Source organism: Synergistetes bacterium HGW-Synergistetes-1, from assembly GCA_002839185.1.
Taxonomy (GTDB): Bacteria; Synergistota; Synergistia; order Synergistales; family Synergistaceae; genus Caenicola.
Window position 1 is genome coordinate 62,435 of record PGXO01000006.1, and the last position, 53,178, is coordinate 115,612.

44 protein-coding genes, 1 tRNA gene and 1 pseudogene are annotated in these 53,178 nt (G+C 44.2%); 33 read left to right on the forward strand and 13 right to left on the reverse strand.

Annotated elements, in window-relative coordinates; genetic code table 11:
- Positions 1-51: 51 nt before the first annotated feature.
- The 3 genes from CVV54_06900 to CVV54_06910 form a co-directional block, all read right to left on the reverse strand.
- A complete protein-coding gene (locus tag CVV54_06900) occupies positions 52-702 on the reverse strand; it encodes an RloB-like protein (protein ID PKL04226.1) in 651 nt (216 codons plus the stop codon).
- Complete coding sequence (locus tag CVV54_06905; protein ID PKL04227.1) at positions 702-1,970, reverse strand: abortive phage infection protein; 1,269 nt, start codon at positions 1,968-1,970, stop codon at positions 702-704. The genes CVV54_06900 and CVV54_06905 overlap by 1 nt, the downstream gene beginning before the upstream one ends.
- 426 nt (positions 1,971-2,396) lie before the next feature.
- Complete coding sequence (locus CVV54_06910; GenBank protein ID PKL04228.1) at positions 2,397-3,371, reverse strand: hypothetical protein; 975 nt, start codon at positions 3,369-3,371, stop codon at positions 2,397-2,399.
- Between the two features lie 186 nt (positions 3,372-3,557).
- On the opposite strand from CVV54_06910, the gene CVV54_06915 reads away from it, so the two are divergent.
- The 8 genes from CVV54_06915 (at position 3,558) to CVV54_06950 (ending at position 11,386) form a co-directional block, all read left to right on the forward strand.
- Complete coding sequence (locus CVV54_06915; GenBank protein PKL04270.1) at positions 3,558-3,794, forward strand: hypothetical protein; 237 nt, start codon at positions 3,558-3,560, stop codon at positions 3,792-3,794.
- Positions 3,795-3,811: 17 nt separating this feature from the next.
- Complete coding sequence (locus tag CVV54_06920) at positions 3,812-4,222, forward strand: antitoxin HicB (protein ID PKL04229.1); 411 nt, start codon at positions 3,812-3,814, stop codon at positions 4,220-4,222.
- A gap of 400 nt (positions 4,223-4,622) precedes the next feature.
- Positions 4,623-5,369 carry a hypothetical protein gene (locus CVV54_06925; protein PKL04230.1) on the forward strand — a complete coding sequence of 249 codons (747 nt, stop codon included), beginning with the start codon at positions 4,623-4,625 and terminating at the stop codon, positions 5,367-5,369.
- Positions 5,370-5,503: 134 nt separating this feature from the next.
- Entirely contained in the window at positions 5,504-8,422 is a 2,919-nt protein-coding gene (locus tag CVV54_06930) for a helicase (protein ID PKL04271.1), read from the forward strand.
- Between the two features lie 385 nt (positions 8,423-8,807).
- A complete protein-coding gene (locus CVV54_06935) occupies positions 8,808-8,993 on the forward strand; it encodes a hypothetical protein (GenBank protein ID PKL04231.1) in 186 nt (61 codons plus the stop codon).
- Between the two features lie 136 nt (positions 8,994-9,129).
- Complete coding sequence (locus tag CVV54_06940; protein PKL04232.1) at positions 9,130-10,125, forward strand: hypothetical protein; 996 nt, start codon at positions 9,130-9,132, stop codon at positions 10,123-10,125.
- Positions 10,118-10,876, forward strand: a complete 759-nt coding sequence (locus CVV54_06945) for a hypothetical protein (GenBank protein ID PKL04233.1) — start codon at positions 10,118-10,120, stop codon at positions 10,874-10,876. The genes CVV54_06940 and CVV54_06945 overlap by 8 nt, the downstream gene beginning before the upstream one ends.
- A 255-nt stretch (positions 10,877-11,131) precedes the next feature.
- The gene (locus CVV54_06950; GenBank protein PKL04234.1) at positions 11,132-11,386 is read left to right on the forward strand and encodes a hypothetical protein; all 255 of its coding nucleotides are present in this window, start codon (positions 11,132-11,134) and stop codon (positions 11,384-11,386) included.
- A 115-nt stretch (positions 11,387-11,501) separates the two neighbouring features.
- Here CVV54_06950 and CVV54_06955 read toward each other — a convergent pair whose 3' ends face one another.
- Together CVV54_06955 and CVV54_06960 are read right to left on the reverse strand one after the other, a co-directional pair.
- On the reverse strand, positions 11,502-12,038 hold the full coding sequence (locus CVV54_06955; protein ID PKL04272.1) for a GNAT family N-acetyltransferase: 537 nt from the start codon (positions 12,036-12,038) through the stop codon (positions 11,502-11,504).
- 3 nt (positions 12,039-12,041) lie between these two features.
- A complete protein-coding gene (locus CVV54_06960; GenBank protein ID PKL04235.1) occupies positions 12,042-12,335 on the reverse strand; it encodes a DUF1778 domain-containing protein in 294 nt (97 codons plus the stop codon).
- Between the two features lie 435 nt (positions 12,336-12,770).
- Between CVV54_06960 and CVV54_06965 the strand changes: the two genes are divergently transcribed.
- The 6 genes and pseudogenes from CVV54_06965 to CVV54_06990 all read left to right on the forward strand — a co-directional run bounded on the left by CVV54_06965 (position 12,771) and on the right by CVV54_06990 (position 18,452).
- Positions 12,771-12,932, forward strand: coding sequence for a rubredoxin (locus tag CVV54_06965; protein ID PKL04236.1), 162 nt, complete (start codon positions 12,771-12,773; stop codon positions 12,930-12,932).
- Positions 12,933-12,960: 28 nt separating this feature from the next.
- Positions 12,961-14,634: a pyruvate ferredoxin oxidoreductase gene (locus CVV54_06970; GenBank protein ID PKL04237.1), complete on the forward strand. Its 1,674-nt coding sequence runs from the start codon at positions 12,961-12,963 to the stop codon at positions 14,632-14,634.
- Positions 14,631-15,482 (forward strand): 2-oxoglutarate synthase, encoded by an 852-nt coding sequence (locus tag CVV54_06975; protein ID PKL04238.1) that lies wholly within the window; start codon positions 14,631-14,633, stop codon positions 15,480-15,482. Before CVV54_06970 ends, CVV54_06975 begins: the two co-directional genes overlap by 4 nt.
- A 99-nt stretch (positions 15,483-15,581) precedes the next feature.
- Positions 15,582-16,025 (forward strand): hypothetical protein, encoded by a 444-nt coding sequence (locus tag CVV54_06980; protein PKL04273.1) that lies wholly within the window; start codon positions 15,582-15,584, stop codon positions 16,023-16,025.
- Between the two features lie 170 nt (positions 16,026-16,195).
- Positions 16,196-16,273, forward strand: a pseudogene (locus CVV54_06985) (XRE family transcriptional regulator).
- Between the two features lie 91 nt (positions 16,274-16,364).
- On the forward strand, positions 16,365-18,452 hold the full coding sequence (locus tag CVV54_06990) for a copper-translocating P-type ATPase (protein PKL04274.1): 2,088 nt from the start codon (positions 16,365-16,367) through the stop codon (positions 18,450-18,452).
- 528 nt (positions 18,453-18,980) lie between these two features.
- Here the strand turns inward: CVV54_06990 and CVV54_06995 are convergent.
- A complete protein-coding gene (locus CVV54_06995; GenBank protein PKL04239.1) occupies positions 18,981-19,661 on the reverse strand; it encodes a hypothetical protein in 681 nt (226 codons plus the stop codon).
- Positions 19,662-19,784: 123 nt separating this feature from the next.
- On the opposite strand from CVV54_06995, the gene CVV54_07000 reads away from it, so the two are divergent.
- From CVV54_07000 to CVV54_07055, 12 genes are all read left to right on the forward strand, one after another.
- A complete protein-coding gene (locus CVV54_07000) occupies positions 19,785-20,171 on the forward strand; it encodes a reactive intermediate/imine deaminase (GenBank protein PKL04275.1) in 387 nt (128 codons plus the stop codon).
- A gap of 15 nt (positions 20,172-20,186) precedes the next feature.
- Positions 20,187-21,188 carry a cysteine desulfhydrase gene (locus tag CVV54_07005; GenBank protein PKL04240.1) on the forward strand — a complete coding sequence of 334 codons (1,002 nt, stop codon included), beginning with the start codon at positions 20,187-20,189 and terminating at the stop codon, positions 21,186-21,188.
- Positions 21,189-21,226: 38 nt separating this feature from the next.
- Entirely contained in the window at positions 21,227-22,687 is a 1,461-nt protein-coding gene (locus CVV54_07010) for a sodium:proton antiporter (protein ID PKL04241.1), read from the forward strand.
- 443 nt (positions 22,688-23,130) lie between these two features.
- Entirely contained in the window at positions 23,131-25,488 is a 2,358-nt protein-coding gene (locus CVV54_07015; GenBank protein ID PKL04242.1) for a restriction endonuclease subunit R, read from the forward strand.
- Positions 25,489-25,507: 19 nt separating this feature from the next.
- Complete coding sequence (locus tag CVV54_07020) at positions 25,508-26,983, forward strand: SAM-dependent methyltransferase (protein PKL04243.1); 1,476 nt, start codon at positions 25,508-25,510, stop codon at positions 26,981-26,983.
- Positions 26,980-28,437: a hypothetical protein gene (locus CVV54_07025; GenBank protein PKL04244.1), complete on the forward strand. Its 1,458-nt coding sequence runs from the start codon at positions 26,980-26,982 to the stop codon at positions 28,435-28,437. The genes CVV54_07020 and CVV54_07025 overlap by 4 nt, the downstream gene beginning before the upstream one ends.
- A gap of 56 nt (positions 28,438-28,493) precedes the next feature.
- Positions 28,494-29,870 (forward strand): hypothetical protein, encoded by a 1,377-nt coding sequence (locus CVV54_07030; protein PKL04245.1) that lies wholly within the window; start codon positions 28,494-28,496, stop codon positions 29,868-29,870.
- A 568-nt stretch (positions 29,871-30,438) separates the two neighbouring features.
- Entirely contained in the window at positions 30,439-32,367 is a 1,929-nt protein-coding gene (locus CVV54_07035) for a hypothetical protein (GenBank protein PKL04246.1), read from the forward strand.
- A gap of 184 nt (positions 32,368-32,551) precedes the next feature.
- Entirely contained in the window at positions 32,552-32,734 is a 183-nt protein-coding gene (locus tag CVV54_07040) for a hypothetical protein (protein ID PKL04247.1), read from the forward strand.
- A 604-nt stretch (positions 32,735-33,338) separates the two neighbouring features.
- A complete protein-coding gene (locus tag CVV54_07045) occupies positions 33,339-33,674 on the forward strand; it encodes a hypothetical protein (protein PKL04248.1) in 336 nt (111 codons plus the stop codon).
- 267 nt (positions 33,675-33,941) lie between these two features.
- Positions 33,942-34,709: a hypothetical protein gene (locus CVV54_07050; protein PKL04249.1), complete on the forward strand. Its 768-nt coding sequence runs from the start codon at positions 33,942-33,944 to the stop codon at positions 34,707-34,709.
- A complete protein-coding gene (locus tag CVV54_07055) occupies positions 34,702-35,661 on the forward strand; it encodes a nucleotidyltransferase (GenBank protein PKL04250.1) in 960 nt (319 codons plus the stop codon). The genes CVV54_07050 and CVV54_07055 overlap by 8 nt, the downstream gene beginning before the upstream one ends.
- A gap of 218 nt (positions 35,662-35,879) precedes the next feature.
- Here the strand turns inward: CVV54_07055 and CVV54_07060 are convergent.
- Positions 35,880-35,955, reverse strand: a tRNA-Asn gene (locus CVV54_07060).
- Positions 35,956-36,198: 243 nt separating this feature from the next.
- Here CVV54_07060 and hydA point away from each other — a divergent pair.
- Positions 36,199-37,560 (forward strand): dihydropyrimidinase, encoded by a 1,362-nt coding sequence (gene hydA, locus CVV54_07065; GenBank protein PKL04251.1) that lies wholly within the window; start codon positions 36,199-36,201, stop codon positions 37,558-37,560.
- 76 nt (positions 37,561-37,636) lie between these two features.
- Here hydA and CVV54_07070 read toward each other — a convergent pair whose 3' ends face one another.
- Positions 37,637-38,965 (reverse strand): chlorohydrolase, encoded by a 1,329-nt coding sequence (locus CVV54_07070; protein ID PKL04252.1) that lies wholly within the window; start codon positions 38,963-38,965, stop codon positions 37,637-37,639.
- Positions 38,966-39,052: 87 nt separating this feature from the next.
- Entirely contained in the window at positions 39,053-39,436 is a 384-nt protein-coding gene (locus CVV54_07075; protein ID PKL04253.1) for a reactive intermediate/imine deaminase, read from the reverse strand.
- A 479-nt stretch (positions 39,437-39,915) separates the two neighbouring features.
- On the opposite strand from CVV54_07075, the gene CVV54_07080 reads away from it, so the two are divergent.
- The 3 genes from CVV54_07080 (at position 39,916) to CVV54_07090 (ending at position 45,182) form a co-directional block, all read left to right on the forward strand.
- The gene (locus tag CVV54_07080) at positions 39,916-41,157 is read left to right on the forward strand and encodes an amidohydrolase (GenBank protein PKL04254.1); all 1,242 of its coding nucleotides are present in this window, start codon (positions 39,916-39,918) and stop codon (positions 41,155-41,157) included.
- 417 nt (positions 41,158-41,574) lie between these two features.
- Complete coding sequence (locus tag CVV54_07085) at positions 41,575-43,824, forward strand: aldehyde oxidase (GenBank protein ID PKL04255.1); 2,250 nt, start codon at positions 41,575-41,577, stop codon at positions 43,822-43,824.
- 2 nt (positions 43,825-43,826) lie between these two features.
- On the forward strand, positions 43,827-45,182 hold the full coding sequence (locus CVV54_07090) for a molybdopterin dehydrogenase (protein ID PKL04256.1): 1,356 nt from the start codon (positions 43,827-43,829) through the stop codon (positions 45,180-45,182).
- A gap of 57 nt (positions 45,183-45,239) precedes the next feature.
- Here the strand turns inward: CVV54_07090 and CVV54_07095 are convergent, their stop codons facing one another.
- On the reverse strand, positions 45,240-46,139 hold the full coding sequence (locus CVV54_07095) for a hypothetical protein (GenBank protein ID PKL04257.1): 900 nt from the start codon (positions 46,137-46,139) through the stop codon (positions 45,240-45,242).
- A 191-nt stretch (positions 46,140-46,330) separates the two neighbouring features.
- Here CVV54_07095 and CVV54_07100 point away from each other — a divergent pair, with 191 nt between their 5' ends.
- Positions 46,331-47,209: a phosphoserine phosphatase gene (locus tag CVV54_07100; GenBank protein PKL04258.1), complete on the forward strand. Its 879-nt coding sequence runs from the start codon at positions 46,331-46,333 to the stop codon at positions 47,207-47,209.
- 30 nt (positions 47,210-47,239) lie between these two features.
- On the opposite strand, the gene CVV54_07105 is transcribed toward CVV54_07100, so the two are convergent.
- Entirely contained in the window at positions 47,240-49,477 is a 2,238-nt protein-coding gene (locus tag CVV54_07105; GenBank protein ID PKL04259.1) for a hypothetical protein, read from the reverse strand.
- A 98-nt stretch (positions 49,478-49,575) separates the two neighbouring features.
- On the reverse strand, positions 49,576-50,580 hold the full coding sequence (locus tag CVV54_07110) for a proline racemase (protein PKL04260.1): 1,005 nt from the start codon (positions 50,578-50,580) through the stop codon (positions 49,576-49,578).
- Positions 50,581-50,757: 177 nt separating this feature from the next.
- Between CVV54_07110 and CVV54_07115 the strand changes: the two genes are divergently transcribed.
- Together CVV54_07115 and CVV54_07120 are read left to right on the forward strand one after the other, a co-directional pair.
- Entirely contained in the window at positions 50,758-51,654 is an 897-nt protein-coding gene (locus tag CVV54_07115; GenBank protein PKL04261.1) for a hypothetical protein, read from the forward strand.
- Positions 51,655-51,713: 59 nt separating this feature from the next.
- Positions 51,714-52,703 carry a peptide transporter gene (locus tag CVV54_07120; GenBank protein ID PKL04262.1) on the forward strand — a complete coding sequence of 330 codons (990 nt, stop codon included), beginning with the start codon at positions 51,714-51,716 and terminating at the stop codon, positions 52,701-52,703.
- 38 nt (positions 52,704-52,741) lie between these two features.
- Here CVV54_07120 and CVV54_07125 read toward each other — a convergent pair whose 3' ends face one another.
- Positions 52,742-52,924: a hypothetical protein gene (locus CVV54_07125; protein PKL04263.1), complete on the reverse strand. Its 183-nt coding sequence runs from the start codon at positions 52,922-52,924 to the stop codon at positions 52,742-52,744.
- Positions 52,925-53,178: the final 254 nt, after the last annotated feature.

Genomic DNA, 53,178 nt, shown 5'->3' on the forward strand with positions numbered 1-53,178 from the left:
CGCATTCCCGACCCAGTTGGGATAGGATCAGTATCTATGCTCATAACAGGATCATTCTTTTTCGATTTTATCTTTGATCTCTTTGACAAGCCTATACACTGTTGTACACGGACACATCTCTGATGGTTTACTGTTGCATTTTTCATTTTGTTCCTTGTACTTGCTGCCCGCATATTTAATTGCTTCTTTTTCATCTCCGTATTGACAGAGCTTTGAATATATCCTTGCATCGGATTTATCGTATTCTTTGCCTGTTACCCGATGATACTTTTGTGCAAAACCATTGCAGCAAGCCACTGAATTATCATATCCCGGCATTTTCCCCAAATACGTACTGAACCATATTTCAATGCATGGGTTTGACCAACCGGCTTTTATACCATTTTGTTCTGCATCTTTAATTATCTGATCAAAATTCTTGACCCTGTCTCTGTCGAAAATGATCCACGGTTCTCTGTACTGAGGCTGCAGTGAAGCAGTTTCTATTGCTTCGCTGACAAGTTTTTCTGTTTTCGTCTCGCTTACTTTAATAACAAGTTTTCCCCGTAATCCTTCAGGGATAGATTCTCTTAAACCATTCATATAGTTTTTCTCTGTTTCTTTAGTGTCTGTTACTACAAGGTAATAACCTAACTCGGGGACTCGGCGTTTTGATAACTGCTCTCGTGTCTTTCGTTTTCCATTTCTTTCAGCCATGGTCATTATCCCTTAAACATATCGAAATGCTGCATGGTGGGAATAGCCCCGTATTTTCCCAGAAGGTAGTTCTTCTCGTAGTTTTCGTCTTTCCTTATTTTTGTGCCGTCTTCATCGATAAAATCTGCTAAGGAGTAAAGTGTAGAAATGCCCGTATCCGCCTTTTCAGTGAACCAGACCTCATCACGTCTCAGCATTTTGCTGCCCAGCTGCCATGGTTCATGAGATGTAAAAATCAGCTGGGCATGTTTTGGGTTGATTTCCTGATCGAGAAAAGCTATGACAAAAGTACGAACAAGCAACGGATGAAGTCTTGCATTCAGTTCATCAACCAAGAGAACTCCACCGCTTTTGAGCACTTTTTGCAGTAAAGGATACAGCGCAAACATTTTAAGCGTGCCTGCTGATTCCAGTTTCAATGGGATCCTGGCGGTCTCGTCAGTACCTATCATTCTGTGAACGGCATCAATTTTAACCTTCATGGATTTATTTTCCTCATCTTTTTCAATCGTTTCGATCTCAAATGCAATGATCGAAGGATCGAATTTTGAGAAATACTTTACAACGTTTTGCTGGACATCCTTGTTTTCAACAAAATCTCCGGGAAGCTTTTCTGATAAAAAAAAGTTTTCTGAAGGTTTTCCAAAGTCAGCAAAGTCATTATTTAGAAACCAGTCACGAATAAATTTAAGTTTGTCGATCTTTAATTTTGCTCCGAGTGAAACTATAAGCGTTTCCTTTTCAAGAGCAATTTCGAGGTTTTCCTTACTTTTAGCAGGAATGCCGGGCAGATCCAGTTTTTTCCCTTTTCTGTAAAATATTCTTTTGTATTCGCCGCGCGATGACTTAGATTTCCAATTGAGCCATTCTTCATTTACTCCGTTTTGGTCCACGGTAAAGCCGTAATTATATGATTTTTCCCCGGTTTCTTCTGAAGAAATAAAATATACTTCAAAAGATGATCCAGCATCTTTGGTTTTTTGATCAAGCAGAAATGGTGAGGGCTTGAAGAATTCAGGCGCACCCTCTTTGTCGGATCTTTCTCCCCCGAAGCGGAAGGAGGTAACAACATATCTCGACATGTACCTGAATGCTTCCAATACATTTGATTTGCCACTCGCATTAGCACCAAAAATGACAGCAACAGGCAGGACTTTTTCCTTTCCAACTTTTATTACGTGGTTATTATATTCAGAAATTTTAGTGGCGGTCATATCTAATGACGTATTTTCTTTGAAGGACTTGAAGTTCTTAAAATTGAATTGTAAAAGCATTTATGACCCCTCCCTCATACTGCCTAGAACTCAATTATACTCATTATGTAACAAATAGCAACACTCAAATGAGAAAAAGTCTCATTTGAGTGTTGCTATTTTCGAAAATTATCGTAGTTAAATGAGATTGCCACTTCTCGCATCGAGTATGGAGACGCACTTTTCCATGTCATTCAAGCTCTCATTATCCATGGCGGGAACGCCATAATTCTCCGCGATGCGAAGCGATGCAAATTCCCCGTCGCACGCAGACGCGAAAATTCCCAGCGGATGCACTCTCCGCCAGCATTTACAACTGCTTCACTATCGCTTCACCACTGCTTCACGCGACATGTTTTGTCGCAGTTTCACAATTGTGTAAAGCCGCTTGCCTATTCTTGCCAATTGCCAGGCCGGATGAACCTCCCGGCCCGCCTTTATCCTCGATCAATATCCCCTTGCGCCTTTGCCTTTGTATTCTCTCAACAGGAGGCTGAGGGATTTTTCTGTTGGATCGTATCTGCATTCATAAGATTCCCTGTAAACCCGGATGAGTTTTTTCAGGCGGAAATTCATGTCGTCGATATCGAATGCTTCCAGATCAAGACTGTCAGAGTCAAGCCACTCGCAAGCCTCTTCGTACTCTTTGCCCTTGCCTTTCTTGAGGACCTTCGCAAGATTTTCAAGTCCTCCGACTCCGCCGACATCTTCTACAATGCCAAAGCCTTCACCTTTGAGCACGCGGGGCAGTATTGCCAGAGAGATCTCCTGTTTTTCACATTTTTCAAGGGTCAGATCAATTTCCCAGCCGTCACCGTAGTCATATTCGAATGAGGCCTTCCAACCGGGGCAATGAGTCACATTGCCCAGCTTTATCTTATCGGCCTCAAACAAGCGCTCATCATCCGGAGTAAACATATCTTCGCTCGGCAGTTCGTAACGGACGTTATTCAAGAATTCATCCATCGAAATTTTTTCTACATATGAGTTAAATTTTTCTTCATCAGGGTAAACCGCCCGGAGATAAGTAAGGAAATTTTCTTTTGCATTTTCTCTGAAGCAAAATAAATGGCTTGCCTGCATTTCAAACATCAACATGATGGCGTATCCAAGTTCCGCCATTGTCTTTTCACCGTTGATCTCAAAGCGCCGCCAAATCTTTGGCTTGAAATCCCTGAGTTCTGCATAGAAGCTATAAACATAGTGTTGTGACATGACATCAAACCTCCAATCAGAGTTCAGCTGCCCAAATATATATCCGATAGAGCAATTATTGTTGTAATTGACGAAACCGTCAAACGGTTCGAGCTCAATTGAGAAGTGCGGTTTGAAGATACCGCGAGAAATGGCGATCATATCGCCGAGAAGAGCCGCTACAGCCGGCGAAAAGCAGAACCTGAGGATTTCGCCTCTCTCCGTCATTCCCGTGTGCAGTTGGTGTAACTACCAGCCGATTTGCGCAACGCGTCACTCGTTGCTTCTCTGTCCGTGAGCCGGGATCCATGGGTTTGGATTTTTGCATTAGAATCGCTATGATCTCAATTTTAACATTATACCTATTTTTCATGCGTACTCATTATTTATGTTTGACATACTCCAAAAAGGAGTATAAAATATACTTATCCCGACAGAGCGGAGGGGGACACCATTAATAAAAAGGAAATCGTCAAAATTTTAAAAAAGGCCGGTTGGATAGAAACTGATCTGGGTAACGGAAGCCACATAGTTTTTATCCATCCTGTAACTAAAGGAAGAACTGTAGTCCCCAGCAACAAAGGCAAAGACATTCCTAAAGGAACATTGGCGGCAATAAGACGCCAGACCGGAATAGACGAGATCCGCTAAGAAAGGAGTGTTTTCACATGAATAAAAAAGACCTTGCTATTTACCCTGCAATTTTTGAATATGCTGAAGACGGTATAACGATCACTTTTCCGGACCTTCCGGGATGTATCTCATGCGCAGGATCTCAGGAGGAAGCCATTTATATGGCGAAAGACGTTCTCGGTGTTTTCATCACGGCCTGCGAATCTCTCGGAGACACCATCCCTGTTCCGTCAAAAGGGACCGATATCAAAACGGAGCCCGGTCAGTCAGTTTTTATGATCGACGTCTGGCTTCCCATTTACAGGGAAGAAAAACGGTCAGGCAGCGTCAAGAAAAATGTAACAATACCGGTATGGCTGAATTCACTGGCTGAAAAACAAAAACTCAATTTTTCACAGATCCTTCAGGCAGGTATAAAAGCTTCGCTGGGCATCCAGGACAGATAAAGCAGATTTAAACGACAGAGCAAAGACAAAAGCAGGCGAGGAGCATATCCGCCTGCCTTTGTTGTCGATCAATATCTCAGATACCTAATGGCAAAACCGGTAATATTTATTACCGGATAAAGGTGAAACCGGAAATAATTATGACCGGGGAATTGACCCATAAGTCTTGAAGACTGAATTCTCCGGCGGATGCACTCTCCGCCAGCATTTACAACTGCACTATCGCTTCACCACAGCTTCACGCGACATGTTTTGTCGCAGTTTCACAATTGTCAATGCCGCTCGCCCATGCTTGACATTCCCATTAATATTTATAGTTTGATGTCAATTCGTGTAATAACCAAATAATATTATTGAGTTATTGTTGACTCAACATAATTATGGGCTATACTAGTATTAAATAAGCCCTGTGGTTTTCCACAGCCCCCCGGTCGGTCACGGCTCTGAAAAGAGTGCGGACGCGGGGTTTTTTTTAGGGGTGATCATTTTGAGAAAGTCTGCATTCTTTATTGATGGCTTCAATCTTTATCATTCTCTGGATAACACAAGACTTTATCATAAGTACAAATGGCTTAACCTCTGGAAGCTCTCAGAATTACTGCTTCTGTCCAACGAAGAATTACAGGATGTTTATTACTTCAGCGCCTACACTGATTGGAATGACAGCAGGAAACTGCGCCATCAAAATTATGTTTTGCTCAATAAAAATTGTGGATGTAAAGTGATACTTGGAAAGTTCATGAAAAAAGATCGAACGAGTATGGTTGAATGTAATACCCCCTGTAAAACAGAAGTCCAGCGATATTGCCGTAAAAAATATATTGCTCATGAGGAAAAAATGACCGATGTTAATATTGCAGTAAATATTGTAAAAGCTGCAGCGCTTAAAACTTATGAAGCCATTTATCTACTTTCCGGCGACAACGATCTTATACCATCTTTGAAAACAGCTCTTGAAATATCCCCTGATATTAAGATAAGAGTGGTGTTGCCGATCAATGCAAAGGCAAAAAGTTTAATGTCTTTTTGTTCTGATCACTCATTGAGATATATACGAATTAAAGAAAGCCTTCTTTCTTCATCCCAGTTTCCGGATCCAGTCTTCATAAAGGATTTAAGATACGATAAACCCGAACACTGGAACTAGCCTTAATGTTATGGCTGTATTAGAAGTAGAATTATATTGAAGTATTACCTTATATCATGCCAAATGGTAAAAAATATCATTTAGTGCCTTTAAGACAAAATTAAGAAGAGGATAATATAGTGACCCAAAAATATATGAATCCCACATATGATGATCTGCTTCGTGAAAATGCTCTACTAAGAGCAGAAATAGATAAACTAAAAAGAAAATTAGGCATGACTTCTAAAGCGCTTTCATCTGATTTTTCAATATCTTCAACGATAGATACGGATCGCATTTCAATGGATATTCAGTCCCATCCACATATACACAAGCACAGCAGTCCCGATGAAAAAATTGAATTGTTTATGGAATTATTTTCAGGGCGCACTGATGTTTATGCTAAGAGATATGAAAACAAGCGTACCGGAAAATCCGGATATGTTCCTGCTTGTAACAACGAGTGGGTTAGAGGTATCTGTGAAAAACCCAAAATCAAATGTTCTAAATGTCCAAAACGTGACTTGCTCCCATTAACAAAAGCAGTCATTGACTGCCACTTAAGGGGAAAAGACCCACATGGCGAAGATGTTGTAGGTGTATATCCGATGCTTTCCGATGAGACGTGCCGATTCCTTGTCGCTGATTTTGATAATGATAACTGGCAGGACGATGTGACTGTTTTTGGGGATGTTTGCAACCAGCACGGTCTAAACGTTTATGTGGAGCGGTCCCGCTCCGGTAATGGTGCTCACATTTGGTTTTTCTTTGATAAACCAATATCCTGCACCTTGGCACGTCAGTTGGGCAGCGGATTGCTGACAGTTGCGATGGAGCAGCGGCATAACCTTAGCTTTGCGTCTTATGACCGTTTTCTGCCAAACCAGGACACGATGCCTAATGGTGGGTTTGGTAATCTTATTGCGTTACCGTTGCAGGGATTGGTTCGCAAAAAAGGATATAGTGAATTTGTTGATGAACAGTTTGATGCCTATCCTGATCAATGGGCGTATCTTGCCGGGGTACAAAAAATTCCTACTGAAATAGCTGAAGAAATGGCTTTAAAATTTAGCAGAAACAGCGAATTGGGGGTACTGGCCAACACAGAAACAGAGAAAAAGCCTTGGGAAAAGCAGCCTCCATTTCCGCCTCTGAATGCTGCTGATTTTTCTCCTCTAGTTGAATTAGTACGCGCTAATGGGATATATCTTCCAAAGAAAGGTTGTTCTGAGCGGGCGATGGGGAGGGTGAAACGTTTGTCGGCGTTCAAAAACCCTGATTTCTATAAATCGCAGTCTATGCATTTGCCCACATATAATAAACCACGTATTATTTGTACGGCCTGGGAAACAGAAGAATATATCTGCATTCCGCGTGGTTTAGAAACGAATCTTTTGAATTTGATAGAAGGAGCCGGTTCTACAGTTACAATCCAAACGCTGTCTGGATCAGGGCGTTCAATAAAAATCGATTTTGTCGGTGAACTGTATGCCGAACAGAAAATGGCTGCAGAGGCACTTCTTTCCCATCATAACGGTGTTCTGTCCGCCACAACCGCTTTTGGAAAAACAGTTACGGCCGCTTTTGTTATCGCTGCCCACAAAGTGAATACCCTGGTTTTGGTCCATACCCAGGCCCTTATGAACCAATGGAAAACTTCACTGGAGCGGTTTTTGCAGATCGATGAATCTCTGTCTGAACAGCAAAAATGTCGCGGAAGAAAAAAACAATTATCTAAGGTCGGTCTCTTAGGCGGCGGTAAAAATAACATAAGCGGAATTATCGATGTTGCCATCATAGGTTCTTTAATAGATAAAGGTGATGCTAAACCTCTTGTAAGAGACTACGGGATGGTCATTGTGGATGAATGCCATCATGTACCTGCAGCTCGATTTGAAACTGTTTTACGTGAGGTTACAGCCAAATACGTTTATGGTTTGAGCGCAACACCTATTCGTCAGGATGGACACCATCCGATTATTTTTCAGCAATGCGGACCTATCCGTTACCGTGTCGATGCTAAAGAACAATCATTGCTTCGTGGATTGTCCCATACTTTGATACCACGCCTGACAAGGTTTAGAAAGCCGGTTACAGAACCTGAGCCATGGCAAATAACGGATGTGTACTCCGTACTAACGGAAAATAAGACACGAAATGACATGATTCTTCAAGATATTGCCCATGTGCTTAAGGGAAAAGGTACACCCCTGATCTTAACGGAGCGTGTAGAACATGCCAAAATGTTAACAGTAGAATTGCAAAAGATTCTTCCTGATGTGCATGTGTTCTTTTTGACTGGAAAGGGGAGTGCGAAAGAAAAGCAATCTGTTTTGAACGATTTGCGTAATTTGCCTGCGAACGAACCTTTGGCAATTGTCGCAACGGGGAAATATGTTGGAGAAGGATTCGATATGCCTAGGCTTGATACACTTTTCGTTACAATGCCGATCGCATGGAAAGGTACTGTGTCCCAATATGCCGGACGTCTGAATAGGATTTATGAAGATAAGCAAGAAGTTGTGGTTTATGATTATGTTGATATTCACGTACCGGTTTTGGAAAGGATGTATTATAAGCGCCTTGCAGCGTATTCGGCACTGGGCTTTTCTGTTCGAGCATTTCCGTCAGAGCCTGATCCAAAAATCGGGACCATCTTCAATGAACAGAGTTTTCTCTCTGTATTGTCTAATGATATGGAGCAGGCAACGAAAGAAATCCTCATTTTTAGCCCTTATCTCAGCAAGGGACGTGTAAGCCAGATGAAGAGGTTATTCGTGACCTCCCTTCAACAGGGAGCAAATGTCGTGGTGTTTACGCGTTCGCCAGAATCATTTTCAAATGCGTCCAGGCAAAAAGTATTCGATATGATTGCTGATCTAAAGAACGGCAATGTAAAGGTGATTGTGAAAGAACGTATTCACCAGAAGTTTGCCATTATCGATCGTCGAATTGTTTGGTATGGCAGCATTAACCTACTTTCGTATGGGAGAAGCGAGGAAAGTATGATGCGGTTTGAAAACCGCGAAATCGCCGAGGAATTGCTAATGGAAGTGGAAAAAGATATTCTTTAGACTCGGTGGTTTTGTCAATGTTTATGTAATATAACATCCTTGCAGCAATTTTGTCATAATACTTCTTTGCTTTTGCTCTTACGTTCGTTTTGAACGAGAGAGCGAACGCAAAAAAATATGAGATGCTATTATGGACCCTAAACAGCTGTAGGATAACTATCCAGGGTAAACTATAAAACTCAACACCGAATATCCTAACCCATCTACTCTCAACGAATTCAATCTTAATCTGTATTTACAACCGCTCACTATCGCTTCACCACAGCTCGTCACGCGACCGTATTTGTCGCAGCTTCACAATTGTAAACGCCGCTTGCCTATGCTTGCCAATTGCTCGTCAGGCCGGATGACCCTCCCAGCCCGTGTGGAAGCAAAGAAGTATGCAATGAAGCAGGCGGAAAGAACGAAGAAAGCCATGACCAATTTGCAGAAGATAGTCCCCGGGATGAGCGACTACGAAGCCTGGACCGAGACCATGCAGAAATACTGCATCACCCCCTATCCTCCCGAGATCCCGAAAGCGGAGGAGGAGCAGGAAAAGAAGAAGATGACTAAGGAGAAGAAGGGATAGATCTGCATCCTCTAATAGTGTCAAATGTGTAGGTCTGACCCCAATTGTGTTAATTAATTCATAAAAATAGCATTAATTTATTTATGATGATATAATGACAATGTTTATGAATTAATAAGTGAGGGGTGATATTTGGGTGACTAAAGAATTGAATGTGCTTGGGTTGCCTCTGCAACTCGAAGAACTTGAGGTCAAAGACAAGTTGCCATTGGCCTTTATAGGAGATTATGACTTTTACAGAGGTAAACTCCTTAATAAAGAGTTTCTTGTATTTCACTTCAAAGGGGATTACCTGTCGATCCCGCGCCTTCAAAAACACTTTGAAATAATACCAAGGTTCTTAGGAGTAACGGACCATTGTGTTTTATGGCTTAATAAAGTCAGCTCTGCAAGAAGAGAACGTTTGATAGAGAACAGTATCCCATTTTTTGTTGATGAAAAGATGGTATTTCTTCCGTTCTTGGGTACTCAGCTTGAGAAGCGCCAGGATGCAGCACTTAAACCACTTGCAGATAAATTCACGACAGCAGAGCAGTGCGTCTTTTTATGGATCTTGCATAACAAAACTTCAGAGTGCCCTATCAGCCGGATCAGGAATGACTTAAAGCTTTCTCAGGCCACTGTGGCAAGGGCTATGTTGCTTTTGATGCAATACGGACTTCTGACTTTCAGTGGTAAAGGAACGAGAAAGAAGTATTTCAGAATTGAGGCAAAACAGTTTTGGGAAACAGGTAATAAATATTTGCAGTCTCCCGTGCAAAAAAGGCTTTTCATGGAAGATGTTACGCCGTTGCAAACAATTGAGACATTTACTGCCGGTGAAGATGCCCTGGCAAAAATGAGCATGCTTGAAATTCCCGAGCATCAATGTAAGGCAGTTTATAAAAAGTATTTCGACAAATTAATAGGGTCAGCTGTCTCATCTCCAGATATGCTTCGCTCTGAAAACTATGTGATAGTTGAGCTCTGGAACTACGATCCGGGCCTGTTTGCAAAGACATGTCCGGACAGCCCATCAAAGAGCGGAATTGTAGATATTTTCTCTCTTTATGCCTCTCTTGAAAATCTAATAGAAGATGTGCGTATCGAAAAAGAATTTGAAACGCTCATGGAGGACTTTTTCAATGGTTAAAGGAATCGAAGTATTTCGCAAACACTTTGCAGGGGACGAAGACAAGTATGTTCTGATAGGAGGAACAGCCTGCGATCTCTTGTTTCAAAAAAATGGCCTGCCGTTTCGTGCAACAAGGGATCTGGATATCATACTTGTTGCCGAAGCACTGACACCTGAGTTTGGAGTAAAATTCTGGGAGTTTATTAAGAACGGGAAATATATGATCCAGCAGCGAAGTGACGGAAACCCCATTTTTTACCGTTTCAGAAACCCGCAGGACAAGGCTTTTCCTGCAATGCTTGAACTTTTCTCCCGATCCTCCAAAACACTTGACCCTGTAAGTCCGGATTCCAATTTAACGAAGATACCGCTGGGGGATGAAATATCCAGTTTGTCAGCAATACTCCTGAACAATTCATATTATGCACTGTTGAAAGACGGCACCATTCAGATAGATGGTATATCTCTTCTGTCTGATGCATATCTTTTGTTATTCAAAGCAAAAGCATGGCTGGATCTCTCTGGCCGAAAGAAACTGGGAGGAAACGTAGACAGCCGAGATATAAAAAAACATAAAAATGATGTTTTTCGTTTGTCAGCGTTACTGTCTCCTACTTTGAAAGTTGATATTCACGGAGAGGTGAAAAATGATCTAGTTGAATTTATAAATGCATGCGAAGGAGATACCATCGATCCGAAGGCGCTGGGACTGTCAGGGCTTTCTCAATCAGACATTTTGCAACGCATCAAGATATTTTATGGTGTATGAACATATGTGGTGAATTTCCGACATGCCCGGTCGGGTAAATTGGATCTTAAATCATTAATTCTCCGCGATGCGAAGCGATGCAAATTCCCCGCAGCGAGAGCATTGCTGCAAATTCACCGCGACCTTTGGTCGCAAATTCCCCGATCCTGACCCTACAACCGCTCACTATCGCTTCACTACTGTATTTGTCGCAGCTTCACAATTGTAAATGCCGCTTGCCAACTGCTTGCCAGGCGGCATGTCCCCGCCGCCCCTTTGATTGAGCACTGGAGTATCTACTTTCCGAGGGTTTTGAAGAGGGCCGATCCTGAGGAAGCAAAGAAACTCGCAATGAAGTTGGCAAAAATAACGAAAAAAGAGATGACCAATTTGCAGAAGATAGTTCCGGGGATGAGCGACTACGAAGCCTGGACCGAGACCATTCAGACCTGCTGCATTACCCCATATCCGCCGGAGATCCCGAAAGCACCCAAGCAGTTGGAAAAGAAGAAAATAACGAAGAAGAAGTAGGGATATATATGCATCCGCCCATAGTGTCAATTGTGTAGGGCTGACCCTGACCCCAGAAGGTTTATTATGTCAAATGTGTACGTCTGACCCCAATTGCAGTTCTAGCCTCAGCCCCTTATGAAGACCTTCCGTTTTTTTTAAATGCTTCACGGATCGTCGCACAAGGAAGGAAAAGTTTGTTTTTTGTGTCATAGAAGTTGCAAAATCCATACTTGAGATAAAAAGGGATCGATCCTTCTTTTGAATCAACGACCATAGCCCACCATGGGATCTGACTATCGAGAGCCCTATTCATAGCGTCAAGCAGCAGAAGCTCGCCAATTCCTTTTTCACGAAACCTCAAATCAACAGCAAGCCTGCCGAGTAAAACGGCAGGTATATGTGGGTATTTAGGAAGTTTTTTTCGTATATGATCCGGAATATCTGAAAGATAGACCGAATACATGGACAGAGTATAAAATCCGGCAATATGATCTTTTCCGGGGCTAAGTGCTGTGAACAGAGCGCAGGCTCTTTTATCTATATCCTGAGGTGCCTGTCTTTTCAACCATGAGTTCAGATCATCTGCCCCACAGTCAAAACTGCCTCTCAATTCTTTTAGTTTTCCGGACCATGGTTCTATCTTATAGTCCAAATTGTCCCGTGCACTCATCACCTAGCTGTTTTTCCTTTGGACAAAGCGCTCGGCTGCCTCCCTAAGAGCATCTTTTGGCGCCTGAGGAGTTATCAGTGCTTGGGCAAACAGCACCTGATCCTTCGTGCTGAGCTCGAGGATCGCATTATCCCTTAGGACACTTTTCGCTGCAGACAAGGCAGAAGAGATAACAAAATCACTTAAACTGAGATTCTCCAGCTTAGCTGCCTCCAAGATAAGGTCCTTTACATCCCCTGGTACCCTCGCCTCGATCCGGTCCTTTTTACTTGTTCTGTTTTTAATACATGTCTCCATGGCTTGTTCCCCCAAATATTATTGTATTGCATGCACTATGCATCTTCAAATTGTACGGCAAATAACCGTACAAGTCAATCTTTTGGGATCTCTTCATTATCAGGGATAGATTTCCGAATAGTGTTGGTCTGATTCTAGATCCTCGATATTCGATACGTAAAGGCCCGGCCAAGTTTTAGCACCCTTTATAACTGCTCTAATAAACAAAAGCCCAAACCGTATTTTCCAAGGGTTAGCTAAATATGTCAAATGTGTAGGTCTGACCCCATTTAGACCCCCTGATAGTTTAAGAAGAGACGTTCTTCGTAAAATATGGTGCCTTTTCAGTTGACCCACCCTTGATAAGCAATTAATGATGTGATACGGTTTTACAAGAATATTCTAAATTGTCAAATAGCTTTCTAAAAATAGACTAAACAAAAGGGAGGTGAAGAAATGACAAAATATAGATGCACAGTCTGTGATTATATTTATGACCCCGCTGTGGGAGACGATACACAGGGGATAGATCCGGGAACCGCATTTGAGAACATACCAGACACTTGGAGATGCCCCGTCTGTGGTGTCCCGAAAAGCGATTTTGTTAAAGAAGACTAAACAACAGGGAGAGGAGGGAGAGATAAAAATGCAGGATTTTTCTATTTTGATAGGAGGCAGTGCCGGTTCCGGTGTTGATAAATCTGCGATGGTATTGGGAGATCTCCTCAATCAAAACGGATATCGTGTCTATATCTACCACGATTATCCATCGCTGATCCGGGGAGGGCATACCTTTTCCATAATAAGGGCTGCACAAACAAAGATAACTGCCCATCGAAACAGAATAGATTTTCTTTTAGGCCTGAACAAAGAGACTCTTGATATGCATAAAACGCGCCTGGGCGACAGCGGCAAAGTCATATGCGATTCTGAAATCCTCAAAGAGGCCGCTCTCCCTCAGCAAATCCGAACGTTAGCGATACCAACCGTAAAACTTGTCAAAGAAGAGAATGCTCCTGAGATCATGCGCAACACTTGTTTGATCGGTGCCTTCGCAAAGGCAGTCGGCATAAAAATAGAGCTGTTGGAAAAGGTCCTCAGGGAAAATTTCACAAAAGGTATAGATACAAACATAAGGATTGCTAAAAAAGGTTATGAAGCGTCAGAGCTTATGGAGAGCATTCAGCCTCCGGTCCAGGATATATTGCCGTTTATCTCCGGGAGTCAGGCTATGGGGCTGGGTCTCATTAAAGGTGGATTAGAGGTTTATGTGAGTTATCCCATGACCCCTACTACAGCACTTTTACATTTTCTTGCCGAACAGGCAAGCGAATTCTCCTTAAAAGTAGTCCATCCTGAAAATGAACTCAGCGTGATCTTAATGGCTCTCGGCTTTGCCTATGCAGGACGAAAGACGGCGGTCGGCACGTCCGGGGGCGGCTTTTGCCTGATGACGGAAAGTCTGAGCCTCTCTGCTATGAGCGAAGTGCCGACAGTTATTGTTTTAGGTCAGAGACCGGGACCCAGCACCGGCCTGCCGACTTATTCCTGTCAGAGTGATCTGCATTTTGCCTTATATGCGGGGCAGGGAGAGTTTGTGCGATTTGTTGTGGCTCCGGGAGATCTGGAGGAAGCCTATTACTGGTCCGCTTCTGCATTGTATCTGGCCTGGAAATACCAGATCCCGTCAATAATTCTTACGGATAAGGATCTCAATGAGGGTATTAGTAATTTTGATGTTAATGATACCGGAGATATAAAAGAAAACGATCCATACCTCTGGGACGGCACGACCGGTTATCGGCGTTACGAGGACACCAAAACAGGAGTTTCGGCATTGGCCTTTGTCCCCAATGAGAATGCCGTTATCAAAGTGAGTGGTTATGAACATGATGAGTCCGGCATAACAACCGAAAATGCCGATGTCACGAAAAAAATGCAGGACAAAAGGCTGCGCAAGGAAAAATATTTAGCCGAGGAATTGAAGAGTTTTCCGACAGTAAAAACTTACGGAGATGAGAAGCAGACAACGGCACTGCTCTGCTGGGGTTCCACAAAGGGCATCTGCGTGGAGATCGCGCAAAAACTGGGACTAAAAGTGATACAGCCCATCGTGCTTTCGCCCTTTCCTGAACATGCCTTCAGAGAGGCGATCAGAGGAATTAAAAAGCTGATCGCAGTGGAAAATAATGCGACCGGACAATTAGTACGGCTGATCAGGGCTCATGGGATAGACGTAGACGACACGATCTTGAAGTATGACGGACGGCCGTTCACTTTGGACGAACTGGAAAAAATGGTGAAGGAGAAGATAGCATGAGTCAGAGCAATCTGGATACATCGACCCCAAACACCTGGTGTCCGGGGTGCGGTAATTTCGCGATCTTGAATGGGATCAAAAAAGTCTTGAATGAATTGGGTGAAGAGGGCAGCCCTCCTGAGAAATTTGTTCTTCTCTCTGGGATAGGCTGCCATGGCAAGATTGTGGATTATGTGAATGTCAATAGTTTCTATTCTATTCACGGCAGATGCATACCCATTGCCGAGGGAATCAAAATGGCCAACTCCGGATTGAAGGTCATTTGCTTCGCCGGTGACGGCGATGCCTATGGAGAAGGGCTTGAACATTTGATCTTTGCAGCTAAAAGAAATATTGATATCACAGTCATTATCCACAATAACCGCCTTTACAGCCTGACCGCTTTTCAATACAGTCCCACATCGCAGCTGGGATTCAAGGGGGGCTCTACCCCTAATGGCAGCATGGAATCTCCCTTAAATCCTCTGGAACTTATGCTGGCAAGCCAAGCGACTTATCTGGCACGGGGCACCTCTCAGGGAATGAACCTTCTAACGCGTTTGTTTAGAGAGGCGATCATGCATAAAGGATTCGCATTGGTCGATGTGCTGCAGGTGTGTGTGACCTTTAACAATCTTTATGAATACTATGCCAAGCGAGTTTACGAACTAGAAAACCATGATCCCGGCGATTTCCAGGCTGCGTTTAATGCGATTCGGGAATGGGACTATAATTCCGATTCACGTATCCCACTGGGAGTTTTCTACAAGAAGGAAGCTCCAACCTTTGATGAGAAATTGATATCATCTCCAGTGGATCTTAAAAGCAGAGAGGGAAAAATAAGGCAATTTCTGAATAAACGCATGTAATGTCTGATAGTAAGTGTCCGCAAGGTCTCAATAAAACAGACAGACATAGCCATGATCATCGCTGATCAGTTCAAAGAAACTCTCAAAGGAGACAGGACTATGAAAATTGAAATTCCTCATTCATTAATATTAGAACATGAAGAGCTTCATGCGGAACTTGTTGAAGCAACAAAGGCAGGAGGGGCAACCGGAGAAGCTGCGAAGGGTGTGGCGAAAGTATTACATTCTCATTTTTTAAAAGAAGAAGAATATGCGATGCCTCCCCTTGGCTTATTGTCAGTATTAACGACGGGACAAGTCACTCCGGAAATGGGAGAAGTCCTGACAATGACCGACAGGTTGAAGGCCGAACTTCCTGAGATGCTTGAAGAGCACGCAGCGATCGTTGCAGCCCTCAAGATCCTCACAGAGGCTTCGATAAAAGAAAATAAGATGGATTATGCGCGCTTCGCCGAAAAATTGACTTTGCACGCCAAAACGGAAGAAGAGGTGCTGTATCCGGCTTCCCTGTTGATTGGCGCATACATTAAAATTATGCTTTAACGGGAGCAGGACTTTTGACAAAGCCATCTTGTTTTTTATAATGCAATAGACCCGTGTACGTCCTCTACCAGGGAATTGAACCCTGGATAAGTCAGACGGGTCTTTTTATATTTGGTGTGAAAATTTTATTGCTTTTTTCTTTTACTGCTGGTCAAACATTGACCAAACAGATGACAGTCAGCTATAAAAGGATTTGGAAACTGCTTATCGACCGTGATATGAAAAAGAAGGATCTGCAGGCTGCTGCAGAAGGAGGGAAGCAAATACATGGATAACAAAAAAAAATCAATTAACACTCCGGTTCCTTCCGAAACCGAAACAAAACATGAACATCATCAAATGAAACATGATATTTCTGCTCAGAAACCAACAGATCACATAGCGATGGATCATTCAAAAATGGACCACACGAAGATGGACCACACAAAAATGGACCATGGTGCCATGGATCACAGTACGCAAGGAGGACATGGCGGCCACGCCGGACATCATGAAGGGATGATCGCCGATTTTAAAAGGCGCTTCTGGGTAGTATTGATGTTGAGCATTCCGATAGTGATACTGTCTTCGATGATACAGATGCTGTTTGGATATCACCTGGAATTCCGAGGATCCAAGATCATCTTATTTGTTCTGTCCAGCATCGTTTTTTTCTATGGAGGCGTTCCTTTTCTTAAGGGGGCACTTGAAGAAATTAAAACCAGGAAGCTTGGAATGATGATGCTGATAACATTGGCAATCGTCACGGCCTACGTCTATAGTACGCTGACCACCTTTATCCTGGTGGGATCAGAATTCTACTTTGAGCTATCAACGTTGATACTGATCATGCTGCTGGGTCATTGGATCGAAATGAAATCCCAGATGGGAGCATCCAAAGCCTTGGAAGAGTTGGTCAAACTGATGCCGGAAACAGCCCACAGGCTGGATGAACATGGCAATATTACTGAAGTCAGCATAAAGGAGCTGGTTCCCGGAGACCGCATAATGGTTAAATCCGGTGAAAAGGTGCCGACGGATGCACGGGTTGTGGAAGGTTTCTCCAGTCTAAATGAATCAATGCTGACCGGGGAATCTGTCCCTGTTGAAAAAACTGTGGGCATGCAGGTCATCGGCGGGTCAGTCAATGGCAATGGTGTTCTCACCGTTGAGGTTGAGCGGCTTGGGGATGAAACCTATCTTGCTCAGGTGATCAAGACGGTTCAGGACGCACAGGCTCAGAAGTCCAAAACACAGGGGTTGGCAGAGAGAGCTGCGGGCTGGCTGTTCTACATTGCAGTTGCAGCAGGTATCATAACATTCGTCTATTGGTTTTCAACGGGAAACGTTGCCTTTGCACTTGAACGGATGGTAACGGTCCTGGTCATTGCTTGTCCGCATGCCCTGGGGCTGGCAGTACCGCTGGTCAATGCGGTATCTACATCCATTGCAGCCAGAAACGGCTTATTGATCCGTAACCGCAGTCAATTTGAAGAAGCCAGAAACACCAACCGGGTCGTATTTGATAAGACAGGTACTCTGACCATGGGCGAGTTCGGGATCACCGAAATTGTTACTCAGCCAGGAATTTCTGAAGAGGCTCTGCTAAGGATTGCCGGATCACTGGAAAGCCAATCCGACCATCCTATTGCAGTGGGTATCGTCAAGGGGGCAGCAGCCAAGGGCTTCAAGCCTGAAAAAGTAACCAATTTTGAAAACCTGACCGGAGCTGGCCTAAGTGCCGACCTCGATGAAAAAACCTACTATATCATTAGTCCCGGTGAAGTAAAAAAACGAAATATCGCCTTTAACGAGGATATGTTTGATAAATTGGCATCTCAGGGAAAAACAGTTGTATTCGTACTGGATGGGGATAAACTGCTTGGAATGATCGCTGTTGCAGATATCATCAGGGAATCTTCAAAGAGCATCATTTCCAAGCTTAAGAAATTGGGAATCGAATCCATCATGATGACCGGAGACAATCAGAAGGTGGCCGACTATGTGGGAGGAGAACTGGGACTTTCCAAGGTATTTGCTCAGGTCCTTCCAGATCAAAAATCGAAAAAGATTCAGGAGCTTCAGAAGGGCAATATGAAGGTTGCGATGGTAGGAGACGGTATCAACGATGCTCCGGCGCTGGCCACAGCTGACCTTGGCATTGCCATCGGAGCCGGAACCGACGTAGCCATGGAAACTGCCGATGTTATTCTGGTGAACAGTGACCCCAAGGATGTATTGAACATCATCAAGCTTTCCAAAGCAACTTATCGTAAAACCATCGAGAACCTGATCTGGGCTGCCGGATATAACATCATCGCGATTCCATTGGCCGCAGGTATTCTGGTAAGCCGGGGCTTTGTCATTACACCGGCTATAGGAGCTGCCGTTATGTCTCTCAGTACGATCATTTGTGCAGTCAATGCCAGATTGCTAAAGATCGATTAGATCCATTATGTCAGTTGCACAGGAAAAATTTCATCATAATCACAGAATGAAAGAAGATGTTTATCTTAACGAAGCGATCAGTATCGGAAACGAGCCACAGCGGAGACCTTTGCTGATGAATCTATCCGACTAAATAAAAGTGACGGAGTGAAGTTTAAAAAGCCCCACTACCGGCAGTAAGCAGTGGGGCTTTTCTATGCTTTGAGTTATACAGTTTGAAGTTATAGCTCTCTGCCGCAATCCGAAATGTTATGCCTTGCCAGCAACTGTTTCCAATTTGGAAAGAGTTGCGCCTCTTTTCAGGATCGTGATTATTTTAGGTACTCGACATCATAAGACCGGCGTAAATCTTTTGGTGACTGTTTATGTAAGCCTGGCTTGCTTTTTCAATGACTTTTTTGAAGTTGCGGTTGTTGATATATTCAAGTGCATTGTATTAATCGCAATTGCTCCAGAATCCAACTCCGTCATAAAAACGTATATACCACAATTAGCACTTGATCCCGAGTGTGTTCTGAGTTCCGAGATCTAATACCTTTGCTTCAATTCCTTTTCCTCTAAGTTGCGAATGTGCAGGTAAACTGTATTCTTGGATATGTTTAAGATTTGAGAAATTTTTAATACAGAATCTTTAATATTGAATATCCCTTTTTGATAAAGATTGTTAATGATTTCTTTGTTTTTATTTGCAGCAGAAATTTTGGGATTCGGTAAAACTTTATTTCTGGCTTCTTCTAGCGCAGTAGAAATTAAGTTGTCAACATTATCAGTGAAATTTTCCATGATTTGGGTCGAGTTATCAGAAGTTGGCATGAAGGCAGACAGCATTTTTGCAAATGATATTTCCGTATGGAAGTTGATGCACAAAAGTCCGATGATCCTGTCGTTCTCCCCAACAATGGGTATCGTTGTAGATTTAAGTGTCACACCAGCTTTGTCTTTAGTGAAGTAACATAAGGATTTTATCTCTTTTGATTCCGCAATCTTTGAAAGCATAGAAAGAGCCAGGTCTGTTATTGGAGCACCTTCTTCTCTTCCGGTGTAATGACCGTTAATTATCTTAATTACTGACCTATCCAAATTTTGCAGACTGTGGAGGATGATTTCATACCCTTCTCCCATGTATTCTGCCATGCCATCTATCATAATTTTGTATGATTCGAGGATCTGCTTGTCAGTAGCTGTCAACGAGATGTACTTCGGACTCATTTACATCCCTCCCATTATTGTTAGATTTTATCATAATCACTCCCATAACGACAATAAAAAAATACATTGACTAAAAAATATTTCAGTGATAATATCCAGATAACATTAAATTAGGTGGTGGGTATAGTGAAAGAAATTGTATCGACAGAAAAGGCTCCAGCTGCTGTTGGCCCATATTCTCAGGCAATAATTACCGATGACAGGATAATTTTTACTTCAGGACAGATACCTCTCGACCCAAAGACCGGTAATGTTGTGGGAAGCGACATAGCGACCCAATCTGCACAGGTTCTCAAGAATCTTGAAGCAGTTCTAGAAGAAGCAGGGTTTCAAATGAAAGATGTTGTCAAAACAACAGTTTTCATTACAGATATGGCCCAATTTGCTGTTGTCAACGAAGTTTATGCTAATTTTTTTGTGGCAGGAGCTCCTGCACGTTCATGCGTTGAAGTCTCAAAACTTCCTAAAGGCTGTTTGGTCGAAATTGAGGCGATAGCAGTTAAGGAATAATTGGAGGTCAGAATTATGCTCTTTTCAGAAATTACTAAAGTAAAGCTTATTGAAGAGCCCACAGCTCTCGAAACAATGGAGAGGCTGCAGAAACACTTAGGTTGCGCTTCGGTGTATGTGAAACGCGATGACTGTATGACGCTGGGAATGGGCGGTAACAAAGTTCGAAGCCTCGAATACTGGATGGGAGAGGCTCAGCGAATCAATGCCGATGTGATAGTAGTTGCCGGAGCGCCGGTTTCGAATCAGTGCAGACTTGCAGCTGCCGCTGCTGCAAAACTAGGGATCAAGTGTCTGGTTTTGCATAGCTCTGAACCGGGAGCAAAAATTGAGGGAAACTTATTGCTAAATTACCTTCTTGGCGCAGAGGTTCGATTTATTGGCGCTGTTGATGAAGTCCGCAGAAAAGAGATAGCTCTTGAAGAAATTTTTAAATTAAAGGCAGCGGGCCATACTCCTTATTTGATAGGAGATCCAATTGTTGGAGCAATGGGCTACCTTTCTTGTGCATTAGAACTGCATGAACAAGCCAAATTGAAAAACGCAGGTATAAAGCATGTGTTTCTCCCTGGATCAATGGGAACAACCGAAGCAGGTTTTATCTTGGGAAATAAAATGCTCGGATACCCGTTCGAGATCCATTTGATAAGTGTGGAATATTCAATATCAGAGCTTGGTAACAGAATAGAAGAAATATGCACTAATACCTCAAAACATTGGGGTTTTAATTTCAACCCCCTTTCCTGGAATAAAAATGTCCACATCTATGACCAGTATCTTGGCGGGGGATATGACATTCCCACGGAGAAATCATTGGAAGCGATATCATTAGCCGCCTCTTTAGAAGGATTTTTTCTTGAAAACACTTATACAAGCAAAACATTTGCCGGCATGGTTGATTTATTACAAAACGACAAGACTATAAAAGATGAAGTATCTTGTTTCATCCATACTGGGGGGCTGCCCACTCTATTTGCATTAGGTGATGAAATCAATAAAAAACTTATTAGCAATTAACATTCTGAACACTTTAAGAACAAGAAGGAGGAATTGATATGGTTGCTCTAATCAAATTATTACCGATAGTTGCGCTTGTGGCTATGCTTCTCAGGGGGATGGACATACTTATAGCATCTCCAATAGCGACAGTATTTGCTGGTCTTCTTGCTGTAGCTCTTGATCGAAAAAAAGTAAATGAGGTTATTGATGCGGCAATTGAGAATGCCAAGGGATTAATGCTCATCTTTTTTCTGTTAATGGTCGCATACGCAATGGGTGAAGTCTTTATGGCAACCGGAGTAGGGGCTTCAATCATTGGTTTATCAATGAAATTGGGGATTACTGGCAAGTCTGTTGCAACTGTTGCCCTTATATTGACCGCGGTCCTTTCCACAGCCACGGGAACATCCTGGGGAACGTTTGCTGCCTGTGTGCCGGTTTTTCTATGGCTGAGTCATATCACAGGAGGAAGTCCGGTATTGACAGTTGCAGCAATTGCGGGCGGATCCTGTTTCGGTGACAACATCGGTTTGATTTCCGATACAACAGTTCTAAGCTCAGGAATCCAAAATGTTGAGGTCATGGATAGGGTTCGTCATCAGGGTGTTTGGTCCTTGATCTGTCTGGTAGTTTCTGCAGTACTGTTCTATCTGGTGTCTGCATCAATGGGGCTTGAAAGCACTGCTTCTGATGCAACGAAAGCTGTAGCTGCAATCCCTGCTGAAATATGGGAAACGCTCAAAGTAAAGAGGCCGTCGGCAATCGCATTGTTGAACCAGGTTCAATCAGGAGTCCCAATATATATGGTAATTCCTCTTGTTTTGGTGTTAGGGATGGCTGTATATGGTGTTTCTACAATGCCCTGCCTAATTATAGGGTTATTTTCAGCACTGGTTTTTGGACTTATCGCAGGCACAATAGAGTCGATCTCATCTTATCTTGACTTAGTGCTAAAAGGGTTTGCCGATGCCGGTTCGTGGTCTGTTGCGATGTCAATGTGGACCGGTGCATTTGGTGGAATAATGAAATTGATGAATGCATTTGATCCTATCGCGAAGTTTGTTCTTTCAACTGCAAGAAATGTACGTACCCTAATATTCAACAACGGTATCCTCTGTCTGATAACTAACGCAGCGCTCGGAGATTGCACCGGACAAATCGTTACCGTTGGGCCTGTAATCAAGGAAATTGTTGAAGAGAATGTTGTCGGAAGCGAAAAAGATCTCTATACTCTGCGTCTTAGAAATGCGACAATGTCTGATGCGTTCGGAGTTCTAGGGTCGCAGTTGATTCCCTGGCACGGATATATGATCTTCTACACAGGTTTGGCGATGGCGGTCTATCCATTATATGAATTTACTCCGATGGGTATCATTGCTCATAACTATCTCTCAATAATAGCTGTTTTTTCAATGTTGTTCCTTACTATAACCGGGTTTGACCGGTTTATACCAATGTTCAAACTGCCTTCTGAACCTGATGTCCAGCTAAAGAAGAACATCAAACCTGCTAATTAATTTTAATTTTCAACGTATAACATAAAGAATAGGTTCGGTCTGGTTTTGCGGAAATTAAACAGTTCTGCAATGATCAGATCGAACCGCTTAATTGTCACAATCTGCACATCTGACAAATAAAACAGCCCTTCTAAGAATACCTTAAATTCACTCACAGACTATCATTTACGTTAGCACAAACTTCCTTTGCCAACTAATCCCCAACATTTATTCAAAATACCTGTTTAATTAGTTGCTATCTTGTGGATACTTATGGACATTGGTGATAATATCTAAATGCACATTTGGATCGTTATGTGCAATGCTTCGATAGGTCTTACTTTCAATTTAGAATATTAATATTCATAATTCATAGAGAAAATAAAGGTCCAGGTCTCCTGATAAATTTATTGGCACCAAACTTTAATGCTGCTTGTTTCAAGACCGTTAAAGAGGAGGAACCAATGAAAAAACTGACAGAGGAAGACATAAAAAATAGATATATAACCCCTGCGATCGAAAAAGCAGGATGGACCAAAGAACAGGTCTTTATGGAGTACTTTTTTACAAACGGTCAGGTTTTGGTCAGGGGGAACAAGGTCAAGAGAGGCAAACGCAAGAAAGCTGACTATCTGCTTACCCACAAAGACGGACATCGACCCCTCGCGATAGTTGAAGCCAAAGATGCGGATCACTCTGTCGGAGAGGGAATCCAGCAGGCAATGGAATATGCAGAGACCTTAAATATTCCTTTTGCATATTCTTCCAATGGCTGCGGTTTTATAGAACATGACTACTTTACAGGAGCAGAGGCTGAGCTTCCTATCGATCAATTTCCTTCCGAAAATGAATTATGGGCCCGTTACCTAACCGGAAAGGGATTTGATCAAAAACAGGAAAGAATGATCGAAGAGCCGGACCATTTCGATGTCTTTTCTCAGAAAAAACCCCGTTACTATCAGCGGATAGCAATAGACAAAACTATTGAGGCCATCGCAAAAGGCCAACATAGGATCCTTCTTGTTATGGCAACGGGAACCGGAAAAACTTTCACTGCATTTCAAATCATCTGGAAACTGCTGAAAACTAAAACAGTCAGGCGGGTATTGTACCTTGCGGATCGCAACATCCTTATCGACCAGACAATGCAGCAGGATTTCAGTCCCTTAGAAAAAATCATGACTAAGATACATGACAGGACCCTCGACAGTTCGTATGAGGTATATATGAGCCTGTACCACCAATTGTCCGGAGACAACGGCAGCGAACCATTCAGGGAATTCCAGCCTGAGTTCTTCGATCTCATAATTGTTGACGAGTGTCATCGGGGAAGTGCCAAGGAAGAATCACAGTGGAGGAGGATCCTGGACTATTTCAGCTCAGCCATCCACATAGGAATGACTGCCACTCCCAAAGAAACCAAGTATGTCAGCAACATTACATATTTTGGAGATCCTGTTTACACGTACAGCTTAAAACAGGGTATCAATGACGGATTTCTGGCGCCGTACAAGGTGATCAGGATCGGCCTGGACAAAGATCTGGAGGGCTGGAGACCGTACAAAGGACAGCTTGATGTTAATGGCAATGAAATTGAAGACCGCGAATACAGCATTACAGATTATGACCGTAACCTCATAATCGATGAGCGAACTCAGGCAGTTGCAAACCGCATAACAAAATGGCTTATTGCTAACGGACGCTTCTGCAAAACCATAGTCTTCTGCGTGGATGTTGACCATGCCGATAGGATGAGGCGAGCCCTTGTAAATGAAAACAAAGATCTCGCTGCAGAGAATCCGAAATATATCATGCGCATCACGGGAGACGATCCCGAAGGAAAAGCACAGCTGGATTACTTTATAAATGTGGACGAACAATACCCTGCTGTAGTGACAACATCAAAACTTCTTACAACAGGAGTTGATGTGAAGACATGCAAGCTTATTGTCCTTGACAGCAATATAAATTCAATGACCGAATTTAAGCAGACCATTGGACGGGGGACAAGGCTCTATCCGGAATACGGCAAAGAATACTTCACAATAATGGACTTTCGCAACGTCTGCAGACTATTTGCCGATCCTGATTTTGACGGCGAGCCTGTGATCGTAATAGACGCGGGTGACGGGGGGGACAACTGGGACCCCAAAGAAGATCAGACAGACCAGCTTCTGTTTGATGATCAGGAAATAGAGGATGACCAGGAAACCTTGGAGGATCTTTCAAGAGTAGGGACATCCCTCCGAGATAAGCCTGATACTAAAATTAGAGTAAATGGCATAGTTGTTACCATCATCAATGAACGGGTCCAGTACTGTGATATTAATGGGAAACTTATAACAGAGAGCATAAAGGATTACAGCAAGAGGAACATTCTGGATAAGTTTGTCACCCTTGACGAATTTTTGAATGCCTGGACAAACTCAGAAAAGAAAAAAGCCATCATTGAAGAACTAGAGAGCCGGGGCGTATTGCTTGATGCCCTGAAAGAAGAGTCCGGAAAAGACCTTGACGATTTTGACCTCATCCTACACATAGCTTATGACAAAAAACCGCTAACCAAAAGAGAGCGTGTTGAGCACGTTAAGAAGAAGGGCTACCTGTACAAATATTCCGGTCTTTGCCAGGAAGTGCTCTCAGCCCTGTTGGAAAAGTACCTGGATGAGGGAATAAGTGAGCTTGAAGACACAAGAATATTGGATAATTCACCCTTTGACCGTATAGGAAGCCCAAAAAAAATTGCAGACTTGTTCGGAGGCAAAGAGGGATACCTTAAAGCTGTCAAGGAACTTGAAAGAGCAATATACGAAGCTGCATAAAGAGTGAGGAGATAAATATATGACCATAGGTAACTTTGTCAAAACCATCCAGAACATAATGAGGGGCGACAGCGGCATCAACGGCGATGCCCAGAGGATCGAACAGATGACGTGGATCCTCTTCCTGAAAGTATATGACGCAAAAGAAGAAGACTGGGAATTCCATGACGACAACTACGAATCGATCCTCCCCGAGGAACTTCGGTGGAGAAACTGGGCGGTAGATAATAAAGACGGAGAAGCACTTACAGGCCAGGGACTTCTTGACTTTGTAAACAACAAACTCTTCCCTGCGTTAAAGGAACTCAAAATTACAGAAAAAACACCGATGAAGAAATCAATAGTTAAAGCTGTCTTTGAAGACAGCAACCAATATATGAAAGACGGCGTACTGCTCAGAAAGGTCATCAATGTCATCGATGGCATTGAATTTGATGAATACAACGAGCGCCATGCTTTTGGTGATATCTACGAGACGATACTGAAGAGCCTGCAAAGTGCAGGAAATGCAGGCGAGTTCTATACCCCCAGGGCCGTCACTGATTTCATGGTCAGGATGCTCGATCCGAAACTGGGTGAGCATGTTGCCGATTTTGCCTGCGGAACGGGAGGATTTTTGACCTCTACATTGAAGCTCCTTGAGCCACAGATAAATACTATCGAAGACCGTGAACTATACAATAACAGCATCTTTGGCATAGAAAAGAAACCTCTTCCATACCTTCTCTCTATCACAAACATGCTGCTCCACGATATCGACAGCCCGAGGATATACCACGGCAACTCGCTGGAGAGAAACGTCAGGGAATACAAAGAAAGCGACAAATTTGATATAGTTCTCATGAATCCTCCCTATGGGGGAACCGAAAGCGAAGGAGTAAAGATCAATTTTCCCGCAGACCTCAGAAGCAGTGAAACAGCAGACCTTTTCATGTCGGTCATAATGTACAGGCTCAAAGAAAGAGGAAAGGCAGCTGTGATAATCCCCGATGGATTCCTCTTTGGAACAGACAATGCGAAGTCTGCCATAAAGAAAAAACTGATTGAAGAATTCAATCTTCACACCATAGTCCGTATGCCTTCAAGCGTTTTCTCCCCATATACCTCCATAACAACGAACATTCTCTTTTTCGACAGGTCCCAAAAAACGAAAGAGGTCTGGTTTTACCGCGTGGACATGCCCGATGGATACAAGCATTTCTCAAAAACCAAGCCGATGAAAGTCGAGCACTTCGATGGCTGTGCTGCATGGTGGAACGACAGGAAAGAAATAAAAGACACGGAGACAGACACTTTCAAAGCAAAAGCATACTCAGTTCAGGAAATCTCGAACCGGGCATATGACATGGATCTATGCGGGTATCCGACTGCAGAAGAGGAAGTCCTATCTCCGGAAGATACCATACGCCTCTTCCATGAAAAGAGAGATTCACTTAATGCAAAGATAGACAAGAGACTTGCCCAGATCGAAGAACTGCTGGGGATAATTAAATGATCGCCGAACAACTGAAAAAATCCATCCTGCAGGCAGCCATTCAGGGTAAGCTCACCCAGCAGCTTCCCGAAGACGGCGATGCAAGGGACCTCCTAAAAGAGATTCAGAAAGAAAAAGCCCGACTCATCAAAGAGGGAAAAATCAAAAAAGAAAAGCCCTTGCCCATAATCACCGAGGATGAAATTCCCTTTGAGATCCCGGAGAATTGGTGTTGGGTTAGGTTAGGTGAGATTGTCGAAGTAAAAGGAGGAAAACGAATACCAGTCGGGAGTAAGTTAACTAAAAAAGACACAGGTCATAAGTATATACGGGTTGCAGATATGCACAATGACACAGTTTTAAGCCATGATGTTCATTATGTTCCTGAAAATATATATCCATCAATAAAAAATTATACTATTTCATCTAATGATATATACATAACAGTTGCGGGATCAATCGGAAGAATAGGTAAAATTCCAGATGAATTTGATGGTGCGAATTTAACTGAAAACGCAGATAAACTAGTATTTAATCACGTAGATATTAATTGGTTAATGTTTGCTTTACAGTCGCCTCTTATTCAATCTCAAATTTCAGACGCTACGACAAAAGTCGGGCAACCCAAATTAGCCATAAAAAAAATTGAAACCCTCATCGTCCCATTGCAACCTCATGACGAACAAATTAGGGTTGTCGAACGAATAAACAACTTTATCATTGAAATCGAAAGCCTAAAGAACGATGAAGCCAGGCTTGAAGAACTGCAAAAGTCTTTCCCCAAAAAGATGAAAGATGCCATCCTCCAATATGCCATCCAGGGCAAGCTCACACAGCAGCTGCCGGAAGACGGCGATGCAAGGGACCTGTTAAAAGATATCCAGAAAGAAAAAGCCCGACTCATCAAAGAGGGAAAAATCAAAAAAGAAAAACCCCTCCCCGAAATTACCGAAGACGAGATCCCCTTTGAAATCCCGGAGAATTGGTGCTGGGTCAGGTTGGGTGAGATAACTGATTATGGCGTCGGAAAGCAAGTAAGCGCAGAGAAAATCCAACCGAATTCTTGGATACTCGAATTAGAAGATATTGAAAAAGAAACATTTAAACTGACCTGTAAGAGGTTTGATCGAGAACCTGGAAGCTCAAAGAACGCATTTTCTAAAGGCTGTGTATTATATGGAAAACTTCGACCATATTTGAAGAAAGTAATCATAGCAGATGAATCAGGGTATTGTTCTACAGAAATAATACCGTTTAATGGGTACGGGAATATTAATTCTTCGTATCTCAAATATTGCATGGTCGCACCATCGATAGATAGCAATATTAATCAAATAACACACGGTATGGATATGCCACGATTAGGAACAGACAAAGCTAAACTCTTATTTATTCCTCTCCCTCCTCTTGCTGAGCAAAAGAGAATAGTAGCTTGTTTAGAAGGAATTTTGCCATTTTGTGAGGGATTACAATAAAGAAACAAAAAATATAAAAATATTAATCGTTTATCGGATATTTAAGGAGAAACAAGATGAGACTTGAAAAAGAGATAAAAGAATTTGGTTACTTCACCTTAGGCGAACCATGTGATCATATTGATAAAATTCCCGGTTTTTTGTCAGTGGACAGACAAGGAAACGTTTCAATTGAATTATATGACTTACCATGCTTAATTGGCGACGACAGTTTCTCATTAGTAAACGAAGTACATGGAACACTTTTGTTAACTGGAGATGAAATTATTGCTCTTGACTGCTTTTGTACGAATATAAGAGGATTAGAAATCGCATCATGCAAGTTTCAGGTGAATTTACTCCTGCTAGGTGAAAAATTATTGAGCAGCACATTAACATATTCGAATGCGATAATAGCTCTTGATGGTTTGCTTGAGTGGCATGGATACAATGAAGAAATTCATACATTATGCAATAGTAAAAAAAGAATAAAAATTAAACCACTAGATTTATATGACGGAGAAGATTTATCACTCCAATTTTTAATTAAATCGAAAGAAACACATACTCAATTTACCTCGGTGATTAAAGAAATATATGCCAAATTGAAGTTAAATTTCAAAAGAGAATTGGATTTAAGGGATGTTATATCCAATATAACAAAAATCAACTCATACTTTTTGTTCTCGCTAGACACAGAAATTAATATGGAATTACCAGTTCTATTACTACCTAATAAAAAATCTAATTCAAATGAAATCGTTAAATTATATTATAGAGATAGAAGCTTTCCCAATTCTGATACTCCCAAATACATAAATGCTAACTTTTTGCATTACAAAGATATCCCGGAAGGGTGCGTTAAAGCATGGTTCGATGCTTACAGTAAAATGCCAGTGTCTATTTGGCATTATCTTAGTTATTGGACTCAATTGAACTTTAAAAAAACTCTTGATATAGAACCCCTTATTCAAGCTATAGAGGCTTTACATCGAACCTACGTTAATAATATTGCTTCTTTTGAGCCAGGGGAATTGAAAAGTATAGTCAAAGAACTTAAAGAACATATTTATTCTTTATACGAAACTTCCAAAGCAAATCTTATTTGTAAAAAATTGGAGATAAAAAATACACCATCTTTGAATGAAAGAATCTTAGAGTTGTTGGATAGGAATTGTCCAACTAGCGTTGAACCGAGTCAAAAAAAGAGAATTGCAAAATATGTCAAGGATTTAAGAAATACTATTTCACATGCGTCTGGATCAGAAGAAGAAATAGAACCATATTTACTTGAAGCTAGCTTTCAGATTAATATCGCATATCTACTTGAGGTTATTTATAAAATGGAAATGTTGCGTATTTTTGGAATAAAAGAAGAGAGAACACATGAAATAATCGCAAGAAAAAATGATAATCTAAAAATTTTAAGCTTGGAAGATTTCAACAAAAATTAATAATCTATTATAGATTCTAGGAGATACAGTGTTGGTCAAGCTAAAAGAATGATGGGAGTGCATTTTATGAAATGATGGTGATTTTATGAAGACAGAAGAAAAAACATTTTTTAGTAATATTATGTTACTGATTGACAAAGAAGAGTATGCTAAAGCAGAAAATGAATTAAATTTAATTATTTTTGACAAAAAAATGCTGAGAAGAATCAATTAATTATGCCTATTTCCTAATTGAATATATTAATACTTGTTGGAGAAATGAATATAAACAAAAAAATGTTGCAAAGTTGATGCTATTGAAAAATATTGAAAGTAATTTTCCAATGTCTGAATCATATTCTCTTTATGCTGAACAAGAAAAAGATAAAAATGTTTCTATGAATTATCTTAGAGCTGGTTTAAGTAAATTTCCCAACAATCCCTCCCTATATGGGGGCTTATACATCCAATGCTTTCTGCCAACAGCAGAAAACGCACGAACCTAGTGAAAGGAGCTATTCGGATCATCTGCAAATTCGTGTCTTGAGATTGGGGGGCACTTTATAGAGCATACTGCAAAGGAGAGAAAATGATGGAACTACATACATTCGCAACAAATGTGACGACGATGAAAACCGAAACAGAAATGCTCGTCGAGACGGTAACAAATCAGCAGCATAAAACAACGCTCGAAGATTTTATTGTTTCGATAACAAAACTGTCTGACTTTTTTGACAATGCCCAAAATGTAAAAGCATTAAGTGAGTATGACAAAAAGCCCGATGCTAATAAAAATAATTGTCCTCTCGATATCCTTTGCAAAGACCTCTTTGCCAAACTGATGGCAGTTGAACCTTTGCTTATTTCCAGTGTTTTTGACTTTTTGCGCCCAGAAAACCAACCGACAGATAATGCAATGGGGCAGCGTATAAGGCCTGAAATTCAATATAACCAAAATAGTTTTAATTTGCTTAACAATGAACTGAAAAAGCTTTTTGCTAACAATTTACTCGAAGCATTTGAAGCCCTAAAATATTTAAGCGGGCACAATAAAACGCTCATAATACTGGGACCAAATGGGAGCGGAAAGACTTTGTTTGCCAATTACCTAAAAAGTGTCGAGACACATGTTAAAGTAATACCAGCCTCTAAACCAATAAAGGCTATGGGATACGTTCAAAATATATATGACTCAACGATTGAACGATATAACACTGAAATCTTTAAAGGCGGCGATTTAAATCATGACTTATTGCAAAAGCTGATAATCGGTTTATGCACTGAACATGATAATGTTGCTCGAGAATACTATGATACAGGAATAAGAAACGATACAACCTTTGAAAAAGTTAAGGGAATATTTGACAATTTCTTTGATGTAAAACTGGACAATTCAAATTTTGGAAACAAACAGCTTCAAGGAAAGAAACTAGGGCTAAAAGCATTTCCATTTAATAATATGAGTGATGGAGAACGCGTAGCGTTTTTTTACATAGCGACAGTGATAGTTGCACCGCCACAATCATTCATTGTCGTGGATGAACCTGAAAACCATTTGAATCCTGCAATATATAACAAAATTTGGGACAGGCTAATGGAAGTTCGGAGCGATTGCCAGTTTATTTTCATTTCACACACTATGGAATTTATAAACGCGAGGTCAGATTTTGAACTCGTTAAGATAAAGAGCTTTACTTATCCGAACAAGTTTGATTTTGAGTTTTTGGGTAGCACATTAGAAGACTTAAGTTCTGACTTCATCGTTGAAGTCGTGGGAAGCCGTAAACCGATTTTATTTTGTGAAGGTTATAAAACTGATTGCGATTTTAAGGTATATGAGAATTTGTTTGGCGATAAATATACGGTTATTCCAACCGGTAACTGTGCTTCAGTCGAGAATAGTGTTGATGCCTGTAATACTCACGCGACTACATATAGTATACAGTCAGCGGTTGGAATAATTGACTCTGACCTTAAAAGTGATGTAGAAATAAATCGTTTAAAAGCTAAGAAGGTTTATGCCTTGAAATGCAACGAAATTGAAATGTTGTTGCTTGATGAGGCGGTTTTTAAAAAGGTGTTAGTGCGGATGTTCAAACCAGAAATTGAGTTTGATGCTTTCCAAACTGCATTTTTTACAAAGCTTACAGAGCGGAAGCAATACATAATAAAACGTCTTGTAAAAACACAAATTGACGAAAAACTCAAAAGTTCAGTTATCGACGATAAAACAAATAAAACTCAAGCGGAATTAAAAGCAAACCTTTTAACTATTTTCGGTGGGTTTGATGTTGATAAACTATGGGAGATTTGCGATAAAAAGATAACCGATATCATAGCGCAGCGAGATTATGATATGGCACTCAAATACTGCTGTTTAGAACACACAGAAGTAATAGTCGGAGTTGGAAAACAATTTGTAACAGACTACGCAACAATAGCTTTAGGTGTTTTGAAAGAGGATGCAACGCTAGCAGCATCAATCAAGACAAAATACTTTGGAGATTCTGATTTATAGCTTGATATCATAACGACTTATAAGACAAGCTGTTCAAGACGCTAAATTAATACAAAAACGCCCGTGAATGAATATGCCGCCTAAAACGGTGCACGGTTTCTGCACTTGTGGTGCATGGACTTCCAACCTTTATATAATCAATTTTAGCATCATATGATGCAAATTCAATACAGGAGGTTGGATTATGACCAATCACAAAGAGACACTAAGGCTCAAAAGTCTGGGACTCACAAACACGGATATTGCAGCCACCTGCACCTGCGGTCGGAATACAGTGACACTTACGCTGGCAAGGGTACAGGAGAATGGGCTGCCGTGGGAAAAGCCCGCTCTATGTCGCAGCAGCAGATCTACACAATTGACTTAAAGCTATTTATTTTCGTGGTCCATATTCCCCCTCCAACAGTAGCTGTTTGTAAACACAGATGGGGCAGACCTACACAATTGACAAAATGTGGATAACTGACAGTAAGGCTAACCTTGGGAAAATATGGAGAACACCAATATGGTCTGACCTATACATTTGACATAAAGGTATCTACTCCTGACATCGGCACAGCAGAGCGAAGCATAAGATTTGAAGCGGTTATGAAAGTCGAAGTTCAACTGAAAAAAAGGGTTGAAAAGATTTAGAGAATTCCTGATTTGTGAATTATGGGGGCGGAACCATCTGAAGTTTTTTCTATGACTCCTGCTATAAACAGAGGTATTCCGAGAGTTGTGCATTTTGTCAATTGTGTAGGTCTGACCCCTCTGTGTTTTTCCAGGGAAAAACTGGTTGAAAAACGAAGTCCCCACTTATGATGGGAATGGCCGCAAGATCATTATTGAGTTCCTGGGATACATCGCAAGCTTTGAACACATCGGCAATATGAGCCATTGGGAAAAAGAAGCAACTGTTGCGGCGATCTTAAAAGACCTGGTCATCTATGATGGCGTATAAGAAATAATTATTTTTGAGGAGAGATTAAATGCTTAGTTCAAATTTAGAAAAACTGTATAAAAGCTTTGACGAAATATTGAACGTTGATACTGAAAACAATATTGAATTTTGGTATGCCAGGGATTTGCAGGAATGCTTAGGTTATGCAAGATGGGAAAATTTTATTGTAGCTATAAATAGAGCGATAGAATCTTGCAAAAGCACTGGAATAGAGCCTTTGTATCATTTTCGTGAGGGCACGAAATTGATAGTCCATGGCAAAGGTGGAAAACGAGAAATCCAGGATTATATGCTTACTCGATATGCATGCTATTTGATAGGAACAGCCATTGGGGTCAGACCTACACAATTGACAAAATGTTGATGATTTAGCACTGCCGGGCTATTGTGCATATTCCGCTCAAAATTAACACCTCGACCGTTTTAGATTGAATACCCTGACCGCTCCAAACTGAACACCCTGACCGCTCCAAACTGAACAGGCTGGTAAAAAAAAACACCGGGCAAATAAGACCCCGAGATTCAAGTTGTCGCAAAAATTGCGACAAGTGAGATTGGTTTAATTTTTGTTTATAACACCTTATATATAAAGGTTTGCATGTTATAATTAAACCGAAGGTGGGGTGTCGTAATGGAGTTATTTCTGAAACTGCTTCGGGCCGGTTGTTTTTCATACAATGACGTTGTTAAACTGACAGGGAATAAAAAAACTGCCGATTCTTTTTTGCTTCGCTATAAATCTAAGGGTTTGATCGTATCCGTGAAAAAAAATCTCTACGCTGCTATAAACCCCGAAACAATGGCAGCTGCCGCTACATCGTTTGAGATAGCTTCCTGTATCAATGAGCATTCATACGTTTCACACCATTCAGCCTTTACTTATTATGGCATGGCGAATCAGGTCTCTACGAAGCTATACGTATCCTCTCCAGCCCGTTTTAACAACTTTGAATTCAATGGTACTGCTTATGTTTACGTGCATCAGAACATCAATTCCGGAATTGTCTCTCCAACGGCCCGTGTACGTATAACAGACCTGGAACGAACTATTTTGGACAGCATAAAGGATTTTACCAAGATTGGCGGACTTGAGGAATTGTTGCGCTGTCTCCTTATGGTTACTTTTGTGGATGAAGTTAAGCTGCTTGATTATCTTCCGGAGTACAAAAATCAGTTCCTTTATCAAAAAACCGGATATATCCTCTCTCATTACCGGGAAGAAATTAAATTAAGCTCTGAGTTTTTTGAGGAATGCCGAAAAAACATTGGGCAAAGCAAACGATATTTGTATCCGGAACTCAAAGAAGACAAGTCCGGATCTTATAGCAGTGAATGGGGACTTTGCGTTCCGTCCGATTTGTTAAGAGTCATTGACGAAGGCGGAGATGAAATTGTTTAACTACACGAAGAAGGATTTGGACGAAAGAGCCGCAGAACTGAATTTTGTTGCCAATACACTGGAAAAAGTACTCCGCCTGGCAGATATCCTGAAATTTATCAATTCAAACATAATGACACGAACAATTCTGGCCCTTAAAGGCGGAACCGCGATCAACCTCACAATATTTGACTTGCCGAGGCTATCGGTAGATATTGACTTGGATTATGCGGTAAATGATTCAAGAGAAGAAATGATGAAAAGACGGGAAATGATAACGGAGGATATCAAGAAATACCTGTCGACTGAAAACTATACTCTTACTCCCAGAAGTAAATCACGCCATAGTCTTGACTCGTTTGTCTTTGCCTACAGAACACTCAGCGGATCGAGTGACAACATAAAAATAGAAATAAACTATTCTCTCCGCGCACATATTTTCGATATTGAGATACGACCAATAATTGCGAGAACTATTATTCCCGGTTTTAGTGTGAATTCTCTTTCCGTTCGTGAAATCTTTGCAGGAAAGATAAACGCTCTCCTAAGCCGTACCGCACCAAGAGACCTCTACGATGTTTACAACATTATCAAGGCCGGGTTTTTTCAGGAAAAGAACGAACGAGATATGCTCCGCAAAGCCGTTGTATTCTATCGTGCAATTTCACAGAAAGAAATTAATGAAGAATTATCCTTAGACCATCTGGACCGTATCACCCATCATCAGATAAAGACAGATCTTCTCCCTGTTATACAAAATGGAGAGGTGGTGATGCTGGAAAAAATTCAAAAGACTGTTCGATCCTTCATATCAGAATTAATGATTTTGACAAACAGAGAACGTGAATTTATCCGATTATTTACAGCGAAAGAATATAGGCCGGAACTATTATTCAATGACGACGCTATCCTGGAAAGAGTACGACATCACCCCATGGCTATATGGAAAATTAAGGAGCATAATTCCATTTAAGGTGGACACGCCACGGAAGTAATTCAGGACCAAGTAACTTGATAATTGACTTCCAACATGTTTGCACTCAAATTCCGATCGACTCACGGCGGACGCAGTCTCTGCCTGCCTTTACGACCGCTCGCGAATGCTTGCCAATTGCTCGCCAGGCGGCATGCCCCAATTCCAAAACAAAAAAGGCAACCTGCAGATAAACCGCAGATTGCCTTTTTACTGTCTGGCTCCTCGACGAGGACTCGAACCTCGAACCTAGTGGTTAACAGCCACCCGCGCTGCCGATTGCGCCATCGAGGAATAGCTTGCCGAGAACAGAAAACTCGACGCAGAGTATTATAGCACCGATTTTCGTTTTGACAACCACCTTTGGCGATTTCGATAATTGCAAAAGTGAGTGCGGCTGATCGGTTTCAGTTCATGCTGTAACGGGTTTTCAGGTGTTCGGAGACTACCGGTATGCAAATTTTATGTGAGTTCGGCACTTTTAGGGATATACTTGGTATGTATGCGATCATGAATCAAGAATGGAGGGCTTTGTTTATGTCTTTGATACTTATAAAGAACGGGACAGTCGGGAAGGCAGACGGAGCTTTCCGCGGCGATGTGCTTATAGAGGGCGAAAAGATCATTGAGGTCAAAGAGGTCATAGAGTGTGTTGACGCAGATGTCGTTGACGCTGAAGGGTCTTATGTGGTCCCGGGCGGGGTGGATCCGCATACTCATGTGAGCCTGGCATCAAACGGAAGAAGTGTTTCGGACGGTTTTGAGGCTGCGACTAAGGCCGCGATCTGGGGAGGCACCACGACGATTGTCGAGCATCCCGGATTTGCGCCGGTAGGATCAGATCTTGCTTTTGCTGTTGATGATGCGGTGAATAAAGGAAGCGGTTCATCGTACACGGACTTCGGGGTGCATTTGGTCTTTCAGGGGACCAACGTAATAGATGAAGAAGAGTTGTGGGGGCTTGTTTTGTTCGGCCACCCGACAGGGAAGGTCTACACTGCATACGACGCCCGGATGACTGACGGGCAGATCGTTCCTTTGATGAAAATGATGGAGAGGTCGGGTGGCCTGCTTTTCTATCATGCGGAGAACGACACGGAGATAAGGCGTATTACCTCTTACTATGAAAAAAAGAGAATGACGGGCAGCAAATACTGGCCGCTGAGCCGCCCCGATCACTGCGAGGCAGAGACCGTGGAGCTCATTCTGGAACTTGCGAAGAGCACGGGGGTGCCGACCTATATCGTCCACCTTTCCACTTCACTGGGACTAAAAAGTATCATGGAAGCCAGGGCGCATGGACAGAAGGTCTATGCGGAGACATGCCCGCAGTATCTCTGTCTGACCGATGAACTGTACAGGACTGAGAACGGTATAGACTTCATAATGGCACCTCCGCTTCGCAGGAAAAAGGACTGTGAAGCGCTCTGGAAAGCTATTGCTTCAGGTGATATCGACACGATAGGGACTGATCACTGTTCTTTCAGCAGGGCGGACAAAGTGAAATACGGCGGGGAAAACGTATTCAGGTCACCCGGGGGGGTACCTGGGATAGAGACGAGGATGCCGATACTCTTCTCCGAGGGAGTCATGAAGGGGCGCATTTCGCTTGAGCGGTTTGTGGCTGTAACTTCTACTAACCCCGCGACGATTCTTGGCCTGCAGGAAAAGGGAAGGATAGAGCCGGGGGCTGATGCTGATATCGTTATCATCGACCCTAAGGCAGAAAAGGTACTCTCAAATGATACGCTGCATCAGAAGGTCGATTACACCCCGTTCGACGGAATGAAGGTGAAGGGATTTCCCTCACATGTCTGGCTAAGGGGCATGCCGGTGCTTGCTGAGGGAGTCTTTATAGCTGAAGTGCCATCCGGAAAATTTGTAAAGAGGTTTTTGTGACAGGCTGGTCATAGAGCATAAAAACCGCATCCCATCAGATCATCGATGGGATGCGGTTTTTATGTGTATCTGCGTTTTAAAGTCTCTTCCAGACCTCTTTGGAGCACTCCCTTGCCTTGGCGAAGATCCGCTCCCTGTCGAGCTCGATGAGCTTCCTGTCTTTCATGAGCACCTTGCCGTTGGCTATGGTCGTTACGACGTTCCTTCCGGAAGTTCCGAAGAGCAAATGTCCGTTAATATTCTTTTCGCTTATCGAGGTCGGGGGCATGTAGTCCATGATTATTATGTCCGCTGCATATTCCTCCCTGATCATTCCCAGCTTAACGGGGAAGCACCTCTCTGCGATCTCCGCATTGTTCACGAAGAGCATCTGCGGAAGTTCCCCCCAGCCGGCGTTAGGGTCTCCCAAGGAATGCTTGCAGAGTGCGTTTCCAAGTCTGTAGGACTGGATCATGTCGCAGAGATAGCCGTCAGTGCCAAGACCGGCAAGGAGGCCCTCACTGAGCATTTCCCTGATGTTTGCCGAACCGACGGCGTTGCCCATGTTGGATTCGGGATTGTGGACTACGGCTGTATTTGTCTCCATGATTATATTTCTTTCCTTTTCGTCCACATGGATGCAGTGAACGAATATGGATTTTTCGCCTGTGATGCCGTGATCCCTGAAGCGTTCTACGATCCTTTTGCCGTATTTGGCCAGGGAGTCCTTTTCATCTTCGGGACCCTCAGCTACGTGTACATGGAAACCGGCGTCCCTTCCCTCCATGGCTCCGACGCATTTTTCAAGCGTGAGGTCTGAGAGGGTCAAGGAGGCGTGGAGGCCAAATTTACCGGAGATCATCGGGTCGTTCTGCTCTTCGGCCCAGTCGATGAAGGATATGTTTTCACGTATTCCCTCGTAAGCCGTCTTCTGTCCGTCCCTGTCCGAGACCTCGTAGCACAGCGAGGCCCGTATGCCTGCCTCCTGGGTCGCCTTGGCTATCTCGCAGAGGCTTCCGGTTATGGCAGAGGGGCTTGCGTGGTGGTCGATCACTGTCGTGCAGCCGCACTTGATGCAGTCGACAAGGGCAGTCATGGTGCTGTAGTAGGTGTCCTTAAGGGTGAGCGCCTTGTCCAGCTTCCACCAGAGCCTTTCAAGTACCTGAGAAAAGTCCTTTGCCGGTTCCCCTGGGGGAGTCATGCCCCTGGAGAAAGTGCTGTAGAAGTGCATGTGGGAATTGATGAAGCCCGGCATGATAAGTCCGCCCTTGGCATCGATGAATTCAGCTTCGGGATACCTGGCACGCAGTTCGGATGTCGTTCCCACCATGAATATAGCAGAACCCCTGACTGCGGCGCAGCCATCGGGAATAAAAGGCAGATCTGGATCCCTTGTGATAAGTTTTCCGTTTCCGACGAGAAGCATTTTTTTTCACTCCCTCACAAAGAGATGCGTGTGTTTATGGTGTAAAAAGGCTCTCCCTGATACGGGAGAGCCCGATGTCTCTCTCTCTTACTTCAGAAGGGCTATGGCTTCTATCTCTACAAGCACGTCTTTGGGAAGTCTTGCCACTTCAACGCATGATCTTGCGGGAGCGTCTTTTTCAAAGAACCTTCCGTAGACCTCGTTGATCCTTTTAAACTCATTCATGTCCTTAATGAAAACAGTTGTCTTTACAACGTCAGAAAAATCCAGTCCCTGGCTTCCCAGAGCCGCCTTCATGTTTTTCATGGCCTGCTCTGTCTGCGCCGCGGCATCACCGGGAACGACGGACATTGTCTGTGGATCGAGCGCGATCTGCCCCGAAAGGAAGAGGAACCCCCCCGCCTTCACACCCTGCGAATAAGGTCCGATAGCCGCCGGAGCCTTGTCTGTGCTGATTATCTCTTTCATTATTAAACCCCTCTTTCTGATGGTTTCTTGCCCAACAATACCTGTTGTCTATTTTACAGCATTTTCGCTGTCGGGGGAGACCGGCTGCGGGGAGTCAGTTGGGGATCAGTTGGGGAGTCGATTGCAAATCAGTGGGGTAAGGCGGGGAAGTGCGGCTTCAGAAGCCGCGGAGAATTTACGGCGAAAATTCCGCCGTGGAGAATTCGCGAACTAAGAATCATCTTCGCTGGAGAATTTGCCGGGAGTCCCTCCCGACGATGAATTGGTCCTTAAATCATAAATCTTGAATTCTCCGCCTGACGGAGTCAGGCAATTCTCCGCGATGCGAAGCGAGCAAATTCTCCAGCGATGAACTTCGCGAATTCTCCGCAGCCAGAGGCTGCAAATTCCCCGGCGGCCGTTACCACGCCAGTCGCCCACCTCCCCCTTTATAATGGACCAGAAATAGGCTATTCTTTTCACAAGATAGGCGGGTGATTTTTATGGATATCGTGATCGAGGGCAAGTACAATGAATTTGACTATCTTACTGTGGACAGCCTTTCCGGAAAGATAAAGTCGCTGGGGAAGGGCAGGCCTCCCCGGAGACCTGATTATTCATTCGGCGAGGGGTTTGCGCTCAGTGCGGGGGACTTTAACGCGCACTCACATCCGGAACAGTCCATATATGTGGAGATAGCTGACAAAAGCTGGGACCTGGCAAGGTGGTGCCGTGAGACTATATATAAATACAGCGTCGAAATGACGGCTGAAATGATATACCACGGATGTGTGAGAGCCTTCGGCCGCATGCTGGCCTTTGGTGAAACTTCCGTAATGGTCTCTTTTTACTGTCACAACAAAAAGGGAAACGAGCTGGACCTTGCGGTGATAAAAGCGGCGCAGGCTGTTGGGATAAGGCTCTTCTTCGGGAGGATGAACTATGACTTGGTGAACCAGGAAGCTTATCCCGAAAAGAGGGAATCTCAGATCAGCTACTATGAGAGCCCCGAAGAGGCGGAGAAGAACTTTATCGATCTGCTCAAATACGAGACGGAGACCGTGAAAGTCGCTCCGGCACTGCACAGCTTCCATGCAAACACGCTTGATGCGGCCATAAGGGGGATAAACCTGGGTGCCGAATATGGACGGAAGGTGCAGTTCCACCTCTCGGAGGACGAGGGCGATGTGAAGATCTGCCTTGAAAATTACGGGATGAGACCGGTCGAGGTGCTTGCAAATCTCAAAGAGACGGGAAAGGTGCCATATCTCGACCACCTTATGCTCTCTGACTGCGTATGGACGAGCCGAAGGGAAAAGGAACTGATAAAGGAGCATGGGATGTCCGTAGTCTTCAACGGCAGGATGAACGAGCGTGTAAAGGCCGGAACAGCGGCAGTGCTTGAATACATGGAACTGGGAGTGCCTGTTTATGTGGGGACTGACGGGGAGGCAAGCAACGAAGACCTCTCCATAGATAACGAAAGAAAGTGGCAGTCAGAAAAGCACAAGCTGAGCAAAGAGGAAAAGAAGAAGCTTCAGATGCCATTTGAGATGGCAGGCGTAAGGGTCGGAGAGCTTGAAGCGGGCTCCGTTGCCGACATAAAAGTCTGCAGGGATGGAAAGCCCGATGCCCTCTTCGTAGGCGGCAAAGCCGTAATGAAAGATGGGGAGCTTCTTTCGAAAGGTACCGTTGAGGGTTCTGAGAACTTTATAAAAGATATGTGGCAGAGGATAAGAAAATAGAACAGGGCCGGTAGGTCATTTTCTCCCGGATAGTGTGTTGTAAGCGCAAAAAATGTATAATAGTTGCTGACATTAATTTTTATAACTAAACCTTGCTAAGCAATCGCTGAGCAGTGGCTGAGCAGTCGCGAAGCGGTCGTTAAGGCAGGCGGGGAGTGCATCCGCCGGAGAATTTGCTCGCTCCGCATCGCGGAGAATTGCCTGACTCCGTCAGGCGGAGAATTCAAGATTTATGATTTGAGGGCCAATTCACCGCCGGGTGGGACTCCCGGCAAATTCTCCAGCGAAGATGATTCTTAGTTTGCGAATTCCCCACGGCGGAATTTTCGCCGTAAATTCTCCGCGGCTTCTGAAGCCGCAATTTCACGCCGATGTTCTTACGGCAGTTTCACCATCAGTACGACAGGAGGTTTTCAGATGGCCGAATTCAATATAATTGGCAGTTCACCATTGAGGGACGACGGACCGGGAAAGGTCTCAGGCAGGACGGAGTATATTGCTGACATTGAGATGCCGGGGTGTTGGGTCGGAGGCATCGTGAGGTCTGGGACTGCCAGGGGAAGGCTGAAGGGGATCAAAAAATCCGCCTCTTTCGACTGGTCAAAGGTGACCGTGGTCACACATGAAGACATTCCGGGTGAAAACTACATTTCAATGGTAAGGAACGATTATCCCGCGCTTGCCGAAGAAGAGATAAATTACATGTCGCAGGCGATCGCACTTGTGGCAGCTCCCGATGCAAAACTCCTCAAAGAAGCCATGGCCTCCCTGGAACCGGAGGTAGAGCCGCTGAAGCCTGTGCTGACGATGGAAGAGGCGCTGGAAGGAAAAGAGATCATCTGGGGCAGCGACAATATTATTGACGAGTATTTCAACGGAGCAGGCGACATCGAAAGGGGCTTCGCTGAGGCCGACATAATAGTTGAGGGCGACTGGGCGACAGGTTTCCATGAACAGCTCTACCTTGAGACCCAGGGCATGGCGGCAGTGATGAGGGAGGACGGCGCGGTCGAGATCACAGGCTCGCTGCAGTGCCCTTTCTACGTCCATGGTGCGATCCAGAAGGTGATGGGACTTCCTCCTGAAAAGGTGATCATAAAACAGGCCGCAACAGGAGGGGGATTCGGGGGAAAGGAAGACTATCCTTCGATACTCGGCGCATACGCGGCACTGCTTGCCCTGAAATCGGGTCACCCGGTGAGGATAGTTTTCGACAGGGAAGAGGATCTCCTGGTAACGCCAAAAAGACACCCGTCAAAGAGCCATTACAGGATGGGGCTGAAGAATGACGGAAAGATAACGGCGCTTGACGCCGACATCCTCCTTGACAGCGGAGCTTACACGACTCTGAGCAGGGTAGTGCTGCAGCGCTCGCAGCTCCACGCCTGCGGCATATATTACGTGCCAAACGTAAGGATAAGGAGCAGGGCGGTAGCCACGAACACGCCCCCCAACGGAGCTTACAGAGGTTTCGGCGCTCCGCAGGCGATATTTGCAATGGAACGCCAGATGGACCTTGCGGCAAAAGAACTGGGGATGGACCCCCTCGACATCAGGCTGAAAAATGCGCTGAGGACGGGAGACAGTTTCCCATACGGGCAGGTGCTTAAGGAAAAGAACAACGCTGTTGCCGTTCTTGAAAAGGCGGCAGAGATGTCAGATTACAGGGCAAAGAGGCAGCTTTACGCGTCCCAGCCGGGAGGCAGGTACAAAAAGGGGATAGGCATTGCCGCGGCGCTCCACGGGGGAGGCTTTACCGGGGCCGGGGAGGACAAGATGGGCACTACCGCAAGGGTATGCTTCGACGGCAGAAGGTTCTGCCTCTACGTGAGCAGCACCGAGATAGGGCAGGGCTCGTCCACGATACTGCGGATGGTCGCAGCCGAGGAGCTGGGAGTGGGCATTGAAGAGGTCCTCTATATGACGCCCGATACCTCCAAGTCGCCCAACACGGGTCCCACGGTAGCTTCCAGGACGACGATGTACGCATCGAAGGCAGTGCGCGACGCATGTGCCAACATCAAAAGAAAGCTTGCCGAGTGGAGACCTTTGAAGGGACTTCCCGAAGGCATGCCGACTTTATCTCTTGCAGAGGAATATTTTAAGGAATATTCAAAGCTTGATGAGTTCGGCTACAACATATTTGATGACGACAGCTGCTGGGATGAGGAAAAATTCGAAGGCGACGCCTACAGGGGATACGCCTGGATAGCAAACGTCATAGAAGTAGAAGTGGATACTGATACCTATGAAGTTTCTGCTGAAAAGGTCTGCGTTGCCGCGGAGGTGGGCCGTGCGATAAATCCCATGCAGCTGAGAGGCCAGATAACAGGAGGTCTTCTGCAGGCGATCGGCTGGTCACATCTGGAAGACATGAGGGTGGATGAAAAGGGAAGGTACACCGCATCCCACATGAACGCCTATCTGGTCCCGACCACTCTTGACACTCCGGAGTGGGAGATAGAGCTGCTGGAAGACCCATGCGCCCAGGGATGCTTCGGCGCCAAGGGCATAGGGGAGCTGCCGATGAACGCTGCCGGGCCGGCCTTTGTCTCGGCGGTCGACAACGCTGCTGGTGTATTCTGCGATTCGATCCCATGCACAGGTGAAAAACTTTTCCGTCTGGTACTGAATGAAGAAAAGAAAACAGCAGAGGGAGGAAACTAAAGATGAGGATAGAAATGACGATAAACGGAGCCCTTTATTTCTCAGACGTTCCTCCAATGAAGCCTCTTCTCTCTGTCCTCAGGGAAGATCTGGGTTTTAAGGGATCCAAGGAAGGCTGCGGAGAGGGAGAGTGCGGCGCATGTTCGGTCATAATAAACGGCAGGCTGGTCAACGCATGCCTTGTGCCTGCGGTGCAGGCTTCCGGATGTGAGATACTGACCATAGAGGGGCTTGGCAGCCATGATGAGATGGACCTTCTTCAGAAGGCATTAGTGTCGGAAGGTGCAGTCCAGTGCGGTTTCTGCACCCCAGGTATGGTCATAGCGGCCAGGGCTCTCCTCGAAGAAAACCCGACGCCGACCCGTGATGAGATAAAGGTCGCCCTTTCCGGCAATATCTGCCGCTGCACCGGATATGAAAAGATCTACAACGCAGTTGAAAAGGCTGTCGGAGAAGGATACTGCGATACCTTCAGGACGCGTGAGAACCTTTGCAGCGGACAGGCTCCGACCCGCTCTTCCGAAAGTGACAGGAACTGCTTTACCCCGGAAGACCTGAAAGAAGTCTTTGAAATACTGGATAACAACAGTCATGTTTCGATCCTTGCAGGAAGCACAGACATAATACCCGACATAAAAAACGGGAAATATTCATTTGAAAAGATAATGGACCTCAGCAGGGTTAAAGAGCTTAAGGGGATAAACAAGGTCGGAGATGCGATAAGGATTGGAAGCTGCGTCACCAACGGCGACATTATCAGGAGCAGCATCATTAAAAAGTATCTGCCCGCACTCTGGGAAGCTGCGTTCAGAAGCGGAGCGCCGGCTGTGCAGAACAGGGCGACTATCGGAGGTAATCTTTCGACCGCATCCGGAGCGGCTGACCTTCCGACCATTCTACTCCCCCTTGATGCAGGCATAGTAACGGAGGGATCCGATGGGGCGCGCGAGATGAAGCTTGAAAAGTTCATCATCGGGTACAGACAGCCTGATCTGAAGCCCAACGAAATAATGAGAGATATCATCATTCCCCTGCCAAAGGAAAAGAGCTTCCAGAAATTTTACAAGAGAGGTTCGAGGAAAGCCCTCACCCTCTCGAGGATATCTCTGGGCTTTTATGCTGAGGTTGAAAAAGGGATCATCTGGGAGATACGCGCTGCAGCGGGCAGCATGTCCCCGATACCTATACGCCTGAAGGAGCTGGAGTCAGCCCTGAGGATGAAGCGTCTGACTGACGAACTTATAGAAGAGGCCGCGAAGGCCGCATACGACGAAATTAACCCGAGGAAGAGCCCAGAGTGGCGGAAAAGGATGACTTCAAATCTTGTAAAGAGCTTCCTCAAAGAACTTCTGCAGTAAGAGTACGAAGAAAAAAGAGGCGCCGCTGAATGAGCGGCGCCTCTTTTAACGAGGTCATCATTGAATAAATCTTACCAGGAAAGCTGTAAGGGAGTCGTAGAAACTGTCAGGGTTCTCAAGGAATGATGTCTGGGAGGCCTGAGGTATGCTGACCCGGACAGATCCCGGTATAAGAGAACGGTAGTACTCAGCGGTCTCTTTTCTTACCTGGTCATATACCCCGCATATGATCAGTACCCTCTGCTTTATCTGCGGAAGCCTGGCTGTAATATCTATGTCTTTCATTACGCCGATGCAGGTGAACTCACTGGGTCCCCACATATGCCTGTAGACCTTCATACCTGTGGATGTTTTTGGTTTAAGGGCATACTGTCTGAACTGGCGTTTGTGCTTCTGAAGCTCACGGCACTGGAAATTCCGGTTGTATTCTTCAATAATATCCTGATAGATTTTGCCCCCAAAGTGCAGATCCTTTTCAGCTTCCTCCACGATCCTTACGTAGTCCTCGCCCAGTTCCGCAAGTCTGGACTTGGCGTCCTTTATCCAGATCTCCGTACTGAGGTAGGGGCTTACCATCGTTATCGATTTGACAGGAGAGCGAGGGTTCCTCAGCACGTGTTCCGCTGCCAGCATTGCTCCCCAGGAATGCCCTATCAGATGGAGCTTTTCGACTTTCATCTCGCTTATAACTGTATCAAGGGTCTCTATGTAGCGTTCGGGGATCCAGATAGATTCGTCTCCGACGTCGTTCTTCTCATCGCTTCCTAGCTGGTTGTACATATACACTTTGCAGTCTTTGGCAAGCATTTCAGCCATAGGAGTGAAAGATTCATAATTGCCCCCCGGGCCTCCATGAAGGAAAAGAATAGGGATAGTGGAATCGTTGTCGCCTAATACTTCCAAGCCTACAAAACCTCCGGGCACGTTTATGTATTGGGTCTGCATGTCAATTGCCATTTCCGGTTCCTCCCTTCGCAGCCATGTATTAGTGGCATTTAAATTATATCGCAATATTCTGAATATTTGAAGGCTGGACCATGTTATTTAAGTGTTTTTACTGCGAAAGCAGATAGTATAATTATATCTGATCACATTGCGCCCAATGTATGGCGGCTGTCCGATCAAATAAATCACCAGGGGGTATAAAAATGACTTATCCGGATCCCGTAATGGCAATATGCTACGATTTTGACGGCACACTTGCCCCGGGAAATATGCAGGAACACGATTTTTTCCCCGACCTGAAAATTGCCCCCATGGATTTTTGGAAGGAATCCAACGACCTGGCGAGAGAGCATGAGGCAGATCCGATACTGGCATACATGAAATTGATGCTCGACAAAGCAAGGCTCTCAGGAAAGGTTCAGATCTCAAAAAGCGCCTTCAGAAAATATGGAAAGTCCGTAGACCTTTTCAGAGGAGTAAAAAGCTGGTTTAGCGAGATAAACGAATATGCACAAAATAAGGGGGTCAGGCTTGAACATTACATAATATCCTCAGGTCTCAGAGAGATGATAGAGGGTACTCCGATAAGCAGACATGTCAAGGCGATATACGCGAGCTCATTTATATATGATCAGCATGATGTCGCGATCTGGCCGGCAAATGCAGTCAACTATACGACCAAGACCCAGTATCTCTACAGGATAAACAAAGGGATCGAAAGCATAACAGATAACCAGTCCATCAACGAATTTGTCGCTGAAGAAGACCGCAGGATCCCCTTTTCAAGGATGCTCTTCATAGGTGACGGGAGCACTGACGTGCCCTGCATGAAACTTGTGAAAAACCAGGGAGGACATTCGATAGCTGTGTACTGCGAGGAGAGGGAGGAGAGCCGGGATTACGCCCTCAGGCTCCTGCGCGACGGACGGGTCAACTTCATCGCGGAAGGCGTCTACACAAAAAACTCGAAGATGTTCAAATACACATCTTCGATAATAGACATGGTCTCAGCTTCGTACAGGCTTTATATGCTTACTAAATCCGTCAGCCCTGAATCAGAAGAGGCCGGAACTGAAAACTAAAAGGATAAAATACAATTAACATACGTGTCCTCATTTATCGTTGGGATCCTTTGTTTCGTTTTTGATGTGAACATCCCTTTGCGGGAAAGGTATTTCAATCTTTGCGCTGTTGAATGCAGTTAGCATCTTATGCCGGATAGAGCTCTTGACGTCCCTTTCGATATTTTCCTTTATGTCCACAAAGAACTGGGCAGTCAGGTCTAGTGCGCTTTCGCCGAAATTCTCGAAAAGGATCTTGTATGGAGGCGATTTCAGGACATTTTTATCTTTGCTCAGTATCTCCCTCATGATCGACATCGCCTGTTCTATGTCAGTGTCATATGCCACGGATATCTTTACCTCTGTCCTTGTGAAGGAGTTGTTGAGCGTCAGGTTAACTATTGCCCCCTCAAGGACCTTGCTGTTGGGGATTATGAGGTGGTTGCTCTGGTCGCACCTTACAACGGTGTTCTGGAGCGTTATCTCCTCGACTATTCCTCTTCTTTCGGCGATTATGACTTCATCCCCGATACGGACTTTTTTCTGGAAAAGGAGTATCATGCCGCTGAATATGTCGCCGGTGTATTTCTGTGTGCCAAAACCGACTGCGATTGCAACAGCGCCTCCGAGGAAGGCGAAGGCGGTGAGGGGGATGTGAAGGCTCCAGAGGCCGAAGAAAGTTGAAATGATCACGCCTGTATAGTAGATGAATTTTTGAATGATAAGGCTGCTGTGCCTGCTCATGCTCAGTCCGTCAGATGTCCTTTTCCTGAAGACATAAGCAAAATACCTGGTTATGGCTATGCCGAGAAGGAATATCATCAGTCCAAAAGAAAACTTGCCAACTGTTACAGGGTATTCACCCACATGCCAGAGCTCGGTCTCCTTGATCCTTGAAAAATTGTTTCCCCAGAAGAAGTTCATCTTGTCTTCATTGCCCTGTGTCCCGGTTATGCGCAGCGATTCTTTTCGTAGATCCATGTACTGGCTCCTTATCATTCCCAGGTCCACAAGGTATGAGAGGTATCTTTTTTTTCTGACAGCAAGGTTATCAAGGAACTTGTCCCTATTCACGGCGTCACCTTCGGTGATCAACCGGCTCTCGCCGCTGAACCTTCTCTTGACTGCCTGTTCTGTCTCCCTGATCGTCTGTATTGCATCCACGCAGAGGGTGATATTCGCATTGATGTCATCAATGTAGTCATTTGTTTTAGAGATGATAAATTGTTGTCTCGAAAGATCAAGGTTTCCTTCTAGGAGATCCTGCATACCTCTCCATACTGACCTGAGTGAGGTCAATTTTTCGATGACTTCCAGGATCATCAGTATCTCGTCCCTGACCAGCTGTTTCTCATTAGCGATCCAAAATCTTGTAAACTGAGTCATTTCAGTTGAATCATCACTGAACTCACCCGCAGGATCTATCTTTTTTTCAAGCACGGAGATAGTGTCGTAAAGAGATCTGGTTTTTTCTATCACCATGGAGTTAAGGAAGACGAAATCTTCACTGTTGAACTTGATATTTTTCCTTATGTTTTCAAGCATTGGTCCGATAATGGCTATCTTGCCCTCTGTGTCGTTCAGTTCTTTTTCGGCGAGCGACAAAGTAGCGGTATTAAGTGTATTTATTGCAGTACATTCTTCTAACTTCGCCATTATCTCCCTCATGCGCCAGCTGTTGGTCAGGTTGTTTCCGCTGACTCTTGAGAGCTGGTCGTTTACAAGGCGGAACTTTTTTTCTGCCTCATCCCTCTCTCCATTGTTTCTCAGGATCGCGGTTTTGGTTTTTTCTATCAGGCGCTTGTATCTGTCTGCTTCGTTGAGGTAGTTTTCTACGTCTTCGAGGAAGTCGAGGTAGAGGAGGAATGAGTATGGAGGTGTTTTTTCGGCCAGTTCTTCGAGTCTGCCCTCTTCAAGGATAAACTGTGAAGTTGCAGTACCCTGTTTCTGAAGGAAATAGATGCTGTGGTATACATGTATGTTGTTTTCAAGCATCATCTCGTAGTTTATGACCTGCGAGACGGGAATGCTGTACTGTCTGGCAAGGCCCTCTTCCAGTCCCTGTATTTTAAGGACTTCGGACTTGAGAGTTTTTGTTCTTTCCAAAGGCTGTGACTGGTAATCTACGATCTCTCTTTTAACATCCGCAAGGGACTCAGCATGCGATATTGGCGAAAAGATGAGAAGCAATAAAAATGCAAGAAAAAAACATGAAAAGAAAATTATTGATTTTATGGCCGTCTTTCTCACGAAAGTTCCCCCCGCGGTTACAGCTTTTGGGTACCACATACATTGCTATTTTACATTAATTATCCAAAACAGAAAGGGACAGACACAGATAATCATCAGGCTGTCCCTTTCTGTGTTTTTCAGTATCCTTAAAAGGCTTATCCGAGAAGGAAGCCCGGGAGCAGAGAATCGCTGTCCTGCTGAACAAGCCAGTTGAAACCTGTGATGTTCGCAGCGCCCTTAATGTATGGCTGGACGGCGTCAAAATCTCCTACCTTGAGCCCAGGTTCATAGTGGCCTTCGAAGACGGTTCCCAGGATACTCTCGTGCAGGAACTTTTCACCGGGTCTGAGCTCTCCTTTTGCAGCGAGCAGTGCCATTTTCGCGCACGTTCCGGTCCCGCAGGGGGACCTGTCTACGTTTTTAGCCCCGAATATTACGCAGTTCCTGGCGTTTTCCCCTTTTTTATGGATACCGAACTCTGCGAGCAGTACCTTATTGTTTTCAGGGATGAGGGGGTGCTGTACCTTGTGCTGTTTGTTTGCCTCTTCCATAACTTCGAGACCCATCTTTGTGATAGCAGCGGCTTCTGAAGGAACGATCTCAAAACCGAAATCCTCAGCTTTCAGGATCGCGAAAAAACTTCCTCCGAAGCTTATATCGAACTTAACTGTTTTATCGATCGATGGCAGGTAGAGGTCAAGATCTCTTGCGAAAACAAAGGCCGGAACGTTCTTGAGTGTCGCCGAGACTGCTTCTCCGTCTTTCACATTGACCGACATTGTGACTATACCGGCAGGAGTGTCGAGTTTTACCTCGGTCACCGGTTCGGTGACCGTTACCATGCCAAGATTTACCATTGCCGAAGAAAGCCCTATCGAACCATGCCCGCACATCGATACGCTGCCGCCCGAATCGCAGAATATGACCCCTGTATGTGCGTCCTGGTTTACCGGCGGGACCATTATCGCTCCAAACATGTCCGCATGGCCTCGAGGCTCTGTCATTATGAAACGGCGGAAGTCGTTGTGATTATCACAGAAGTCTTTCCACTTCTCGGACATGGTCTTCCCTTTAAATATCGGAGCACCTCCAATTATTATCCTTGTCGGTTCTCCGCAGGTGTGGGAATCTATCGCAGCTACCATTTTTGTGACTTTCATATGACATCCACTCTTTTCATTTTTGGATTTAATTGGTTCAGATGCTAACACAATAAATTAGTCTCTGCAATCTTTGGTCATAATAAAAAATATTTTGATTGACAAATCAGAACTACCGAACTAATATTTAGTCGGAATAAATGCTCCATATTTTGCAAACTTAGGAGAAAATACTCCATGGACAGCGATGAAAGCATGCAGCTTCTTGAACGGATAAGGTCAAAATACGAACTTTTCTCTCCTGCGCAGAGAGTCGTAGGCAGTTACATACTCTCTTCATATAAATCTCTGGCTTACGTTACTTTGGCTGAGCTTGCAAGGCTGACTTCAACAGGACAGGGGACAGTAGTCAGGTTTGCACAGGCGCTCGGGTATGGATCTTTCTCAAAACTTCAGGCCGCACTGAGGGAAGAAATTGAAAAGAGCGCTCCAAAAACATTGGAGATCTATTCATCGAAGAGCGTAAGAGAAGAGGGCACGTCGCCCTTCGATACTGTCTTTGAAATGGAAAGGACTCTCATGGACGACACATATCGTCTGATAAAGAGAGATGACTTCAACGAAGCGGTGAGGATGATATCAGATGCGCCTGCCGTTATCATTTCAGGAACAGGGAGCAATTCATTCCTTGCGGAGTATGCGGGTTATTTCCTTGGGACCATGAAGAAGAATGTCGCTGTCATCAAAGGAACAGATATTTATGATATGGACCTGTTGCTTGATGCTCCTGAAGGGACTGCTGCCTTTGTTTTCAGTTTTCCAAGGTATCCGATAAAGACTCAGTCGATAGTAAAAGTTATGAAAGAAAGAGGCATGGGAATGATCGGTATCTCGGATTCCATTGCTTCACCCATTGCTGAGTACTGTGATCCGTTCTTCATAGTGCCGCAGAAGTTTATTTCATTCATTGATCCCTGTGCGGGAGTGATGTCTGTCATCCATTCGATACTGTACGGTGTCTGGCTCGCTGACAAAGAGGGCTGCAGAAAACGTATTGAATCAAGGAACCGTCTTTTTAAGGGTGAAAAAATATTTGTATCAGACAATGTCTATCTTCCGGATCTTTTACCCTGAGTTCTTAGCAGTACATGACCCGGCATACCGGGAAAACTTATAGGGGAGGCGTTTTTGTTATGGCGTACGATGTTCGTTTTATTTCTCAGGCAGATGTTGAGTCCCTCGGTATCACAATGAAGGAAGTAATGGATCATGTGGAAACGGGCTGGAAAATGAACGGCGAAAAGAAGACAGAACTTCCTGCAAAGATCGGAGTACACCCCAGGCACGACTGCTATATGCACGCGATGCCATGCTGGATCGGCGGGGAAGTCGATATGGCAGGAATAAAATGGGTCGCAGGCTTTCCGAGCAATCTCCAGAAAAAACTGCCCTACAACAATGGCGTTTTTATCCTCAATGATGTTGAGACTGGGGTAGTCAAAGCTATTATGGACTGCAACTGGATGACTACATGGAGAACAGGTGCGGCGGCAGGGCTTGGAGCCAGGTATTTTGCTGACCCTGATGCGGAAGTAGTCGCAGTGGCAGGTCTTGGAACTATAGGTAAGATAACCCTGCGGGCATTCAAAGAAGTGCTTCCCAAAATGAAGACAGTAAAACTCTATGATCCAATGCCTGAACAGGCTGACAGATATATCGAAGCAATGAAGGGCGTTTGTCCCAACGTTGAATTCGTGGTATGCCCCGACATAAAAAAGGCCTGCGAAGACGCTGACGTAGTAACGACCTGTGCGCCGATACTCGAGAAACCGAACAGGATCATAACGGCAGATATGCTGAAAAAGGATGTCTTCTGCATGACGAGCGACTACGACTCGACATTTGCGGCAGATGTCGTAAATAAGGGAAGGGTCTTTGTGTGCGACGACCGGAACCAGTATCTGTGGACGCAGGAGCACGGTGTCTATTTCCAGAACGGATACCCGCTTTCAGAAGAAATATATGCGGACATGGGAGAAGTGGTCTCAGGAAAGGCTGCGCCGGTCAGGGAAGGCCGCAGGACGTGTCTCTTTATGGGGATCGCCAGCCATGACGTCATGACAGCGAAGCTGATCCTCGAAAAGGCAGCAGCCCAAAATGCCGGGACAATGCTGAAACTGTGATCTGATCACTTATGACCTGTCCGATGTAAGATCCGATATTAAACAACCAGAAGAACAGACCCTTCTTGTTCCGGGAGACCGATCACGGACAGGAGGGGTCCTTTGTTTCTTTGCAGTACGGAGATTTTCTTCCTGAAGCTGTCCTCTGTGTACAAATCCGATAAGAGGATATCGACGTCTATGTGTTTTGCATTTTTAGCTTGAGAATAGTGATGTTTCAACTGATATCTTCTTATGATGCAAATTACTGATATGTTTTTCACTCCTTTTATGTGATAATTAATAAATTGGCGGCTGAAATAACTGGAAATAGATACGGTTCCAGTCCGTGTTTCAGTAAAAATATGAGGAGGTAACTGCAATGACAAAGAGGAAGATGGTAACACTTGACGGCAACGAAGCGGCAGCTTACGTTGCTCACGCAGTCAATGAAGTAATATCGATCTACCCCATTACACCATCTTCGCCGATGGGT

What these genes read in the sequence shown, in the direction of transcription:
- CVV54_06935 (PKL04231.1), top strand. Translation starts at nt 8,808, where the DNA reads ATGAAGCAGGCGGAAAGAACGAAGAAAGCCATGACCAATTTGCAGAAG.
- CVV54_07120 (PKL04262.1), top strand. Translation starts at nt 51,714, where the DNA reads ATGGCGTACGATGTTCGTTTTATTTCTCAGGCAGATGTTGAGTCCCTC.
- CVV54_07005 (PKL04240.1), top strand. Translation starts at nt 20,187, where the DNA reads ATGCTCTTTTCAGAAATTACTAAAGTAAAGCTTATTGAAGAGCCCACA.
- CVV54_06905 (PKL04227.1), bottom strand. Translation starts at nt 1,970, where the DNA reads ATGCTTTTACAATTCAATTTTAAGAACTTCAAGTCCTTCAAAGAAAAT.
- CVV54_07010 (PKL04241.1), top strand. Translation starts at nt 21,227, where the DNA reads ATGGTTGCTCTAATCAAATTATTACCGATAGTTGCGCTTGTGGCTATG.
- CVV54_06945 (PKL04233.1), top strand. Translation starts at nt 10,118, where the DNA reads ATGGTTAAAGGAATCGAAGTATTTCGCAAACACTTTGCAGGGGACGAA.
- CVV54_07030 (PKL04245.1), top strand. Translation starts at nt 28,494, where the DNA reads ATGAGACTTGAAAAAGAGATAAAAGAATTTGGTTACTTCACCTTAGGC.
- CVV54_07080 (PKL04254.1), top strand. Translation starts at nt 39,916, where the DNA reads ATGGATATCGTGATCGAGGGCAAGTACAATGAATTTGACTATCTTACT.
- hydA (PKL04251.1), top strand. Translation starts at nt 36,199, where the DNA reads ATGTCTTTGATACTTATAAAGAACGGGACAGTCGGGAAGGCAGACGGA.
- CVV54_07015 (PKL04242.1), top strand. Translation starts at nt 23,131, where the DNA reads ATGAAAAAACTGACAGAGGAAGACATAAAAAATAGATATATAACCCCT.
- CVV54_07020 (PKL04243.1), top strand. Translation starts at nt 25,508, where the DNA reads ATGACCATAGGTAACTTTGTCAAAACCATCCAGAACATAATGAGGGGC.
- CVV54_07095 (PKL04257.1), bottom strand. Translation starts at nt 46,139, where the DNA reads ATGGCAATTGACATGCAGACCCAATACATAAACGTGCCCGGAGGTTTT.
- CVV54_07035 (PKL04246.1), top strand. Translation starts at nt 30,439, where the DNA reads ATGATGGAACTACATACATTCGCAACAAATGTGACGACGATGAAAACC.
- CVV54_07115 (PKL04261.1), top strand. Translation starts at nt 50,758, where the DNA reads ATGGACAGCGATGAAAGCATGCAGCTTCTTGAACGGATAAGGTCAAAA.
- CVV54_07070 (PKL04252.1), bottom strand. Translation starts at nt 38,965, where the DNA reads ATGCTTCTCGTCGGAAACGGAAAACTTATCACAAGGGATCCAGATCTG.
- CVV54_06965 (PKL04236.1), top strand. Translation starts at nt 12,771, where the DNA reads ATGACAAAATATAGATGCACAGTCTGTGATTATATTTATGACCCCGCT.
- CVV54_06910 (PKL04228.1), bottom strand. Translation starts at nt 3,371, where the DNA reads ATGACGGAGAGAGGCGAAATCCTCAGGTTCTGCTTTTCGCCGGCTGTA.
- CVV54_06975 (PKL04238.1), top strand. Translation starts at nt 14,631, where the DNA reads ATGAGTCAGAGCAATCTGGATACATCGACCCCAAACACCTGGTGTCCG.
- CVV54_06930 (PKL04271.1), top strand. Translation starts at nt 5,504, where the DNA reads ATGAATCCCACATATGATGATCTGCTTCGTGAAAATGCTCTACTAAGA.
- CVV54_06980 (PKL04273.1), top strand. Translation starts at nt 15,582, where the DNA reads ATGAAAATTGAAATTCCTCATTCATTAATATTAGAACATGAAGAGCTT.
- CVV54_07025 (PKL04244.1), top strand. Translation starts at nt 26,980, where the DNA reads ATGATCGCCGAACAACTGAAAAAATCCATCCTGCAGGCAGCCATTCAG.
- CVV54_07050 (PKL04249.1), top strand. Translation starts at nt 33,942, where the DNA reads ATGGAGTTATTTCTGAAACTGCTTCGGGCCGGTTGTTTTTCATACAAT.
- CVV54_06960 (PKL04235.1), bottom strand. Translation starts at nt 12,335, where the DNA reads ATGGAGACATGTATTAAAAACAGAACAAGTAAAAAGGACCGGATCGAG.
- CVV54_07110 (PKL04260.1), bottom strand. Translation starts at nt 50,580, where the DNA reads ATGAAAGTCACAAAAATGGTAGCTGCGATAGATTCCCACACCTGCGGA.
- CVV54_06955 (PKL04272.1), bottom strand. Translation starts at nt 12,038, where the DNA reads ATGAGTGCACGGGACAATTTGGACTATAAGATAGAACCATGGTCCGGA.
- CVV54_06920 (PKL04229.1), top strand. Translation starts at nt 3,812, where the DNA reads ATGAATAAAAAAGACCTTGCTATTTACCCTGCAATTTTTGAATATGCT.
- CVV54_07105 (PKL04259.1), bottom strand. Translation starts at nt 49,477, where the DNA reads ATGTGGTACCCAAAAGCTGTAACCGCGGGGGGAACTTTCGTGAGAAAG.
- CVV54_07085 (PKL04255.1), top strand. Translation starts at nt 41,575, where the DNA reads ATGGCCGAATTCAATATAATTGGCAGTTCACCATTGAGGGACGACGGA.
- CVV54_06990 (PKL04274.1), top strand. Translation starts at nt 16,365, where the DNA reads ATGAAACATGATATTTCTGCTCAGAAACCAACAGATCACATAGCGATG.
- CVV54_06970 (PKL04237.1), top strand. Translation starts at nt 12,961, where the DNA reads ATGCAGGATTTTTCTATTTTGATAGGAGGCAGTGCCGGTTCCGGTGTT.
- CVV54_07100 (PKL04258.1), top strand. Translation starts at nt 46,331, where the DNA reads ATGACTTATCCGGATCCCGTAATGGCAATATGCTACGATTTTGACGGC.
- CVV54_06900 (PKL04226.1), bottom strand. Translation starts at nt 702, where the DNA reads ATGACCATGGCTGAAAGAAATGGAAAACGAAAGACACGAGAGCAGTTA.
- CVV54_06995 (PKL04239.1), bottom strand. Translation starts at nt 19,661, where the DNA reads ATGAGTCCGAAGTACATCTCGTTGACAGCTACTGACAAGCAGATCCTC.
- CVV54_07040 (PKL04247.1), top strand. Translation starts at nt 32,552, where the DNA reads ATGACCAATCACAAAGAGACACTAAGGCTCAAAAGTCTGGGACTCACA.
- CVV54_07045 (PKL04248.1), top strand. Translation starts at nt 33,339, where the DNA reads ATGCTTAGTTCAAATTTAGAAAAACTGTATAAAAGCTTTGACGAAATA.
- CVV54_07090 (PKL04256.1), top strand. Translation starts at nt 43,827, where the DNA reads ATGAGGATAGAAATGACGATAAACGGAGCCCTTTATTTCTCAGACGTT.